The sequence below is a fragment of the Variovorax guangxiensis genome (assembly GCF_003952165.1).
Lineage (GTDB): Bacteria > Pseudomonadota > Gammaproteobacteria > Burkholderiales > Burkholderiaceae_C > Variovorax > Variovorax guangxiensis.
The window spans coordinates 55,994-113,186 of sequence record NZ_RXFT01000008.1; the positions used below are offsets into that span (position 1 = coordinate 55,994).

At 68.3% G+C, this 57,193-nt stretch carries 53 protein-coding genes and 1 pseudogene (2 of these 54 cut by a window edge); 33 read left to right on the forward strand and 21 right to left on the reverse strand.

Annotation, left to right across the window (positions count from 1 at the left end; all coding sequences use genetic code 11):
- The 9 genes from fliN to fliF all read right to left on the reverse strand — a co-directional run.
- Positions 1–425, reverse strand: partial view of a flagellar motor switch protein FliN gene (fliN, locus tag EJP67_RS19200; protein WP_126023306.1) — the 5' portion only. 31 nt of this gene lie to the left of the window's left edge; 425 of the gene's 456 nt are visible here — the first part of the coding sequence; it begins with the start codon at positions 423–425; its stop codon lies off the left edge, out of view.
- Positions 418–1,416 (reverse strand): flagellar motor switch protein FliM, encoded by a 999-nt coding sequence (gene fliM / locus EJP67_RS19205; protein ID WP_126023307.1) that lies wholly within the window; start codon positions 1,414–1,416, stop codon positions 418–420. The genes fliN and fliM overlap by 8 nt, the downstream gene beginning before the upstream one ends.
- Before the next feature lie 36 nt (positions 1,417–1,452).
- On the reverse strand, positions 1,453–1,965 hold the full coding sequence (gene fliL / locus EJP67_RS19210; protein ID WP_126023308.1) for a flagellar basal body-associated protein FliL: 513 nt from the start codon (positions 1,963–1,965) through the stop codon (positions 1,453–1,455).
- A 166-nt stretch (positions 1,966–2,131) separates the two neighbouring features.
- Positions 2,132–3,577, reverse strand: coding sequence for a flagellar hook-length control protein FliK (locus EJP67_RS33820; RefSeq protein ID WP_206169526.1), 1,446 nt, complete (start codon positions 3,575–3,577; stop codon positions 2,132–2,134).
- A gap of 31 nt (positions 3,578–3,608) precedes the next feature.
- Complete coding sequence (gene fliJ, locus EJP67_RS19220) at positions 3,609–4,064, reverse strand: flagellar export protein FliJ (protein WP_126023309.1); 456 nt, start codon at positions 4,062–4,064, stop codon at positions 3,609–3,611.
- A complete protein-coding gene (gene fliI, locus EJP67_RS19225) occupies positions 4,061–5,518 on the reverse strand; it encodes a flagellar protein export ATPase FliI (protein ID WP_126023524.1) in 1,458 nt (485 codons plus the stop codon). Before fliI ends, fliJ begins: the two co-directional genes overlap by 4 nt.
- 8 nt (positions 5,519–5,526) lie before the next feature.
- Positions 5,527–6,366, reverse strand: a complete 840-nt coding sequence (gene fliH / locus EJP67_RS19230) for a flagellar assembly protein FliH (RefSeq protein ID WP_126023310.1) — start codon at positions 6,364–6,366, stop codon at positions 5,527–5,529.
- Positions 6,353–7,351 (reverse strand): flagellar motor switch protein FliG, encoded by a 999-nt coding sequence (gene fliG, locus EJP67_RS19235; protein WP_126023311.1) that lies wholly within the window; start codon positions 7,349–7,351, stop codon positions 6,353–6,355. Before fliG ends, fliH begins: the two co-directional genes overlap by 14 nt.
- Positions 7,344–9,083 (reverse strand): flagellar basal-body MS-ring/collar protein FliF, encoded by a 1,740-nt coding sequence (fliF, locus tag EJP67_RS19240; protein ID WP_126023312.1) that lies wholly within the window; start codon positions 9,081–9,083, stop codon positions 7,344–7,346. Before fliF ends, fliG begins: the two co-directional genes overlap by 8 nt.
- Positions 9,084–9,365: 282 nt before the next feature.
- Between fliF and fliE the strand changes: the two genes are divergently transcribed.
- The 25 genes from fliE to EJP67_RS19365 all read left to right on the forward strand — a co-directional run bounded on the left by fliE (position 9,366) and on the right by EJP67_RS19365 (position 35,919).
- A complete protein-coding gene (gene fliE, locus EJP67_RS19245; RefSeq protein WP_126023313.1) occupies positions 9,366–9,683 on the forward strand; it encodes a flagellar hook-basal body complex protein FliE in 318 nt (105 codons plus the stop codon).
- A 179-nt stretch (positions 9,684–9,862) separates the two neighbouring features.
- Positions 9,863–11,152: a FliC/FljB family flagellin gene (locus EJP67_RS19250; RefSeq protein ID WP_126023314.1), complete on the forward strand. Its 1,290-nt coding sequence runs from the start codon at positions 9,863–9,865 to the stop codon at positions 11,150–11,152.
- Between the two features lie 182 nt (positions 11,153–11,334).
- Positions 11,335–11,682: a flagellar protein FlaG gene (locus EJP67_RS19255; RefSeq protein ID WP_206169527.1), complete on the forward strand. Its 348-nt coding sequence runs from the start codon at positions 11,335–11,337 to the stop codon at positions 11,680–11,682.
- A gap of 58 nt (positions 11,683–11,740) precedes the next feature.
- Complete coding sequence (fliD, locus tag EJP67_RS19260; protein ID WP_126023316.1) at positions 11,741–13,183, forward strand: flagellar filament capping protein FliD; 1,443 nt, start codon at positions 11,741–11,743, stop codon at positions 13,181–13,183.
- A 37-nt stretch (positions 13,184–13,220) separates the two neighbouring features.
- Positions 13,221–13,640: a flagellar export chaperone FliS gene (gene fliS / locus EJP67_RS19265; protein WP_126023317.1), complete on the forward strand. Its 420-nt coding sequence runs from the start codon at positions 13,221–13,223 to the stop codon at positions 13,638–13,640.
- 28 nt (positions 13,641–13,668) lie between these two features.
- Positions 13,669–14,001: a flagellar protein FliT gene (locus tag EJP67_RS19270; protein ID WP_221297679.1), complete on the forward strand. Its 333-nt coding sequence runs from the start codon at positions 13,669–13,671 to the stop codon at positions 13,999–14,001.
- Positions 14,002–14,035: 34 nt separating this feature from the next.
- Positions 14,036–15,337 (forward strand): flagellar hook-length control protein FliK, encoded by a 1,302-nt coding sequence (fliK, locus tag EJP67_RS19275; RefSeq protein WP_126023318.1) that lies wholly within the window; start codon positions 14,036–14,038, stop codon positions 15,335–15,337.
- Between the two features lie 126 nt (positions 15,338–15,463).
- Entirely contained in the window at positions 15,464–15,739 is a 276-nt protein-coding gene (locus tag EJP67_RS19280; RefSeq protein WP_126023319.1) for an EscU/YscU/HrcU family type III secretion system export apparatus switch protein, read from the forward strand.
- Between the two features lie 337 nt (positions 15,740–16,076).
- Entirely contained in the window at positions 16,077–16,439 is a 363-nt protein-coding gene (gene flhD / locus EJP67_RS19285) for a flagellar transcriptional regulator FlhD (RefSeq protein ID WP_184641079.1), read from the forward strand.
- Positions 16,436–17,023, forward strand: coding sequence for a flagellar transcriptional regulator FlhC (gene flhC / locus EJP67_RS19290; RefSeq protein WP_126023320.1), 588 nt, complete (start codon positions 16,436–16,438; stop codon positions 17,021–17,023). Before flhD ends, flhC begins: the two co-directional genes overlap by 4 nt.
- A 75-nt stretch (positions 17,024–17,098) precedes the next feature.
- A complete protein-coding gene (gene motA, locus EJP67_RS19295; RefSeq protein WP_126023321.1) occupies positions 17,099–17,959 on the forward strand; it encodes a flagellar motor stator protein MotA in 861 nt (286 codons plus the stop codon).
- A gap of 40 nt (positions 17,960–17,999) precedes the next feature.
- The gene (gene motB, locus EJP67_RS19300) at positions 18,000–18,878 is read left to right on the forward strand and encodes a flagellar motor protein MotB (RefSeq protein ID WP_126023322.1); all 879 of its coding nucleotides are present in this window, start codon (positions 18,000–18,002) and stop codon (positions 18,876–18,878) included.
- Positions 18,879–18,931: 53 nt separating this feature from the next.
- Positions 18,932–21,043 carry a chemotaxis protein CheA gene (gene cheA / locus EJP67_RS19305; RefSeq protein WP_126023323.1) on the forward strand — a complete coding sequence of 704 codons (2,112 nt, stop codon included), beginning with the start codon at positions 18,932–18,934 and terminating at the stop codon, positions 21,041–21,043.
- A 20-nt stretch (positions 21,044–21,063) separates the two neighbouring features.
- Complete coding sequence (locus EJP67_RS19310) at positions 21,064–22,362, forward strand: EAL and HDOD domain-containing protein (protein ID WP_126023324.1); 1,299 nt, start codon at positions 21,064–21,066, stop codon at positions 22,360–22,362.
- Between the two features lie 108 nt (positions 22,363–22,470).
- A complete protein-coding gene (locus EJP67_RS19315) occupies positions 22,471–23,307 on the forward strand; it encodes a CheR family methyltransferase (RefSeq protein WP_126023325.1) in 837 nt (278 codons plus the stop codon).
- A complete protein-coding gene (cheD, locus tag EJP67_RS19320; protein ID WP_126023326.1) occupies positions 23,304–23,948 on the forward strand; it encodes a chemoreceptor glutamine deamidase CheD in 645 nt (214 codons plus the stop codon). The genes EJP67_RS19315 and cheD overlap by 4 nt, the downstream gene beginning before the upstream one ends.
- Positions 23,949–23,950: 2 nt before the next feature.
- The gene (locus EJP67_RS19325; RefSeq protein WP_126023327.1) at positions 23,951–25,030 is read left to right on the forward strand and encodes a protein-glutamate methylesterase/protein-glutamine glutaminase; all 1,080 of its coding nucleotides are present in this window, start codon (positions 23,951–23,953) and stop codon (positions 25,028–25,030) included.
- Positions 25,031–25,064: 34 nt separating this feature from the next.
- Positions 25,065–25,463, forward strand: a complete 399-nt coding sequence (cheY, locus tag EJP67_RS19330; RefSeq protein ID WP_126023328.1) for a chemotaxis response regulator CheY — start codon at positions 25,065–25,067, stop codon at positions 25,461–25,463.
- Position 25,464: 1 nt separating this feature from the next.
- A complete protein-coding gene (gene cheZ / locus EJP67_RS19335) occupies positions 25,465–26,112 on the forward strand; it encodes a protein phosphatase CheZ (RefSeq protein ID WP_126023329.1) in 648 nt (215 codons plus the stop codon).
- Between the two features lie 142 nt (positions 26,113–26,254).
- Complete coding sequence (gene flhB / locus EJP67_RS19340) at positions 26,255–27,412, forward strand: flagellar biosynthesis protein FlhB (RefSeq protein ID WP_126023330.1); 1,158 nt, start codon at positions 26,255–26,257, stop codon at positions 27,410–27,412.
- The gene (gene flhA, locus EJP67_RS19345; protein WP_126023331.1) at positions 27,409–29,511 is read left to right on the forward strand and encodes a flagellar biosynthesis protein FlhA; all 2,103 of its coding nucleotides are present in this window, start codon (positions 27,409–27,411) and stop codon (positions 29,509–29,511) included. Before flhB ends, flhA begins: the two co-directional genes overlap by 4 nt.
- Positions 29,508–32,024 carry a flagellar biosynthesis GTPase FlhF gene (gene flhF / locus EJP67_RS19350; protein WP_126023332.1) on the forward strand — a complete coding sequence of 839 codons (2,517 nt, stop codon included), beginning with the start codon at positions 29,508–29,510 and terminating at the stop codon, positions 32,022–32,024. The genes flhA and flhF overlap by 4 nt, the downstream gene beginning before the upstream one ends.
- Before the next feature lie 10 nt (positions 32,025–32,034).
- Entirely contained in the window at positions 32,035–32,844 is an 810-nt protein-coding gene (locus EJP67_RS19355; protein WP_126023333.1) for a MinD/ParA family ATP-binding protein, read from the forward strand.
- A 42-nt stretch (positions 32,845–32,886) separates the two neighbouring features.
- Positions 32,887–33,621, forward strand: coding sequence for an RNA polymerase sigma factor FliA (locus EJP67_RS19360; RefSeq protein ID WP_126023334.1), 735 nt, complete (start codon positions 32,887–32,889; stop codon positions 33,619–33,621).
- A gap of 354 nt (positions 33,622–33,975) precedes the next feature.
- Complete coding sequence (locus EJP67_RS19365) at positions 33,976–35,919, forward strand: glycoside hydrolase family 15 protein (protein ID WP_240650704.1); 1,944 nt, start codon at positions 33,976–33,978, stop codon at positions 35,917–35,919.
- On the opposite strand, the gene EJP67_RS19370 is transcribed toward EJP67_RS19365, so the two are convergent.
- Genes EJP67_RS19370 through EJP67_RS19380 form a run of 3 tightly spaced genes read right to left on the reverse strand, consistent with a single transcriptional unit; the run spans position 35,882 to position 37,985 of the window.
- A complete protein-coding gene (locus EJP67_RS19370) occupies positions 35,882–36,223 on the reverse strand; it encodes a putative antibiotic biosynthesis monooxygenase (protein WP_126023335.1) in 342 nt (113 codons plus the stop codon). The genes EJP67_RS19365 and EJP67_RS19370 overlap by 38 nt on opposite strands.
- Before the next feature lie 50 nt (positions 36,224–36,273).
- Positions 36,274–37,179 carry an NAD(P)-dependent oxidoreductase gene (locus EJP67_RS19375; protein WP_126023336.1) on the reverse strand — a complete coding sequence of 302 codons (906 nt, stop codon included), beginning with the start codon at positions 37,177–37,179 and terminating at the stop codon, positions 36,274–36,276.
- A 44-nt stretch (positions 37,180–37,223) separates the two neighbouring features.
- Positions 37,224–37,985, reverse strand: a complete 762-nt coding sequence (locus EJP67_RS19380; protein ID WP_126023337.1) for an SDR family oxidoreductase — start codon at positions 37,983–37,985, stop codon at positions 37,224–37,226.
- Positions 37,986–38,125: 140 nt separating this feature from the next.
- Between EJP67_RS19380 and EJP67_RS19385 the strand changes: the two genes are divergently transcribed.
- On the forward strand, positions 38,126–39,079 hold the full coding sequence (locus EJP67_RS19385) for a 2-hydroxyacid dehydrogenase (RefSeq protein WP_126023338.1): 954 nt from the start codon (positions 38,126–38,128) through the stop codon (positions 39,077–39,079).
- Between the two features lie 30 nt (positions 39,080–39,109).
- Positions 39,110–40,189, forward strand: coding sequence for an L-idonate 5-dehydrogenase (locus EJP67_RS19390; protein ID WP_126023339.1), 1,080 nt, complete (start codon positions 39,110–39,112; stop codon positions 40,187–40,189).
- A 65-nt stretch (positions 40,190–40,254) separates the two neighbouring features.
- Here the strand turns inward: EJP67_RS19390 and EJP67_RS19395 are convergent, their stop codons facing one another.
- On the reverse strand, positions 40,255–41,220 hold the full coding sequence (locus EJP67_RS19395) for a LysR family transcriptional regulator (RefSeq protein ID WP_126023340.1): 966 nt from the start codon (positions 41,218–41,220) through the stop codon (positions 40,255–40,257).
- Positions 41,221–41,236: 16 nt separating this feature from the next.
- On the opposite strand from EJP67_RS19395, the gene EJP67_RS19400 reads away from it, so the two are divergent.
- The 3 genes from EJP67_RS19400 (at position 41,237) to ydiJ (ending at position 46,453) form a co-directional block, all read left to right on the forward strand.
- Positions 41,237–42,181 carry an amidohydrolase family protein gene (locus EJP67_RS19400; RefSeq protein WP_240650705.1) on the forward strand — a complete coding sequence of 315 codons (945 nt, stop codon included), beginning with the start codon at positions 41,237–41,239 and terminating at the stop codon, positions 42,179–42,181.
- A 21-nt stretch (positions 42,182–42,202) separates the two neighbouring features.
- On the forward strand, positions 42,203–43,192 hold the full coding sequence (locus EJP67_RS19405) for a Bug family tripartite tricarboxylate transporter substrate binding protein (RefSeq protein WP_126023341.1): 990 nt from the start codon (positions 42,203–42,205) through the stop codon (positions 43,190–43,192).
- A 180-nt stretch (positions 43,193–43,372) separates the two neighbouring features.
- Positions 43,373–46,453, forward strand: a complete 3,081-nt coding sequence (gene ydiJ, locus EJP67_RS19410; protein ID WP_206169533.1) for a D-2-hydroxyglutarate dehydrogenase YdiJ — start codon at positions 43,373–43,375, stop codon at positions 46,451–46,453.
- A gap of 87 nt (positions 46,454–46,540) precedes the next feature.
- Here the strand turns inward: ydiJ and EJP67_RS19415 are convergent, their stop codons facing one another.
- The 7 genes and pseudogenes from EJP67_RS19415 to EJP67_RS19445 form a co-directional block, all read right to left on the reverse strand.
- A complete protein-coding gene (locus EJP67_RS19415) occupies positions 46,541–47,461 on the reverse strand; it encodes an SMP-30/gluconolactonase/LRE family protein (protein WP_126023343.1) in 921 nt (306 codons plus the stop codon).
- Positions 47,462–47,484: 23 nt separating this feature from the next.
- Positions 47,485–48,372, reverse strand: coding sequence for an amidohydrolase family protein (locus EJP67_RS19420; protein WP_126023344.1), 888 nt, complete (start codon positions 48,370–48,372; stop codon positions 47,485–47,487).
- 13 nt (positions 48,373–48,385) lie between these two features.
- Positions 48,386–49,342 (reverse strand): Bug family tripartite tricarboxylate transporter substrate binding protein, encoded by a 957-nt coding sequence (locus EJP67_RS19425; RefSeq protein WP_126023345.1) that lies wholly within the window; start codon positions 49,340–49,342, stop codon positions 48,386–48,388.
- Positions 49,343–49,364: 22 nt separating this feature from the next.
- Positions 49,365–50,349, reverse strand: a pseudogene (locus EJP67_RS19430) (Bug family tripartite tricarboxylate transporter substrate binding protein).
- 43 nt (positions 50,350–50,392) lie between these two features.
- Positions 50,393–51,322, reverse strand: coding sequence for an NAD(P)-dependent oxidoreductase (locus EJP67_RS19435; protein ID WP_126023346.1), 930 nt, complete (start codon positions 51,320–51,322; stop codon positions 50,393–50,395).
- Positions 51,319–52,008 carry an RraA family protein gene (locus EJP67_RS19440; RefSeq protein WP_126023347.1) on the reverse strand — a complete coding sequence of 230 codons (690 nt, stop codon included), beginning with the start codon at positions 52,006–52,008 and terminating at the stop codon, positions 51,319–51,321. Before EJP67_RS19440 ends, EJP67_RS19435 begins: the two co-directional genes overlap by 4 nt.
- A 51-nt stretch (positions 52,009–52,059) precedes the next feature.
- The gene (locus EJP67_RS19445; RefSeq protein ID WP_126023348.1) at positions 52,060–53,046 is read right to left on the reverse strand and encodes a Bug family tripartite tricarboxylate transporter substrate binding protein; all 987 of its coding nucleotides are present in this window, start codon (positions 53,044–53,046) and stop codon (positions 52,060–52,062) included.
- Between the two features lie 163 nt (positions 53,047–53,209).
- On the opposite strand from EJP67_RS19445, the gene EJP67_RS19450 reads away from it, so the two are divergent.
- Complete coding sequence (locus EJP67_RS19450; protein WP_126023529.1) at positions 53,210–53,962, forward strand: IclR family transcriptional regulator; 753 nt, start codon at positions 53,210–53,212, stop codon at positions 53,960–53,962.
- A gap of 12 nt (positions 53,963–53,974) precedes the next feature.
- Here the strand turns inward: EJP67_RS19450 and EJP67_RS19455 are convergent, their stop codons facing one another.
- Complete coding sequence (locus EJP67_RS19455; protein WP_126023530.1) at positions 53,975–54,985, reverse strand: LacI family DNA-binding transcriptional regulator; 1,011 nt, start codon at positions 54,983–54,985, stop codon at positions 53,975–53,977.
- Between the two features lie 292 nt (positions 54,986–55,277).
- Here EJP67_RS19455 and EJP67_RS19460 point away from each other — a divergent pair, with 292 nt between their 5' ends.
- Positions 55,278–56,210 carry an SMP-30/gluconolactonase/LRE family protein gene (locus tag EJP67_RS19460; RefSeq protein ID WP_126023349.1) on the forward strand — a complete coding sequence of 311 codons (933 nt, stop codon included), beginning with the start codon at positions 55,278–55,280 and terminating at the stop codon, positions 56,208–56,210.
- A protein-coding gene (locus EJP67_RS19465; RefSeq protein WP_126023350.1) for a sugar ABC transporter ATP-binding protein crosses the window boundary here: on the forward strand, positions 56,207–57,193 show its 5' portion. The gene runs 528 nt beyond the window's last position; only the first 987 of its 1,515 coding nucleotides appear in the window; it begins with the start codon at positions 56,207–56,209; its stop codon lies off the right edge, out of view. Before EJP67_RS19460 ends, EJP67_RS19465 begins: the two co-directional genes overlap by 4 nt.

The window sequence follows — 57,193 nt, forward strand, 5'->3', positions numbered from 1 at the left end:
GAGGGGGTGACGATGTCGGTCAGGCGGATGCCGTACTTCTCGTTCACCACCACCACCTCGCCCTGCGCGATCAGGTAGCCGTTGATCAGCACGTCCAGCGGCTGGCCGGCCAGTCCGTCGAGCTCCACCACCGAACCCTGCGACAGCTGCAGCAGATTCTTGATGGTGATGCGCGTGCGGCCGATCTCGGCGGTGAGCTGCACCGGCACGTCGAGCACACGCGCGATGTCCACCGCCGTGGCGTTGCTGCCGGCCGGCAGTGGCGACGCGGCAGGCGCGTCCTGGATCTGCTGGAAGACCTGCGCGGTGGCGGGCGCCACGGCGGGAGCCGGCGCGGCTGCCGCCGAGGTGGCGGCCGTCTGCTCGGCCAGCGCGCTGGCCCAGTCGTCCGCTTCGCTGCCGGCGGAGGATGTGTTGTCAGTCATGTTCGTTCTTCAGGTCGCTGTCTTGATGGGTGATCATGTTCTGCACGCGCAGTGCATAGCGTTCGTTGGAGATGCCGTAGCCGCACTCCATCACCGGCACGCCGCCCACCTTGGCGACGACCGTTTCCGGCAGCTCGATGGGAATCACGTCGCCGGCGCGCAGCTTCATCACTTCGCCGATGGTCGAGGGCATGGTCACGAAGTCGGCCACCAGCTCCACGTCGGCGGACTGCATCTGGCGCGACATCTGCGTGACCCAGCGCTTGTCGACCTCGACCTCGTCCTGGATCGGGTTGGACAGCAGGTCGCGGATCGGCTCGATCATCGAGTAGGGCAGGCACACGTGCAGGAAGCCGCCGATGGGGCCGAACTCGATCTGCAGCGTGGTGTTGATTACCACTTCGTTGGGCGCGACGATGTTGGCGAGCTTGCCGTGCATCTCTGCGCGCACGTAGTCGAAATCGAGCGGGAACACCGGCTGCCACGCCTCGCCGTAGCACTGCAGCGACAGGTCGAGCAGGCGCTTGATGATGCGCTGCTCGGTGCGCGTGAAGTCGCGGCCTTCCACGCGCACGTGGTAGCGCCCGTCGCTGCCGAAGAGGTTGTCCACCACGAGGAACACCAGCTTCGGGTCGAACACGAAGAGGGCGGTGCCGCGCAGCGGCTTCATGTGGATCATGTTGATGTTCGCGGGCACCGGCAGGTGCCGCACGAACTCGCCGAATTGCTGGATCTGCACCGGCCCCACCGAGATGTCGGGGCTGCGCCGCATGAAGTTCAGCAGCGCGCTGCGCAGGCCGCGCGCGAAGCGGTCGTTGATGACCTCCAGCGTGTGCATGCGGTTGCGCACCACGCGGTCGGGCGCGCCGAGGTCGTAGGCGGGCAGCCCGTCCTTCGGCGGTGGGGGAGGGGGCGCCTGGTCGACGTCGCCGGTGACGCCTTGCAGCAGCGCATCGACCTCGTCCTGCGAGAGCACCTGTTCATACGCCATGGATCGCTTGTCGTCCGGAGGATGGTGACGTGGTGCTCACTGCACGACGAAGATGTTGAACGAGACGCTGGAGATGCCCAGCTCGGGCGTCTGCGGCGTCAGCGGTGCGTTCAGCGCGGTGCGGATTTCCTCGGCCAGCCTGGCCTTGTCCTCCGGCGTGACCAGCGACTCGGGCGCGCGGTTCGACAGCTGCACCAGCAGCCGGCTGCGCAGCTCGGGCATGAACTCGACGATCTGCGCCTTGGCATGCTCGTCGCGCACACGCAGCGCCATGCCGATCTGCAGGAAGCGGCTGCGGCCCTCCGCCTGCAGGTTCACCGTCAGCGGGTCGAGCATCACGAAGATGGGCTTTTCGGGAACCGGCGGCTTGGCCGCTTCCGTGGAGGCGGCGCCCGTGAAGCGCGGCAGGAAGACGTACGCGGCGGCGCCGGCCGCTGCGAGAAGGCCGACGGCCAGCACGACCCCGATCAGCAGCTTCGATGAGCGGCGCGGGGCGGGCAGCGAGGCGGAGGCCGGTGCGGCGTTTGCGACAGATGTTGGGGGAGCCATGTTGAAGCGGTTTTTCTTGTCCGGTCTATTCTTTTCGAAGTCCCTCGCGGACGAACGGCCGAACAAGCGCACAAAGGCGTTTCATATCCGTTCATTGCGCGGCGCCTTCCATGGGGCGCCGTCGCGGGGCGGGGGGTGAAGATGGGTTGCTGCGTGCCTCGCTGCCTCAGGCGAAGGTGTCGATGCCGGAGCGCGAGTTGGCGGCGGCGGGGCGCGTGGAGGCGACGGCGGCCGCCGGTGCACCGGCCGCCGTGCGTCCGGCGCCGGGGTAGGAGGCCGTGGCCTGCTGCCGCGCCGCGCCCTGCTGCTGGCCCTGTTGTTGCTGCGCGAAGGCGGCGTCGTTGCCGTTGGGCTGGCGCGTTTCCGCGCCGACCGAGGTCTGGCCCAGCGTGATGCCTTGTTCCGACAGCGAGTTGCGCAACTGCGGCAGCGCGGCCTCGACGGCCTTGCGCACGCTCTCGTGCGCCGAGACGAACATCGCCTGCGCCTGGTTGTCGCCCATCGACAGCGTGACCTTCAGCGGGCCGAGGCCGGCCGGGTTCAGGCTGAGCTCGGCCGTGTGGTGCCCGCTGGCGCTCATGCGCAGCAGTTGCTGGCCCAGGGCCGGCGCCCATTTGTCGCTGCCGACTTCGGGTGCGATGGTGTGGGCCGGAGTGCGCGCGGCGGCCGCGGTGTCGCCCGCGCGCTCCGGGGACGACGCCGTCACCGCGGCTGGCTGCTGGAGCGCGACGGGGTCGATGGCGGGCTGGCTGTCCGCGCCATCGGTCGTGGCGGCGACAGGGCTTGCAGCCACGGCGGCCTTGGCGGCCTGCGCATCGTTTGTTGCCGCCGGCTGCGCCGCGCTCGCGAGCTGCTCGGCGGTGGTGGTGCCGATGGGCGCGCGCGATGCGGGGCCGCGGCCGGTCGCTGCGGTGCCCACGGATGGGCTCGCGGGGGCGGACACCGGCTTGGCGAAGCCCACGGCCATGGTCTGCGCCGCGATGGCGGCGCGGGCCGCATCGTGCAGCGAGCCGGCGGGCGCGGCATCCGCTTGCAGGGGCGCGGCTTGCGCGGCTTGCGCGGCGGCTGCGGCGGGCTTCTGCGCGACGGCCTCCTTCGCGGCCTTGGCCGCGGCCTCGGCCGTGTCCGCTGCATCGGCGGCGACAGCGGCCGTGCCGGCGGCTGTCTTCGCCGAAAGCGCCTGCAGGGCCGGACCGAGAGCCACGTCGGTGGTGGCGTCTGCCGGCGTCGTCTTCGCAAGCCCGTCGGCAGTGCCTTCGCCCGCCGCCTGCGCCGCCGACCGGCCCGCGAGCGTCAGCGCGTGCAGCGGCGAGTTCGCCTGCGCGAGGAATGCGAGGTTCGGGTCGGCGAGCGGAGCGTCTTCCTTCTTCGTGTCCTCATCCGCGCCGGGCTTGCGCGCGGCCTTGCGGTCGATGGCGGCCACGTCCGACGTGCTGCCGTCCTTCTCCGCCGTACCGGCCTGGCCGCCGCCGTTGGCGCGCGAGCGCTCCAGCGCCGCGCCGAAGTCTGGGCCCTGCGCCTCGTCCGCGCCGCGCCCGCGCGAGGCGGCCTGCGCGGCCGCGGGCTGTGCTGCGGCATTCGTCGTGACGGGGGGCATGATCATGGAAGGCATGTCGGGTCCTGCGTGCGGATGTTTCTGTTTCTCAAAGGGTCGGATGCGAGGCGCGGTCGAAGAACTTGCGCGCCGCGCGCTCGTCGCTGTCGCGCTGCTCGCGCTTGGCCTCGGCCATCAGCTCCTGCATGCGCACGCGCTCGGCCAGCGTGTCGAAGGAGCTCAGGCGTCGGCGCTGCTGCTGCCAGTCGTCGCGGCCGTGGTCCAGCCGGGTGCCGGTCTGCGCGGCAATGGCGCGCTGCTGCTCGATGGCGTTGTCCAGCGTGCCGAGGAAGTTGCGGTAGTTGCGCCACTGCGAGGAGGGCAGGCCGTCGCGCATCAGGGCGTCGAGCTGCTCGTGGTAGTCCTGCCGGTACTGCAGCAGCAGGTCGAGCTTCTGGCTGGCGTCCAGGTGCGCGTTCTGCAGCGCGCCCAGGCGCCGCGCGGCGTCGTCGGTCTGTGTGTGCGCCAGGTCGATCAGCATGCCGAGAGGGAGCTTGCGTGTCATCTTTTGCTTCTTTGCGGAGTGGGTGTGCGCGGCTCGCCTTCGAACAGGTTTTCCAGGCGGGCGATGGATTCGGCATAGTCCGTGCGCTCGTCCATCGACTGCTGCAGGAAGCCCTCGATGCGCGGGTACATCGCGATCGCCTGGTCCAGCTGCAGGTCGTGGCCGGGCGCGTAGGCGCCCACGCTGATCAGGTCGCGGTTGCGCTGGTAGCGCGAGAGCATCTGCTTGAAGCGGCGCACGGTGTCGAACTGCGAGGACGGGATCAGCGCGGTCATGGCGCGGCTGATGGAGGCCTCGATGTCGATGGCCGGGTAATGCCCGGCCTCGGCCAGCGTGCGCGAGAGCACCACGTGGCCGTCGAGGATCGCGCGCGCCGAGTCGGCGATGGGGTCCTGCTGGTCGTCGCCCTCCGACAGCACCGTGTAGAAGGCGGTGATGGAGCCGCCGCGCCCATTCGCGTCGCGTTCGCCGTTGCCGGCGCGTTCCACCAGCGCCGGCAGCTTGGCGAACACCGAGGGCGGATAGCCCTTGGTGGCGGGCGGCTCGCCCACGGCCAGCGCGATCTCGCGCTGCGCCATCGCGTAGCGGGTGAGCGAGTCCATGATGAGCAGCACGTCCTTGCCGCGGTCGCGGAAGTACTCGGCCAGGCAGGTCGCGTAGGCCGCGCCCTGCAGGCGCAGCAGCGGCGAGTTGTCGGCCGGCGCCGCCACCACCACCGCGCGTGCCAGGCCCTCTTCGCCCAGCGTGTTCTCGATGAAGTCCTTCACCTCGCGGCCGCGTTCGCCGATCAGGCCGACCACGATGACCTCGGCGCTGGTGTAGCGCGCCATCATGCCCAGCAGCACGCTCTTGCCCACGCCCGAGCCGGCGAACAGGCCCATGCGCTGGCCGCGGCCCACGGTGAGCATGCCGTTGATGGCGCGCACGCCCACGTCGAGCACCGAATCGATCGGCGCGCGCGTCAGCGGGTTCATGGGCGGCGAGCTCAGCGGCACCTTGCGGGCCATGTCGAGCGGGCCCAGCCCGTCGAGCGGACGGCCGGCCGCATCGACCACGCGGCCGAGCATGCCTTCGCCGACAGGCAACCGCTTGGTGTGCGCATTGCCACTGCCGATGGTTCCCGCAGCATCGGGCTCGGGCGCTCCGGGCCGCGCATACACGCGCGCGCCGGGCAGCAGGCCTGCCACTTCGGTCTGCGACATCAGGAAGAGCCGGTCGCCCGCGAAGCCGACCACTTCGGCTTCGGCGTGCCGTTGCGCATGGCCCGGCGGCAGCTCGATCAGGCAGTCGCTGCCCACGGGCAGCTGAAGCCCCACGGCCTCGAGCACCAGTCCCACCGCGCGCGTGAGCCGGCCCGAGGCGATGGTGGTCTCGCAGCCCGCCACATTGGCGCGCGCTTTTTCGAGCGCGGCGAGCACCGACTGCAGATGGGGGTTGGGGGCGGTGGCCTGCATGGCGGTTGTCACCGGGCTTCGGGCCTGCCGTCGGCGTCGCCGTTGAGGGCGCCCGTCACGCGCTTCCAGCGCGTTTCCAGCGTGCCGTCGAGCTCGCCCGTGGCCGATTGCACGCGGCAGCCGCCTCGGGTGATGGTGTCGTCGGCGCGCATCTGCCAGCCGGCGGCTTCGATCTCTTCGCCCAGGCTGCTTCGCACCAGCGCAACGTCGTCGGGGTGCAGCAGCAGGCGCGGCTCACCGCGCAAGGCTGGTTCGGTGTTGAGCAGGTCGCGCACCACGGGCAGCACCCATTCGGGCTCGGCCTTCAGCGTGCGGTGCACCACTTGGCGGGCCACGTCGAGCGCGAGCGCGAGCACGGTCTGCGATAGCTCTTCCTCGGCGCGGCGCAATGCATCGGGCAGCGACTGGGCCAGCGCGCGCAGGCGTTCGGCGTGCGCGCTGGCGGCCGCGAGGCCGGTGGCCAGGCCCTCGGTGTGGCCCACCTTGCGGCCTTCGGCAAGACCGGCGGCACGGCCTTCGGCTTCGCCGTCGATGCGGGCTTCCTTGCGGATGCGCGCGAGATCGGCGAGGTCGATCTTGGGTGCGGGCGGCGGCGGTGGCGGCGCGGTGTTCCGGCGTTCGGCCGCCGTCTTGCGGGCGGCGGGTGAGGGCGTGCGAGGGCTGCCGTCGATGGTGCCCATTTCCCAGCGCTCCCATGCCGAGAGCGCGGGCGGGCTGGGCGGCGTGCGCTCGGTCCTCGGCCCGCCGGCAGCGTGGCGTGCGGCGGCGTGGATGGCTGCGAGCCGCTCGCGCGATTCGCCGAAGCCGCCGAAGCCGCCGAAGTTGCCGTTGGAATCAGACGAACTCATCGGTGCCAGGCGTCGCGATCACGATTTCGCCGGCCTCCGCCAGGCGGCGGGCGACCTGCAGGATGGCCTTCTGCTCGGTTTCGACCTGCGACACGCGCACAGGTCCGCGCAGCTCCATGTCCTCGCGCAGCGTCTCGGCGGCGCGCTGCGACATGTTGTTGAGGAACTTGTCGCGCAGCTCCATCGGCGCGCCCTTGAGGGCGATGATGAGCGAGTCGCTCTCGATGTCCTTGAGCAGGCGCTGGATGCTGCGGTCTTCCAGGCCCAGCAGGTTCTCGAACACGAACATCTCGTCGACGATGCGCTGTGCCAGCGCCTCGTCCTGCTCGCGCACGTGGGCGATGGCTTCTTCCTCCACGCTGGTGCTCATGAGGTTGACGATCTCGGCCGCGGTGCGCACGCCGCCCAGGCGGCTGCGGCGCAGGCCCTGGCCCGCGAGCATCTCGGTGAGCACGTCGGTCAGTTCGTTCAGGGCCGAGGGCTGCACGCCGCCGAAGGTGGCCACGCGCATGATCACGTCGTGGCGCAGGCGCGCGGGCAGCTTCTCGAGCACCTCGGAGGCCTTCATGCGGTCCAGGTGCACGAGCAGCGTCGCCAGGATCTGCGGGTGCTCGTCGCGGATGAGCTCGGCCACTTCGCCGGCCTCGAGCTCGTTGAGCCGCTCGATGCCGCCGTGCGGCTCGTCGGGCTGCAGGATGTCTTCCAGCAGGTTGCTGGCGCGGTCTTCGCCCAGCGCCTTGCGCAGCACGGCGCGGATGTAGCTGGTCGAGCCCAGGTGCAGTGCCGAGAGCTGCTCGGTCTCGTTGCGGAACTCGGCCAGCACCTCGGCCAGCTCTTCCTTCGAGACTGAGGTGAGCTTCGACATCGCGAGCCCCAGCGCCTGCACCTCGGAGGTGGGCAGCTGGTGCAGCGCGGCCGCCGCGCGGTCTTCGCCCAGTGCCATCAGCAGGATGGCGCTCTTGCGTGTTCCCTGTTCGCTACTCATCGTTGTTCATCCAGTGCTGGATCAGCGCCGCCACAACCTTCGGGTCCTTGTCGGCGGTCTGGTGGGCGTATTCCATGTCGGCCTTGCGGCGGTTGGCCTCGCGTTCGCGCAGGCTCTCCTCGGCGGAGGGCGTGTTCTCATCCGGTGCGGCAGCGGCCACCACGGCCGGGGCTTCCGCAGCGGCCGGCGCGGGCGGGGGCGCCAGGTGCTTGCGCATCAGCGGGCGCAGCACCGCGAACCAGGCGAAGAGCGCGAGCAGCGCGTACAGCAGGTACTGGCCGGCGGTCCTGGCGAGGTCGAGGTTCTCGCGGTCGCGCCAGAACGGCACCTCGGGCGCGGGAGCGTTGTCGGTGTCACGGGCGAAGGCGCTGTTCACCACGTTGAGCGAGTCTCCTCGTTCCTGGCTGAAACCCATGGCTTCCTTCGCGAGGTTGCGGATCTGCTCCAGCTCGGCCGGCGTCAGCGCGCGGCTGGCGGTCTTGCCCGCGGCATCCACCGCGTCGCGGTTGTTCACGACGACGGCGACCGACAGGCGCTTCACGCCGCCGGCGGCCTGCTGCACGTGGCGGATGGTGCGGTCGAGCTCGTAGTTGGTGGTGGTGTCCTTGCGCGAGCTGCTCGGGCCGGTGGGCGCGGTGCTGGCCGTCGATGCGGTGGCGGTGCCGGGGGCTCCCGGCGCGCCGGGCGTTCCCGGGGCGGGCGGGGTTCTGGGTGCGTTCGGTGCCCTCGGGCCGGTGATCGGCGCAACGGGATTCACCGGCGGCTGGTTCGACAGCGCGCCCGGCACGCCGCCGGGCTGTCCGCCGCCGTGCTGCGACGATTCGCTGCTCTGCTGGCTGCGGATGGCGGCCTGCGCCGGGTCCTGGTTGGGCTTGTATTTCTCGTCGGTGTGCTCGACCACCGAGAAGTCGATGTCCGCCGCCACCTGCGCGCGCACGTTGTTCGCGCCCACGATGGGCTGCAGGATCGCCTCGATGCGGCGGATGTAGCCCTGCTCGATCTCCTGCGCGTACTTCAGCTGGCTCACGTCCAGCCCGCGGTCGGCGCCGCGCGCGGAAGAAAGCAGGTTGCCGCGCTGGTCCACCACGGTCACGCTCTTGGCGTCGAGGTCGGGCACGCTGCTGGAGACCATGTGCACGATGGCGCTGACCTGGCCCTCGTCGATGCTGCGCCCGCGCGCCAGCGCGAGCACCACGGAGGCCGAGGGCTTCTTCTGTTCGCGCACGAAGAGCGAGGGCTTGGGCAGCGCCAGGTGCACCCGGGCCGACTCGATGGCGCCGATGGATTCGATGGAGCGCGCGAGCTCGCCTTCGAGCCCGCGCTGGTAGTTGACCTGCTCGGCGAACTGGCTGGTGCCGAACTTCTGGTTGTCCATCAATTCGAAGCCCACCCCGCCGGCCTTGGGCAGGCCCTGCGCCGCGAGCTTGAGGCGGGTCTCGGCCACCTTGTCGCCCGCGATCAGGATCGCGCCGCCGCCGTCGGCGAACTTGTAGGGCACGTTCATCTGCTGCAGCGACGCGATGATCGCGCCGCCGTCGCGGTCCGACACATTGGTGTAGAGCACCTTGTATTCGGGGCCGCGGCTCCAGAGCATGAACGCGGCCGCGGCGGCCACCAGGGCCGCGCCGCCGATGATCAGCGGCAGCCTCGGCTGCGCGCGGAGGCGGTCGAGCAGGGCCGGCTGGCCGTCGCCGGACTGGGGCAGCGCGTCCGCGGGCGCAGCCGTGCTCATGGGCGCGCCCTCGTCGCGGCCATGGCCATGGTGGGAGAGGAATTTCGGTTTAGAGATTTCATTCCGGGTGGCCGGTGATGTCGTCCGCGGCCTGTTCGTTTCGCGGACGATTGTCAGCAGTCACCCGGAATTCGAATGGCCGAACAGCCGGGGTTTTCGCCCTCAGTTGCGCGCTTGAATCGGGGTCTTCCCTTGATACGCTGCAAGCCAGCCGGAGGGCCCTGGTCCCTCCGTGTCAAGTCACGCAGAAGTGTTCAGACAAACAAGAGGAAGAGGATCACCATGTCCATCAGCGCCATCGAATCGGTCCTGCAGCAGATGCGGGCCACCGCGGTCCAGACGGGCATCGCGCCGCAGACGGCAGCCCCGGCCGAAGCCGGCGGCTTCGCGGCCGAACTCAAGCGCTCGCTCGCCAACATCAGCGGCGCCCAGCAGCAGGCCTATGCGCAGGCCGAGTCCTTCGAGCTGGGCAAGCCCGGCGTCGCGCTGAACGACGTGATGGTCGACATGCAGAAGGCGAACGTCGCGTTCCAGACCGGGCTGCAGGTTCGCAACCGGCTCGTGACCGCCTACCAGGAAGTGATGAACCTGCAGGCTTGAGGGGTGAACGGGTGATGTGGAGAGGGGCGCGCAACTTTTTCGTGCATGCCCCCTAAAGGTTCGCAGGGCCCCGCCGATAACCAAGTCAACGATGGCTTGAGTCTCTAAGTGGAAGCGGGTCCAGCGTTACGGCCAAAAGCCGGAGTCCACAACCTTTTTTCATCAATCAGGAGTCGAACATGGCGCAAGTCATCAACACGAACAGCCTCTCTCTCGTCACGCAGAACAACCTCAACAAGTCGCAGGCGTCGCTGAACAGCGCGATCCAGCGCCTGTCTTCGGGCCTGCGTATCAACAGTGCCAAGGACGATGCCGCCGGCCAGGCCATCGCCAACCGCTTCACGGCCAACATCAAGGGCCTGACGCAAGCTTCGCGCAACGCCAACGACGGCATCTCGCTGGCTCAGACGACCGAAGGCGCGCTGACCGAAGTCAACAACAACCTGCAGCGCATCCGTGAACTGGCTGTGCAGGCCTCCACCGGCACCAATTCCCCCGGCGACCTGAAGTCGATCCAGGACGAAATCGGCCTGCGCCTCGCCGAAATCGACCGTACTTCGGCCCAGACCGACTTCAACGGCGTGAAGGTCCTGTCCGCCGGCGCAAAGCCGCTGACGGTGCAGGTCGGCGCCAACGACGGCGAGACCATCAAGATCGACCTCAAGCAGATCGACTCGTCGACGCTGGGCCTGTCGGGCTTCTCGGTCAGCAGCAACGCGCTGCCCGTGAGCGAAGCCATCACGCAGACCAACCTGGGCGCCACGCCCACGGCAGTCGATATGAGCGCCGTCGTGGCCAAGCTCGGCGGCTCTGCCAGCGACTACAGCTTGCGCAACGTGCAGACGGCAGCAGGTGCTGCGACCGCCAACTTCGTGGTGAAGGCCGGCAACGACTACTACGCCGCGTCGGTGAACAACACCACCGGCGCAGTCACGCTGAACGTGGCGGACCTCGAGTTCACCGACCCCAGCAACGGCGTCGCCACGGCAACGGCCCTGGCGAACCAGTTGGTCAAGGTTGGCGTGGACTCTGCCGGTACGGCCACGGCCTTTGCCACGGTGCAGGGCCGCAACTTCGCCATCGGCGCCGGCGCGCTGGCCAACGGCGGAGCGACCCCGACGGACTTCGACAACACCGCCTCCGACATCGTTCTGAGCGGTGCTGGTGCCTCGGCCGAGTTCACCGGCGCAGCTTCCATCAACCCGCTGAAGAAGCTCGACGCTGCACTCAAGATCGTCGACGACCTGCGCAGCTCGCTGGGTGCGGTGCAGAACCGCTTCGACTCCACCATCGCCAACCTCGGCACCACGGTGACCAACCTGTCCTCGTCGCGTTCGCGCATCGAAGACGCCGACTATGCGGTCGAAGTGTCGAACATGACGCGCGCCCAGATCCTGCAGCAAGCCGGTACCTCGGTGCTGTCGCAGGCCAACCAGACCACGCAAGGCGTGCTGTCGCTCCTGCGTTGATCGAAGGAGCCTAGCCAGAAGTGAAAGAAATGCCGGGGCCCTTCCGCAAGGGCGGCTCCGGCCGGGGCAGGCCTGTGGCGCGAGCCGCGAGTGCCTGCCTTGTCCTCTGCGGCCATGCCCATCGGCGAGGCCGCAGAGGACAGGAAACCCAGCAAGACAAGGTGGAAATGATGTTGAACCCCGTGCCTGCAAATTCCGCGACGGAAAGCCCTTGGGCGCAGCTGCTTCGCGGCGGCGCCGCGGCTGCGGGCGCGCGCGGCGCGGTTGCCGACTCGAAGGGCGGCGCCGATGCGAAGGACGAGGCGACGCCGGTGCAGGTCGAGCAGGCGGTGCGCCAGGCGAATGAGGTGCTCGCGGTGCGCGAGGTCGGTGTGCGCTTCGAGGTCGACAGGGACGCCGAGATGCTGATCGTCAAGGTGGTGGACAGCTCCAGCGGCGAGGTCATCCGCCAGATTCCCAACGAAGAAGCGGTGCGCATCGCGAAGCTGATGAACGACGGCAACGGCCTGCTGGTGGACCAGGCGGCCTGAGACCGCATCGGGCACGCATACACGAAGCACATCCATCCAGATTCAAGAAAGCATAGACATGGCAACCATCAGCAGCCTCGGCGTCGGCGCCAATCTCGACCTCGCCTCCCTGCTCACGCAACTCGAGACCGCCGAGAAGCAGCCCATGGTGGCGCTGCAGGCCAAGGCCAAGAGCTACACGAGCAAGCTGTCGGCCTACGGCACGATCCAAAGCGCGCTCGCCACGCTGCAGACGGCCGCCAAGAAACTGGGCGACCCGACGCTGTTCCAGAGCGTGACCGGCACGCCGACGGTCAGCGGCATTCTTTCCGCGACCTCCACGGATTCGAGCGCGGCAGGCAACTACACCATCGACGTTTCGCAACTTGCGCAAGCGCAGACCGTGGTCACCGCGGGGCAGGCCAGTTCCAAGACCGCGATCGGCAACGGCAAGATCACCATCGACTTCGGCGCCATCACCGGCGGCACGCTCGATCCGGCGACCGGCAAGTACACCGGCGCCACCTTCACCGCCGATGCGAGCCAGCCGGCCAAGTCGATCACCATCGATCCGACCAACAACACGCTCGAAGGCATTCGCAACGCGATCAACGGCGCCAACGCCGGCGTGACGGCCTCCATCGTGAATGACGGCAGCGGCACGCCCAACCGCCTGGTGCTGACCTCCACGCAGACCGGCGAGAAGTCGAGCATGCGGATCTCGGTCGACGGCGACACGGCGCTGCAGGGCCTGCTGAACAACGACCCGGCCGGCGCGCAGAACCTGAAGCAGACCTCGGCGGCGCAGAACGCGAAGCTCAACGTCAACGGCATCGACATCACGAGCTCGACCAACACCGTGAAGGAAGCCATCCAGGGCGCCACGCTGACGCTGGTGAACACCGGCAGGACGGGGCTCTCGATGAAGGAGAACACGGCCAGCGTGACAACGGCCATCAACGATTTCGTGAAGGCCTACAACAGCCTGCAGAGCACCGCCAAGACGTTGACCGCATACGACGCCGACACCAAGACCGGTGCCGCGCTGGTGGGCGACACCACGCTGCGCAACCTGCAGACGCGCATCCGCCAGGCACTCACCACGCCGCAGTCCGGCGGCACGAACGACATGAAGGTGCTGACCGAGATCGGCGTGTCCTTCCAGAAGGACGGCACCCTGGCCGTGGATTCCGCCAAGCTGGACAAGGCACTGGCCAACAACCTCAAGGGCGTGGCGAACCTGTTCTCCAGCGCCACCGGCGGCACGGCCGGCTACGGCAAGCAGATCGACGCACTGGTGGACGACGTGACCAAGGGTGCGCTGAAGGTGGCCAGCGACGGCGTGACGGCGACGATCAAGGAGCTCGACACGCAGTACGACGCGATGCAGATGCGCGTGGATGCGACGGTGGACCGCTACCGCAAGCAATTCAACCAGCTGGACGTGCTGATCAACAAACTGAACAACACCAAGAACTACCTCACACAGCAGTTCGAGGCGCTGTCGAGCCAGACCAAGTAAGGCGCGGGACGCGCAAAGAGACCCGGAGCATCAGCCGATGTACACCCCCCACAACATGCGCACAGGTGCCGGTGCCTACGCGCGCCTCGGTGTCGAGACCAGCGTGATGAGCGCGTCGCCGCACCAGCTCATCACGATGCTGTTCGATGGCGCCAAGACCGCCATCGGCATGGCGCGCCACCACATGGCCGCCGGCGACACCGAAGCCAAGGGCAACGCGATCTCCAAGGCCATCGGCATCGTCGACAACGGCCTGAAGGCCGGGCTCGACGCCCAGGCGGCCGGCGAGGCCGGCGCCGAACTGGTGGCCAACCTGTCGGCGCTGTACGACTACATCGTGCAGCGGCTGTTCCGCGCCAACCTGCACAACGACGTGCTGGCCCTGGACGAGGCCGACCGGCTGCTCGAGAACGTCGCTTCCGCGTGGCGGGAGATCGACGACCGGGCTCGTGGCTGAAATGCAACCGCAAGAGAAACAGGAAAACATGGCATTCCGGAGTGAGGTCGTTCATTGCTACGAAGAGCTGGCCACCGGCATCGCATCGATGCTCGTGCTGGCGCGCGCCAAGGAGTGGGGCCAGCTCCCCGCGCTCGAAGCCCGCTGCTCGGCGATGGTGGAGCGCCTGAAGGCCATCGAGCCCCACGAGCTGCTGGACGCGACGCAGGTCGAGCATGTGCTCGATCTGCTGGAGCGCATACGTTCCGACCAGGCCGAGGTGTCGGGGCTCATCAAGCCGCAGCTCGAGAGCCTGATCAGCCGCATGGGATATCTCACGCAGCAGAAGAACCTGGGCAGGGCCTACGGGCCGCCGCACTGAGCGCGGCTGCCGGACGACCTGAGGAAGCCGCACCATGACTGGACTCGCCGGACTGCTCGACGCGCTGCTGGCCGCAAGGCTCGCGCCGCGGCTGGACGTGCTCGGCATCAAGCCCGAGACCACCATCGGCGCGCCCGGGCCGGCGGTGGCGATCGGCAAGGTCGAGAACGATGTCAGGCTGCCTTCCAATGCGGCGCTCGACAGGCAGATCCCGGGGGCGGCTGCCGGCGGTACTCCCCATGCCGGCTCCGGCGCCCAGCCTTCGATGGAGACGCGGCTGTCGGTGGCGGCGCGCGTCATCGGCGCGGTGCTGGCCGACCTGCAGGCGCAACCGGGGCCGGTGCGTGGCGCCGTGCCCCTGATGCCGTCGCGCGCGCAGCCGGTGAACGCCGCGGCGCTGGCGGGCACGCTGGCGCAGGCTGTGTCGGACAGCGGGCTCTTCTATGAATCGCACCTGGCGTCGTTCACGGTTGGCGGCCGCACGCTCGCGCAGATGAAGCAGGAGCCGCAGGCGCAGTGGGCCGTGCCGGTGATCGCGAAGACGCAGGCGGGTGCATCGGTCGCGTCGCAGGTGGTGGCTGCCGCATCGACGGCGGCGATCGTCGATTCGCCGGATGCACTGCCTTCGCTCGTGGCGCAAGCTCAGGTGCCGGCGGTGCAGGGCGACGGCGCCCGCGCGGTGGGCGTTGCCGCGTCACAGGCGCCGGTCACAGCCGGGCAGCCGCAGGACGCCGGTGTCTCCTCCTCGCAAGGCAAACCGCAGGCTCTGGAACAGCAAGCTGCGGCGAACGACGCGGCGCGGGTGCAGGCCGCCTATCGGCAACCCGAGAGCGCATCGCCCGGCGGCGGCTTCGATTCGATGCCCGCGCACCGCGCCAGCGAATCCGCGCGCCAGGCCGACAGCGCCACGGCCCTGCCGGCATCGCGCGGCGGCGAAGTGATCCACCCCCAGGCCGTCACGCTGGTGCACCAGCAGCTCGATCTGCTGGCCAGCTCGGTCTTCCGCTGGAACGGCCATGCCTGGCCCGACGTGCCGATGAGCTGGACCGTGGAGGAAGAACAACAGGCCCGGTCCGAGGCGCGCGAGGGCGCGGTTGCTGAAGAAGAGGGTGCGCGCCGCTGGTCGACCACGGTCTCGCTGGAGCTGCCGAAGCTTGGCGAGGTCGACTTGCGGCTGAGCCTCGACGGCCAGGCCGTGCAGGCGCATCTGTTCGCGCGCGAGGCTTCGACCATGGCGCGCCTGCGCGGCGACACCGGCCGGCTCGCGAAGCGTTTCGACGCCGCGGGCCTGCAGCTGCAGCAGGTGCTGGTCGCCGCGAAGGAGGTTGCCGTATGAGCGCCGCGCCGGGCCGCCCCAAGCAAGCTCGCACCGCAGTGCGAAGCACGAAGGTATTCCAATGAGCGCTGCGCCGGGCCGCCCCAGGCAAGCTCGCACCGCAGTGCGAAGCACGAAGGTATTCCAATGAACGAGGTGCTCGACAACCGCAACAGCGCCGTCGCGCTGTCCTATGCGGACAAGACGCGGGCGCCCGTCGTCGTGGCCAAGGGTTATGGCGTGGTCGCCGAATCGATCATGCGCGAGGCGCGCGAGCACGGGCTTTACGTGCACTCGTCGGCCGACCTCGTGAAGCTCCTGATGCAGGTCGACCTGGACAGGCAGGTCCCGCCGCAGCTGTACCTCGCCGTGGCGGAGGTGATGGCGTGGATCTACCGCCTCGAGGGTCGCGCAGGCGACTAATTGACCAGATGGACCAATGTGAAATCATGAATCGAGAAATTCGTTCAAATGGTCTTTCATCGGGGCTAAATAAACCCATAGCGTTTATCAATTCGATGTTGTTGACGAATAAATTCGCGCTTTTTTGGGTGGCGTCTGAAACATTTGTTACCCAAACGGCTGACACCTGTAAACGCGGGGCCTCCATTGGGGGATGAGAGGAGCCTTGTCAGATGCCTCCTACCTTTTTTACCCTCATGTCATACAAAACACTTCAACATGTAAAACTTTGTGTATATAATGTATACACGATTGTTAGGAGCACGAAGTGAGCTTTGAATCGGAAATGGGATCAGACATGGAAAACGTCAACATCACCGCCAACGGCGTGATTTCGAGGGAAATCGGCGAGATAAATCTGGCCTATATGCTGCTGGCGCAGAAGCTGGTGAAGCAGGACAGGGCCGAGGCCATGTTCCGCCTCGGCGTGGGCCGTGAGCTGGCCGATCTGCTGGCGAACATGTCGCTCAGCCAGATCGTGAAGCTGGCCGCGTCCAACTTCCTGCTGTGCAGCTTCCGGCTGGACGACCGCCCCATGTTCGCGGTGGTCGGCGAGGGCAAGGAGCCCGCGCTGCAGCAGGCGCATATGTCGATCCTGATGGCCGCGCGCCAGGCGCAAGCACAGTCGCAGGCGCAGATGCGCGGAGCGAGCGCGGCGTGACCAGCAAGAGCGTCCTGGGCGAGGTGCGGCAGGTCCAGCTCGCGATCGAGCTGATCGGCCTCGGCGCGCGCCTGCAGTTCCTGGAAGCCGCGGTCACGCTGAGCCGCGAGCGCCTGATCCGCCTCTACAAGGAACTCAAGGGCGTCTCTCCGCCCAAGGGCCTGCTGCCGTTCTCCACCGATTGGTACATGACGTGGCTGGCCAACATCCACTCGTCGATGTTCTACAACATCTACCGGTTCATGCTCGACGAGGCGGACGAGAACGAGCTGCCCGCGCTCATCAAGGCCTACCGCCTCTACACGCAGCAGGTCGAGGCCAACGGTGGCGAGGTGGTGCTCGACTTCACCCGCGCCGAGACCATGGTCCGCTTCTTCGACAGCGACATGCTGCAGCTGAGCACCTGCTGTCGCTGCGGCGGCCATTTCGTGGCGCATGCGCACGACAACAAGAACGGATACGTGTGCGTGCTGTGCCGTCCGCCTTCGCGCGCGGGCAAGGCACGCAAGCCCAAGGCGACAGAGCGCCGCCGCGGCGGGCTCGTCGCGGTGGCGCCGGTGATGGACATCGGCGGCGCCGTCTAGGAAAAGTGCCCCGCCGGCGGCCATGGCCGCCAGGGGTTTGTTGATTCGACGCCCGCTGGGCGATAGGGGAAGCGCGTGCTGGTTCTGGTTGGATACATCGTGGTGATCGGTGCCGTCTTCGGTGGCTACGGCCTCATGGGCGGGCACTTCGGCGTCCTGTTCCAGCCGGTCGAACTGCTCATGATCGGCGGCTCGGCGCTGGGCGCCTTCATCGCCGGCAACAACGGCAAGACCATCAGGGCCACCATCAAGGAGCTGCCCCTGCTGCTGCGCACCTCCAAGCACAACCGCCAGCTCTACATGGACCTGCTCGCGCTGCTGTACGAGCTGCTCGCCAAGGCCCGCAAGGAAGGGATGATGAAGCTGGAGACCGACGTGGAAGACCCGTCCCAGAGCGAGATCTTCACGCGCTATCCGAACATCATGGCGCACGAGGGCATCACCGTCTTCCTGTGCGACTACCTGCGCCTGGTCATCAGCGGCAACACCGATGCGCACGAGATCGAGGCGCTGATGGACCACGAGATCGAGACCATCCGCCATGAGGCCGCGGTGCCCGGCCACAGCCTCTCGCGCGTGGGCGACGCGCTGCCCGCGCTGGGCATCGTCGCGGCAGTGATGGGCGTGGTGCACGCACTCGGCTCCGCCAACCTGCCGCCCTCCGAAATGGGCGCGCTGATCGCTCACGCGATGGTGGGCACCTTCCTCGGCGTGCTGCTGGCCTACGGCTTCGTCTCGCCGCTGGCCTCGCTGATCGAGCAGAAGGTGGAAGAGGGCATGAAGATCTACCAGTGCGCCAAGGTCACGCTGCTGGCCAACCTCAACGGCTACGCGCCTCAGCTCGCGGTGGAATTCGGCCGCAAGGTGCTGTTCTCGACCGAGCGCCCCTCCTTCACCGAGCTGGACGACCACGTCCGCGAAGTCAAGGCGCGCTGACGCGCCCATCGCACGAGCCAGCACAGAGCAGCCAGCGATCATGAGCGACGACAAGCCAAGAGTCATCTTCAAGCACGTCCACAAGGGCAAGCACGGCGGCGCGCACGGCGGCGGCTGGAAGATCGCCTATGCCGACTTCATGACGGCCATGATGGCCTTCTTCCTCGTGATGTGGCTGCTCTCCATTTCCAGCACCAAGCAGCGCGAAGGCATCGCGGAGCACTTCCGCATGCCGTTGCGCGTGGCGCTCACCGGCGGCGACAAGTCCAGCCTCAGCACCAGCATGATTCCCGGCGGAGGCGCCGACCCGGTGCACGTGGAGGGCGAGGTCAAGCTCACCGAGACCGCGAGCGAGGACGAGGCCGACGCCAGCCGCCTCGCCGAGATGAAGAGAAATCTCGACGCGCTGATCGAGAAGAGCCCTGTGTTCCAGCAGTTCCGCTCCCAGATCCTCATCGACATCACCACCGAGGGCCTGCGCCTGCAGATCGTCGACACCGAGAACCGCCCGATGTTCGAGCTGGCCAGCGCGCGCGTGGTGCCGCACATGCGCGCCATCCTGCGCGAGCTTGCGCCGGCGCTCAACGGCCTGCCCAACAAGATCACCCTGTCGGGCCACACCGACGCCATCGTCTACACCAACGACCGGTCCTACGGCAACTGGGAGCTGTCGTCAGACCGCGCCAACGCCTCGAGGCGCGAACTCGTGGCCGGCGGCATGGCCGAGGGCAAGGTGCTGCGCGTGATCGGCCTGGCCGACAGCATGCACCTGGACAAGGCCGATCCGCGCAACCCGATCAACCGGCGCATCAGCATCATCCTGCTCAACCACCGGACCCAGGAGCGCATCGAGCGCGAGAACAGCGCGGAGCCCGTCGGCGGGCTGCGCATCGGCAAGGCGGCCGCGAAAGCGGACTGAACGGTCGCACGACAGCAGACGGCACAACAACAAGAAACACACAAAGACACGAGATGGACCTCAGTCAATTCACCCAAGCCTTCTTCGTCGAAGCCATCGAACTGCTCGCCGAGATGGAGCAGCTCCTGCTGGAACTCGATGTCGACGCCCCCGACAGCGAACAGCTCAACGCCATATTCCGCGCGGCGCACTCCATCAAGGGCGGCGCAGCGACTTTCGGTTTCACTGCCCTTACCAACACCACGCACGTTCTCGAGTCGCTTTTGGACCGCGCCCGCCATGGGCAGCTGCGTCTGACTGGCCGGATGATCGATGCATTCCTGGAAACGAAGGACGCCTTGCAAGAACAACTCACCGCCTACCAGGCAGGCAACGAGCCGGACCCGGACATGGTCGCGCACATCTGTGGCGTGCTTCAGCAACTCGCGCTCGAAAGCGGTGACGCAAGTGCGGCGGCACCCGCGCCCGCTCCGGCTCCTGCGCCGGCTCCTGCGCCGGCTCCAGCGCCGGCTCCAGCGCCTGTGGCGGCCTCCGAGCCCGTGGCTGCGCCGGCCGATGCCGGCGGCGGCAAGGGCGGCGGCGGCGCGCTGCGCGTCCGCTTCGCCCGCCTGTCGGAAAGCGAATGCGAGCTGCTGACCGGCGAGCTGGCCAATCTCGGCAAGGTGCTCTCGAGCACGCGCAGCAACGACCAGCTCACAGTGCTGCTCGAAACCACCTGCTCGCCAGACGACATCGTCGCCGTCTGCTGCTTCGTCATCGACGAATCGCAGATCGACATCACGCACGAAGCGGTTGCCGAAGCTCCGGCAGCGGTGGCCGCACCCGCGCGCGCGCCCGAGCCCGAGCCCGCCGCGATCGTGGAAGCCGCGAAGCCGCAACCCGCGCCTTCTCCCGCACCCTCGGCGCCCACCACGGCAGCCGCTTCGTCCGCCGCCGCCAAGGAATCCAGCTCGATCCGCGTCGACGTCGAGAAGGTCGACCAGCTCATCAACCTCGTGGGCGAGCTCGTCATCACCCAGTCGATGCTCACGCAGGCCGCGACCATGCTCGACCCGGTGGCCTACGAGCGCTTCCTCAGCGGCCTGGGCCACCTGGAGCGCAACGCACGCGACCTGCAGGAATCGGTCATGTCCATCCGCATGATGCCGATGGACTACGTGTTCAGCCGCTTCCCGCGCGTCATCCGCGACGTGAGCGCCAAGCTGGGCAAGCAGGTCCGCCTGGACACCTACGGCAAGGAAACCGAGCTCGACAAGGGCCTGATCGAGCGCATCGTCGACCCGCTCACGCACCTGGTGCGCAACAGCCTCGACCACGGCATCGAGACGCCCGAGGTGCGCCTGGCCAAGGGCAAGGACGCCACCGGCCAGCTGCTGCTGTCGGCGCAGCACCACGGCGGCAACATCGTGATCGAGGTGAGCGACGACGGCGCGGGCCTCAACCGCGAGCGCATCCTTGCCAAGGCCATGCAGCAGGGCCTGCCGGTGAGCGAAACCATGCCCGACGACGAGGTGTGGCAGCTCATCTTCGCGCCCGGTTTCTCCACCGCCGAGCAGGTCACCGACATCTCGGGCCGCGGCGTGGGCATGGACGTGGTCAAGCGCAACATCCAGGAAATGGGCGGCCACGTCGAGATCCACTCGCGCGGCGGGCAGGGCACCACCACGCGCATCGTGCTGCCGCTGACGCTGGCCATCCTCAACGGCATGTCGGTCAAGGTGGGCAGCGAGGCCTACATCCTGCCGCTGAGCTACGTCATCGAGTCGCTGCAGCCGCTGCCGGAGCACCTGCATTCCATCACCGCCGACGGCCACGTGATCCGCGTGCGCGGCGAGTACCTGCCGCTCATCGAGCTGCACCGCGTGTTCGACGTGGCCGGCGCGCAGACGCACCCCACGCAGGGCATCCTGGTGATCGTGCAGGCCGACGACAGCCGCTTCGCGCTGCTGGTGGACGAGCTGCTCGGACAGCACCAGGTGGTGGTGAAGAACCTCGAGACCAACTACCGCAAGGTGCCCGGCATCTCCGCCGCGACCATCCTCGGCGACGGCAGCGTGGCCTTCATCATCGACGTGGGCGCCATGCCGCGCATCCAGCGCGCGCAGGCCGCGAGTGCGGCCGCGCTCGCGGGCGCGGCCCGGAGGACCGACGCCATTGCACTCTGACATCCGACGGAGACAGCTGAATGCGGTTTGATTTCTTCCGTCGCGCTTCCGAAGGCGCCGGCGCCGAAACCGGCGCCTCCACCCAGCCCGAGGCCGGCTGCGAAGGCCACCTGGCCTACGCGATGCTGCTCGACGCGCAGAGGCGCGTGATCGGCTATCGCATGGCCTGGCGCGCCGCCGGCGCGGCTTCCGATGCGTGCGGCGCAGCGGGCGTCAAGGCGCTCATGGACACGCTCGCCATGCACCTCAACCCTGGCGACGAAGGCTGGCTGCTGGGCTCGCAGCTGCTGTTCGTCGACGTGACGGTCGATGCGCTCTTCCAGAGCGAGCTCCAGTCGCTGCCGCCGCAGCAGGTGGTGCTGTGCATGCGCGCGGACGAACTGATGGACGCCGACCTGCGCTCCATCCTGCTGTTCCTGCGCGAGCAGGGCTTCGGCTTCATGCAGTGCGCAGGCGCCGTACTGCCTGAAGACCCGGAGCTGCGCTCCATCGTCACCCACCTCGAAGTCGGCGCGAACGACGCGGACACCGTCGCGCGCCTGCGCCAGGACGCCCAGCTGGGCCACCCGCCAGTGGAGCCGGTGGCCTCGCGCGTGGAAGACTGGATCGAGTTCGATGCCTGTGCGTCGCGGCGCGTGAACGTGTTCATCGACGGCGCCTTCCGCAACCCGCCGGTGCTCGAGACCGAAGACGCGCTGCAGCCCGAGTCGCTGCTGATCGTGCAGCTGATGCAGATGCTCCAGCGCAACGAAGACCTGCGCGTGATCGAGGCCGCGCTCAAGCACGACGCCGCGCTCACCTACCGCCTGCTGCGCTACATCAACTCGCCCGCAGTGGGCATGGCGGTGGAGATCCACTCGCTGCGCCACGCGGTCGCCATGCTCGGCTATTCGCCGCTTTACCGCTGGCTCTCGCTGCTGCTGGCCACCAGCAACAAGGCGGGCTCGCCCTACATGATGAAGAAGGCCATCCTGCGCGGGCGCTTCGTCGAGCTGGTGGGGCAGGGCATGCTGCCCGCCAGCGAGGCCGACAACCTTTTCGTGGCGGGCATGTTCTCGCTGCTCGACCAGCTGCTGGGCGTGTCGATGGAAGGCGTGCTGCGCAAGGTGCAGCTCACCGAGGCGGTACAGCAGGCCATTCTTTCGCGCGGAGGACTGTACGGCCCCTTCGTGGCGCTGGCCGAGAGCTGCGAGCTCGACGACGGGCAGGCGGCGCGCCTGTCGGAGGCGCTGTTCCTGAGCCCGGCGCAGGTCAATGCCGCGCAGCTCTCCGCGCTGGTGTGGGCGCAGGGCGCCAGCCCTGCCGCGAGCGAGCAATGAAGCAAGCCGCGGCCGGAGTGCCAAAAGTGCGGGGCATTTGCGCGTCTGATCGGTCCATTGGAAACGGTGGCCGCTATGTACATTGAAAGCCAACCTTCCAGGCTGGCCGTGACCACCGAGTTCCTTTTCACCGACAGCGACTTCTCGCGCGTGCGCACCCTCATCCATCGCCGCGCCGGCATCGCCCTGGGCGAGCAGAAGCGGCAGATGGTCTACAGCCGCCTCTCGCGCCGGCTGAGGGAGCTGCAGCTGCCCGACTTCGCCTCGTACCTCGACTGGCTCGAACAGCGCCAGGACGGCGAGGAGTGGCAGCTCTTCATCAACTCGCTGACCACCAACCTCACCTCGTTCTTCCGCGAGGCGCATCACTTCCCGACGCTGGCCGAGCACGTGCGCAAGGCGAAGCAGCCCGTCACCGTGTGGTGCGCGGCGGCATCGACGGGCGAGGAGCCCTATTCCATCGCCATCACGCTGATGGAGGCGCTGGGCGACAAGGCCGCGGCCTCGCGCGTGATCGCCACCGACATCGACACGGCGGTGCTGGCCAAGGCCTCTGCCGGCGTCTTCACCGCGGAGCAGGTGCGCAGGCTCGCGCCCGAGCGGCTGCGGCGCTTCTTCAACAAGGGCACCGGCTCCAACGCGGGCAAGGTGCGCGTGCGGCCCGAGGTCGCGGCGATGGTGAAGTTCTCGCGGCTCAACCTGCTCGACAGCGCCTGGGCGGTGAAGGAGCCGGTGGACGCGATCTTTTGCCGCAATGTGATGATCTATTTCGACAAGCCGACGCAGAAGAAGGTGCTCGACCGCTTCGCGCCGCTGCTCAAGGCCGACGGCCTGCTGTTCGCCGGGCATTCGGAGAACGCCTCGCTGGTCAACCAGGCCTTCCGCCCGCTGGGCCAGACCGTGTACGAGCTGGCGCGCTCGCGTGCCGCGGGTGCTTCCTCATGAGCGCGGCCTCGAATGCGGCCGCCCCGGGCTCGGTGGCGAGCCATCATTATTTCGACCGCGACGTCGGGATGATGGCCGTGAAGCTGCTGCCCTCCGAGTACTACGTGACATCGAGCAACACCGCGCTCAGCACGGTGCTGGGCTCCTGCGTGGCCGCCTGCCTGCACGACCGCGAGGCGGGCGTGGCCGGCATGAACCATTTCATGCTGCCCGACGACGGCGAAGCCGGCGCCTCGGCCGGCACGCGCGACGCCACCGAATCGATGCGCTACGGCACCTACGCCATGGACGTGCTGATCCGCGAGCTGGTGCGCGCGGGCGCGCGCCGCGACCGGCTCAAGGCCAAGGTCTTCGGCGGCGGCGCGGTGCTGGCGAACATGACCACGCTCAACATCGGCGACCGCAACGCCGACTTCGTGCTGCGCTACCTGGGCAACGAGCGCATCGAGGTCGCCGCGCAGGACCTGCGCGGGCCGCATGCGCGCCGCGTGTGCTTCGTGCCGGCGACGGGAAAGGCCATCGTGCGCAAGCTGCGCGCGCAGACAGAAGTGCGCCAGGTGCAGCACGAGGAGGGCGAGCTGCTGCGCAGACTGTCCGGCTCGCGCGCTGCATCGGCTGCCGATAACAAAGGAAACCTGTGAGCGTGAAGAAGATCAAGGTGCTGTGCGTCGACGACTCGGCGCTCATCCGCAGCGTGATGACGGAGATCATCAACAGCCAGCCCGACATGACGGTGGTGGGCACGGCGGCCGACCCGCTGGTGGCGCGCGACCTCATCAAGGTCACCAACCCCGACGTGCTCACGCTCGATGTGGAAATGCCGCGCATGGACGGGCTCGAATTCCTCGAGAAGCTCATGCGGCTTCGGCCCATGCCGGTGGTCATGGTTTCCTCGCTCACCGAGCGCGGCTCGGAGATCGCGCTGCGCGCGCTCGAGCTGGGCGCCATCGACTTCGTGACCAAGCCGCGCCTCGGTGTGCGCGACGGCCTGCTCAACTACACCGAACTGATCGCCGGCAAGATCCGCACCGCGGCAAGCGCGCGCCTGCTGCCCGCCCGACACGCCGCCGCGGCGCGCCCCGGCGGCGAGGCGCCGCAGGAATCGCTGCTGCGCAGCCCGCTGCTGAGTACCGAGAAGCTCATCATCATCGGCGCCTCCACCGGCGGCACCGAGGCCATCCGAGAAGTGCTGCAGCCGCTGCCGCCCGACTCGCCGGCCGTGATGATCGCGCAGCACATGCCCGCGGGCTTCACGCGCTCGTTCGCGCAGCGCCTGGACGGCCTGTGCCGCATCAACGTGAAGGAAGCCGAGCACGGCGAGCGCGTGCTGCCGGGCTATGCCTACATCGCGCCCGGCGGTTTCCACCTGTCGCTCGCGCGCAGCGGTGCCAACTACGTGGCGCACCTCGACCAGGAGCCGCCGGTGAACCGCCACCGGCCGTCCATCGACGTGCTGTTCGATTCGGCCGCCAAGCATGCCGGCAAGAACGCCATCGGAATCATCCTGACCGGCATGGGCAAGGACGGTGCCGAGGGCCTGCTGCGCATGCGGCGCGCCGGCGCCCACACGCTGGCGCAGGACGAAGCCAGTTGCGTGGTCTTCGGCATGCCGCGGGAGGCCATCGCGCTGGGCGCGGTGGACGACGTGTCGCCCCTGGCCGAAGTCAGCCGCCGCGTGCTGGCGCACCTTCGCACGTTCGGTGAACGTACGAACCGAGTTTGAGAGAAAAGAAAACGACCTTGGAGTTGGAAATATCGTGATCGACAAGAGCATCAAAATCCTGGTTGTGGACGACTTCCCGACCATGCGCCGCATCGTGCGCAACCTGCTGAAGGAGCTGGAGTTCCACAACGTGGACGAAGCCGAGGACGGCGCAGCCGGCATCGAGAAGCTGCGCGGCGGCAACTTCGGCTTCGTGGTGTCGGACTGGAACATGCCCAACATGGACGGCCTGACCATGCTGCAGACCATCCGCGCCGACCCCGAGCTCAAGAAGCTGCCGGTGCTGATGGTCACGGCCGAGGCGAAGAAGGAGAACATCGTGGCGGCGGCCCAGGCCGGCGCCAACGGCTACGTGGTGAAGCCCTTCACCGCGGCAACGCTCGAAGAAAAGCTCACCAAGATCTTCGAGAAACTCGCGAAGGAAGCGGCCTGACATGAGCCAGAACACCGCCGCCGCCGCCGTCGCGGAACCCGCGAACACCACCGAAGAACTGCTGGGCCGCATCGGCCAGCTCACGCGCCAGCTGCGCGAAGGCCTGCGCGAGCTGGGCCTCGACAAGCAGGTGGCCAGGGCCGCGCAGGCCATTCCGGATGCGCGCGACCGCCTGAGCTACGTGGCCGCCACCACCGAGCGCGCGGCGCACCGCGCGCTCAACGCCATCGACGTGGCCCAGCCGCTGCAGGAAGCGCTGTCCACCGATGCCAAGGGCCTGAGCAAGCGCTGGGACGAGTGGTTCAAGAATCCCATCGAGCTCGACCACGCGCGCGAACTCGTGCTGGACACGCGCGGCTACCTCGACGGCGTGCCCGAGCGAGCGAGCGCGATCAACTCGCAGCTCATGGAGATCCTCATGGCGCAGGATTTCCAGGACCTCACGGGCCAGGTCATCAAGAAGATGATGGAAGTGGTCAACGACGTCGAAACGCAGCTGCTGCAGGTGCTCATCGACAACTCGGCACCCGAAAAGCGCCACGAGGCCGCGCAGAGCCTGCAGAACGGCCCGCAGGTCAAGCCCGGCAACCCCGATGCCGTCACCGACCAGGCGCAGGTCGACGACCTGCTGGAGAGCCTCGGCTTCTGATCTCAAGGGGCCTGCCGACCCCTTTCTATTGTCCGAATTGCAGGGCTATCAGGGCCCTGATCGACAGATTGTTCCGGAGGGTCGAATTCAATAATTTGGCCATGAGCAAGGCGTACTTCGCCACTGCTGGTTCGGAGCATGAATGGCTGAGGAAAGCGATCTCGAGAAAACGGAACCCGCCTCCGAGCGGCGCCTTGAAAAGGCCCGCGAGGAAGGCAACGTAGCCCGTTCCCGCGAGCTCACCACCTTCGTCATGCTGGGCACGGCCTGTGCCGGCCTGTGGCTCGCGTCGGAGTCGCTTGGCTCCAGCATGAACGGCGCGCTGCGCATGGGACTGCAGTTCGACCGCGCGGCAGCCTTCGACCCTTCCTACATGCTGGCCCGCACCGGGCTGATGTCGATGCAGGCGCTGGGCGCCATCGGCCCGATGTTCGCGATGATGATCGTCGCCGCCGTGGTCGCGCCGATGATGCTCGGCGGCTGGCTCTTCTCCACCAAGTCGGTGGCGCCGAACTTCGGCAAGCTCAACCCGTTGGCCGGCATCGGCCGCATGTTCTCCTCGCAGTCGCTTGCCGAGCTGCTCAAGGCGCTGGCCAAGTCGGCGCTCATCGGCGGCGTGGCCTGGTGGGTGGTGTCGAGGGACATCGGTACCCTGATGGCCCTGATGGCGCAGCCCGCGCAGTACGCGCTGCCGCATGCGGTCGTGCTGGTGGCCAGGCACTGCGTGCTGATCGCCGCGACGCTGTTCCTGGTGGCGCTGATCGACGTGCCCTTCCAGCTCTGGAGCTACTACCGCAAGCTGCGCATGTCGCGCGAGGACGTGCGCCAGGAGCACAAGGAAAGCGAAGGCGATCCGCACATCAAGGCCGCGATCCGCCGCCAGCAGCAGCAGATGGCGCGCCGCCGGATGATGTCCGAGGTGCCCAAGGCAGACATCGTGCTGACCAACCCCACGCACTTCGCCGTGGCGCTCAAGTACCAGGAGGGCGGCATGCGCGCCCCCCGCGTGGTGGCCAAGGGCACCGAGCTCGTGGCCGCGCGCATCCGCGAACTGGCGAAGGAGCACAAGGTGGCGATCCTCGAAGCGCCGCCGCTCGCGCGTTCCCTCTACAGGCACACGAAGCTGGGCGACGAGATTCCGGCAGGCCTCTACACCGCCGTGGCCGAGGTGCTCGCCTGGGTCTACCAGCTTCGGCGCTGGAGGGCCGAAGGCGGCGAAGCGCCGCGCACGCCCACCGACCTGCCGGTTCCCGCAGATCTTCAATACACCGCCGCCGATGCGGCAGAGCTTGCCGCATGAACGCGATGACAAACCTGATGCGCTTGCCCGCGCGCTTCTTCCCGGGCTCGCAGCTCAAGGGGCTGGCCGGGCCGATCCTCATCATCATGATCCTGAGCATGATGGTGCTGCCGCTGCCGCCCTTCCTGCTCGATCTTCTGTTCACCTTCAACATCGCCATGTCGGTGATGGTGCTGCTGGTGAGCATGTACACGATGAAGGCGCTGGACTTCGCGGCCTTCCCGGCGGTGCTGCTGTTCTCCACGCTGCTGCGCCTGTCGCTGAACGTGGCTTCCACGCGCGTGGTGCTGATGAACGGCCACACCGGCGCCGACGCGGCGGGCAAGGTGATCGAGGCCTTCGGGCACTTCCTCGTGGGCGGCAACTTCGCCGTGGGCGTGATGGTCTTCATCATCCTCGTGCTCATCAACTTCATGGTGATCACCAAGGGCGCGGGCCGCATCGCCGAGGTGGGCGCGCGCTTCATGCTCGACGCGATGCCCGGCAAGCAGATGGCCATCGACGCCGACCTCAACGCCGGCCTGATCGGCGAGGACGTGGCCCGCAAGCGCCGCACCGAGGTGGCGCAGGAAGCCGACTTCTACGGCTCGATGGACGGTGCCAGCAAGTTCGTGCGCGGCGACGCTATCGCGGGCCTGCTCATCATGGTCATCAACATCATCGGCGGCCTGGTGGTGGGCATGGTGCAGCACGGGCTGGACTTCTCCACCGCCGGCAAGACCTACACGCTGCTGGCCATCGGCGACGGCCTGGTGGCGCAGATCCCGGCGCTGGTGATCTCCACCGCCGCGGGCGTGATCGTCTCGCGCGTGACCACCGACGAGGACGTGGGCAGCCAGCTCACGGGCCAGCTCTTCTCCAACCCGCAGGTGCTGTTTCTCACGGCCGGCATCGTCGGCCTGCTGGGCATGATCCCTGGCATGCCGAACCTGGCCTTCCTGCTGATCGCGGGCGGCCTGGTGTGGCTGGGCCGCGGGCTGCTGCAGCGCAAGCCGAAGCAGCAGGCCGCGCAGGAAGCCGCCGCCGCGCAGGCCGCAAACATCGCCGCGTCTTCCGCCGAGACGGCCGAGGCGACCTGGGACGACGTGGCCATGGTCGACCCGCTGGGCATGCAGGTCGGCTACCGGCTCATTCCGCTGGTGGACCAGTCGCAGCAGGGCGAGCTGCTGGGCCGCATCAAGAGCATCCGCAAGAAGATCGCGCAGGAAGTCGGCTTCCTGGTGCCGGTGGTGCACATCCGCGACAACCTGGAGATCAAGCCCAACACCTACGTCATCACGCTGAAGGACGTGGAGATCGGCCGCGGCGAAGCCTTCCCCAACCAGTGGATGGCCATCAACCCGGGGCAGGTCAGCGGCACGCTGCCCGGCACGCCTACGCGCGACCCGGCCTTCGGCCTCGCGGCGACATGGATCGACGCGAGCCTGCGCCAGCAGGCGCAGGTGTACGGCTACACGGTGGTCGACGCCTGCACGGTGATGGCCACGCACCTGAACCACCTCATACAGACGCATGCCGCCGAGCTGCTGGGCCGCCAGGAAGTGCAGCAGCTGCTCGACCAGATCGCCAAGACCGCGCCCAAGCTCACGGAAGACCTGGTGCCCAAGGTGCTGTCGCTCAGCACGCTGCACAAGGTGCTGCAGAACCTGCTCGACGAGGAAGTGCCGATCCGGGACATGCGCACCATCCTCGACGTGATGGCCGAGCACGCGCCGACCGTGAAGGACCCGACCGAGCTCACCACGCTCACGCGCCTGGCGCTGGGCCGCGCGATCACGCAGCAGCTCTTCCCGGGCGACAGCGAGATGCAGGTCATCGGCCTGGACGGCTCGCTCGACGGCGTGCTGCAGCAGGCGCTGACCAACAGCAGCGGCATCGAACCCGGCATCGCCGACAACCTGCTGCGCCAGGCGCAGGCCGCCATCACCCGCCAGGAGCAGATGGGCCTCGCGCCCGTGCTGGTGGTGCAGCACGCGCTGCGCGTGCTGCTGTCGCGCTTCCTGCGGCGCAGCCTGCCGCAGCTCAAGGTGCTGTCGCACGCAGAGATTCCTGATTCCCGAACCATCAAGGTCACCACCGCCATCGGAGGACGAGGTTGAATTCCCCCCAACAGACAGACGTGCGCGCCACTGCGCGCAAATTCGTCGCGGCCACCAGCCGCGAAGCCCTGCGACTGGTCAGGGAGGCGCTGGGCGCCGACGCCATCGTGCTCTCGCATCGCGTCACCGCCGAAGGCGTGGAGATCGTCGCCATGGTCGAGGGCGAAGTGCAGGGCGTGGTGCAGCAGGGCAGTGCGCCTGCGAAGCCCGTGGCTGCACCGGTCGTGGCGGCACCGGTTGCCGTGCCGGCGCCGGTCGCGCATGCGATGCCGATGCCGCCGGTGCCTGCTCCCGTCGCGCCCGTCGCAGCCGCTGCGCCGATTGCAACACCCGTCCCGGCCCCCGCCGACACGGTGCTCGAAGAGCTGCATTCCATGCGCGGCATGATCGAGGAACAACTCGCCAGCGTGGTATGGAACGACAGGCAGCGCCGCGACCCGGTGCGCGGCCGCCTGCTGCGCACGCTGCTGGGCGCGGGCTTCAGCGCGCGGCTTTCCAAGGCCATGCTCGAGAAGCTGCCCACCGGGCGCACTTACGCAGAAGGCATGGCCTACGTGCGTTCGGAGCTCATCCGCGCCGTGCCCGTTCACGAAGATGAGGATGCCCTGTTCGCCCAGGGCGGCGTCTATGCGCTGATGGGCCCGACCGGAGTGGGCAAGACCACCACCACCGCCAAGCTGGCCGCGCGCTGCGTGATGCGCTTCGGCGCCGACAAGCTCGCGCTGGTGACCACCGACAGCTACCGCATCGGCGCCTACGAGCAGCTGCGCATCTACGGCCAGATCCTCAACGTGCCGGTGTACGCGGTGAAGGACGCCGCCGACCTGCACCTGGTACTGCGCGACCTGCGCGAGAAGCACATGGTGCTGATCGACACCGTCGGCATGAGCCAGCGCGATCGCGCCGTGCCCGAGCAGATCGCCATGCTGGGCCAGAGCCCGAGGCCGGTGAAGAAGCTGCTGCTGCTCAACGCCACCAGCCACGGCGACACGCTCAACGAGGTGGTGCACGCCTACCGCCACGGCAACGAGCTTGCCGGCTGCATCTTCACCAAGGTCGACGAGGCCACGCATCCGGGCGCGCTGATCGACACCGTGATCCGCCACCGCCTGCCGGTGCACTACATCTCCAGCGGCCAGAAGGTGCCCGAGAACCTGATGCAGGCCGACCGCGCGCAGCTGGTGGACAGCGTGTTCCAGCCGCGCCAGCACAGCCCGCTGTTCGTGCCTGCCGAGAGCGACCTGCAGGAAGACGCCGCTTCGGGCGCCGCCTCGCAGCAGGCGGTGCAGAAGGCGCAGGGCGAGACCGACCTGCTGCGCCTGAAGTACCAGAACCTGATCCGCGCGATGGCGCACGATGCGCAGGAGCTCGCCACCACCGCGAGCGCGCTGGCCGGCTCGCAGATCGGCTTCGAGCGCGCACGTACGCTGTGGCGCCAGGCCACGGACGAGGAGGCGGGCCAGAAGGCCGTGCTGCAGGACTTGCTGGTGCATGCGCGCAGCGAAGTGGCCACAGGCTGCGAGAGCTACGTGCTCGCGCTGTGCGGCCAGGTCGGCCTGCGCTCGAACGAAGGCGGCGATGCCTACGAATGCCATGGCAGCCTGCTGCTGTCGGACCGCACGGGCCTGCCGATGGCGGCGCCCAACCAGTGGCTTTCGACGGCGGCCACGCGCGGCGCCAAGGACGCCGCGCGCAAGCCCGGTGCACGCCAGGTGCCATGGCTGCGCCAGCAGGATTTCGGCCATCGCCCGATGGTCCATCTGCTGACGCGGCTGCCCGGCATCGAGGCCATGGTGCAGTGGCAGGCCGCGGGCCAGCGCTGGCTGGCGCGCGCGCCGGGTTCCACGGCCGTGATCGATTCGCGCACCGGCTCTCCCGACACGCTCGCGCGCATGGATTTCGAGTTCGCCGAGGAGCGCCCCGTGCGCTTCCGCGGCAAGGCGGCGCTGCTCGCCGTGGCGCATGCCGACGTGGTGCTGCGCTTCAATGCCGCCGCGATGGCGGCGGGCATCGCACGCGACGAGATGCCGGCGCTGCGCTGCATCGCCACGCGCGTGGTCGATGCGCGCAGCGGCAACGTACTGGCGCTGAGCCATGCGCTGTCGAACGTCGGCACCGAGGTTTCCGCGCCGCAGCTCGCGCAGTGGCTGGGCTGGGCCGTGGATGCGGAGCCCTGCTTCCGCCTGCTGCGCGACGGCGTGCAGCTGGTGGGCGGCATCGGCGAGCTGGGCGATCCGGACATCATGAAGCGGCTGCTGATTGCCGGGCAGATGACCACCACCGTGTGGCGCCTGCTGCAGGCCGAAGGCGAATGGGCCGACCGTGCCCGCGCGCTGATGGGCCAGCTCACCGGCCGCCCCGCACGCAACGGCCGCGCCATGAGCGGCAGCGCGCTCTACGCGGGCTTTGGCAAGCTCTTCCTGCTGCTGGACGCGCTCGGCACCGAATCGACCGCGCCGGTGCAGTCGCCCCGCGCGCTGGAGAAGCCGCAGAAGCTGGAACGGCAGGATTGAGGGCGCTGCGATGAACAAGCTGGTTGCGGATCAGGCGGACGGCCTCCGGCGCCTGCTCGCGCCGACGCAGGCGCGCGTGCTCGCGGTGGCCGGCATGGGGCGCGGCGCGGGCGGCACCACCGCCGCGATGAACTTCGCCGTGGCGCTGGTGGGGCAGGGCCGCAACGTGCTGCTGCTGGACGAGCATTGCCGCGCCGAGGGCTCGGCCTGCGAGGTCTGGGACATCGACCCGCTGGGCGGCCTGGTCGACGTCGCGGCCGGGCGCCTCACGCTGGATGGCGCCGAGGTGCGCATGGCCTGCGGGGTGCATGTGCTGCCGGCGCCGCCCGCGGCTGCAAGAGGAACATCGCAAGGCGCGGCCGACCCGCGCAGGTTCTGGCACGACGGCGTGGTCGTCATCGACGCGGCCTTCGACGGCGAGGGCCGGCTGTCGCCGCTCGCGCAGTGCGCGGACGACCTGCTGCTGGTGCTGCAGCCGCATCCGGCCTCGGTCACCTCGGCCTATGCGGGCATCAAGCGCCTGCATCACGCCCACGGCCTGAAGCAGATGCGCTTCCTGCTCAACGGCGTGGTCGACGTGCAGGCCGCGCGCCAGATCATGAACAACCTCGCCCACGCCGGCAGCCGCTACCTCGCGCTGTCGCTGCAGGCGGCGGGATGGGTGCGCTTCGATCCGCTCGTCTCCGACGCATGGCGGCTGAAGAAGACCATCGCCGAGGCCTTTCCCGCGAGCCATGCGGCGGTCGACTTCCGCCGCGCCGCGGGCGAGATGGACGGGTGGCCATGGCCCGAGGCAGCCCCGCTGCAGGCCGTGGCCTGAGCCGCCGGCTCCGCACCGAGGAAGGAAGGACGCACGACGGCCATGTACACCGCACAAGGAACCATCGAGAAATCGCACCTGCTCGCGCAGCACCAGCCGCTGGTGCGCCGCATCGCGCTGCAGATGATGGCGAAGCTGCCGGCCAGCGTGGAGCTGGACGACCTGATCCAGGCCGGCATGCTGGGCCTGCTTGACGCATCCGCGCGCTACCAGGACAACCGCGGCGCGCAGTTCGAGACTTTCGTGAGCCAGCGCATCCGCGGCGCCATGCTCGACGAGCTGCGTGCCGCCGACTGGGGCTCGCGCGGCCTGCGCCAGTCGGCGCGCGGCATCGAGAAGGCGATGCAGGCGCTGGGCCACAGGCTCGGCCGCGCTCCCACCGAAGGGGAGATCGCCCGGGAACTGAAGATGGACATCGAGGCCTACCAGTCGCTGCTGCAGGAGATCCAGGGCTGCCAGCTGCTGTATGTGGAAGACTTCTCCAAGGACGACGCCGACAACGGTTTTCTCGACAGCCACTCGCAGGACGCCCGCAAGGACCGGCGCAGCAGCGACGATCCGCTGGAGCAGCTGCTGGAAAGCGGCTTCCGCCACCAGCTGGTGGACGCCATCTCGGCGCTGCCCGAGCGCGACCAGCTGCTGCTGAACCTCTACTACGAGGAGGAGCTGAACCTGCGCGAGATCGGCGCCATCCTCGAAGTGAGCCAGTCGCGGGTGTGCCAGCTGCACAGCCAGGCGATCAGCAGGCTGCGGGCGAAGCTGAAGGATGTGCTCTAGGGTCTGTTCACACTATTTCCGGGGTCGCGTTGGTGCTCCAAGGGGCTGGCTGCAAGGCGCGCGTGCGCAGTAAGGCTGGCGCCTTGCAAGCGCGGGCAACGCCGCAGACGGCCCCTTGGAGCACCAACCCTGCGGGAAGGGCAGCCAGGGCGGGCCACTCGGCGTTGCGCTCCTAGCGTGTGCGCATGCACACGCGTCGTCACGCGCCTTGATTGGCCCGCCCTGGCTGCCCTTCGCGACCCCGGAAATAGTGTGAACAGACCCTTGAAGGATGCGCTGAATAGGCGTTGTCCGTCAGCCAGGCGCGCTCGCCTCCGGCGCAGGGCGCTTGCGAGGGCACGAAAACTCGGAGTCTTGCCAAAGACCCGCAACAAGCAACTCTCTTCGAGGCTGCAGGCCAGCCGCCCCATCGGCGAATACGCGCTCATCGGCTCGACCCACAGCGCGGCGCTGGTGCATCTGGGCGGCGACATCGAGTGGCTGTGCCTGCCGCGCTTCGACTCGGCCGCGATGTTCGCCAGCCTGCTGGGCGACGAGCGCAACGGCCACTGGACCATGTGCGCGCGCGACCGCAAGGCGCGCGTCTCGCGGCGCTACCTTCCCGGCACCGTTGTGCTGGAGACCACGATTCGTACAGGCACCGGCGTGGCCGTCGTCACCGACTTCATGCCTCGCCCCGCGCTCGACGGCACACACGAGGTGGTGCGCATCGTGCGGGGCGTACGGGGCACGGTGAGCATGCACACCGAGTTCCGCATCCGCTTCAACTACGGCGAGTGGTGCCCGTGGATGGAGCGGCGCGATGGCGCGGTGTTCGCCACGGCCGGGCCGGATTCGGTGCGCATCAGCTCCGGCGTGCCGCTGGTCAACGAGAACTTCGCGAGCTTCGCCGACTTCACCGTGTCGGCGGGGCAGTCCATCGCGTTCAGCCTCGACTGGTTTCCCTCGCACCTGAAGCCGCCGGTGACGCGCGATGCCAACGCGCTGCTGGCGCGCACAGTCGCCGAATGGAGTGCGTGGACCGATCGCTGCGGCTACCACGGCGAATTCCGCGAGCCGGTGATGCGCTCGCTGCTCACGCTCAAGGCGCTGACCTACGAGCCGACCGGCGGCATCGTCGCCGCGCCGAGCACCTCGCTGCCCGAGCTGCCCGGCGGCGAGCGCAACTGGGACTACCGCTTCTGCTGGCTGCGCGACGCGGCGCTCACGCTCTACGCGCTGATCGGCTCGGGCTATGTCGAGGAGGCCAGCGCATGGCGCTGGTGGCTGATGCGTGCGGTCGGCGGGTCGCCCGAGGAACTGCAGGTGATGTACGGCCTGCACGGCGAACGCTCGCTCACCGAACTCGAGCTGGGCTGGCTTCGCGGCTACGAGGACAGCCGCCCGGTGCGCATCGGCAACGGCGCGCACGGGCAGCGCCAGCTCGACGTGTACGGCTCGGTCATCGCGGCCTTCCATGCGGCGCGCAAGGCCGGCCTGTCGGACATGGACAAGCTGTGGCCGCTGGAGCGCGCCATCGCGAAGCAGCTGATGGAACTCTGGCGGGAGCCCGACTGCAGCCTGTGGGAGGTGCGCGGCGAGCCCCGCCACTTCGTGCATTCCAAGATCATGTGCTGGCTGGCCTTCGACCGCGTGATCGCGAGCGCCACGGAATACGGGCTCGAAGGCCCCATCGAACGCTGGCGCGAGGCGCGCGACCAGATCCACGCCGAGGTCTGCGCGCGTGGCTACGACGCGTCGAGCAACTCGTTCGTGCAGTACTACGGCGCCGACACGATGGACGCGGCGCTGCTGTGGATGCCGCTGATCGGCTTCCTGCCGATCCATGACGAGCGCGTTCAGGGCACGGTCGCGCGCATCGAGAAGGAGCTGGTCTTCAACGGGCTGGTGTACCGCTACCGCGCCGAGAAAGGCGTGGACGGGCTCGGCGGCGGCGAGGGCGCGTTCATGGCGTGCAGCTTCTGGCTGGCGAACGTGTACGTGGCCATGGGCAAGGTGCGCAAGGCGCGCGCGCTCTTCAGGCGGCTGCTGGCGCTGGGCAACGACCTGGGCCTCTTCGCCGAGGAATACGACCCGGTGGCGCAGCGGCAGCTGGGCAACTTTCCGCAGGCCTTCTCGCACATCGGGCTGATCAACAGCGCGCACGCGCTGGTGTCGGCGGCCGGCGGCGTGTGGGAGCTGGCGGACCTCGATGGCAAGGCGCCGCAGAAGAAAAAGGAAGAGGGCAAGGAAGCGAAGAAGGAAGCGAAGAAGCCGCCCGTCAGGAAGCGTTCGCGAGCGCGAACTCCTCGGCGCTGAACACGGTGTGGAAGACCGTGCCGTCGAACATCTCGAACAGCTTCTTCGACACTTCGCGGCTTTCGTAGCGCACGGGCGATTCGAGCGCGCGGGCGATGTCCTCGCGGCTCGCGTAGCGGATCGACAGCACCATCGCCAGTTCGGGGTCGCTCACGTCGCTTTCCAGCTGGCGCAGCACGCGCACCTCGAGTGCGCCGGGAAAGCGGGTCCACAGCGGCACGAGCTTCTCGTGCACGTGGCGGTCGAAGGCTTCTTCCATGCCGGGCTTGACCCGGCCCCTGAAGAACGCGCAGCGGATGAACATGGCTTCTCTCTTTCCTGTGTCGAATCTGTGCGATGACGGCGGCGGACCGTTCAGCCGCGTTCGTAGCCGCTGAACTGCCGCATCATCTCGGCCGTGTCGTGCGCGCCCAGCCCGGCCGCGACGAAGGCGCGATGCAGCTCCGAGACGGCGCCCGCCAGCGGCAGCGGAAGCCGCTGGCCCTGCGAGAAGGCCTGTACCGCCTCGAGGTCCTTGAGCATGTTGTCGATGCGGCCGGTGGGCGAGTAGTCGCGCGCGGCCATCTTCGGGCCGAACTCGCGCAGGATCTGGCTGTCGGCACGTCCGCCGGAGAGCGCCGCGGGCAGCTTCGAGGCATCGACGCCGCCGGCCTCGGCCAGCCGCACCGCTTCGGCAACAGCCTGGAAGCCGATGGCGCACAGCAGCTGGTTGACCAGCTTGGTGGTCTGGCCCGCGCCGCTTTCGCCCATGTGGGTGTAGTTGGCGCACAGGCTGTCCATCACGGCGCGTGCGCGCTGCACGTCTTCGGCGCTGCCGCCGGCCATCACCGTGAGCTGGCCGAGCAGCGCCTTGGGCGCGCCGCCCGAGAGCGGCGCATCGACGAAGCCCATGCCCGTGCGCTCGCGCAGCGACTGCGCGAGCCGGCGCGTGGAAGGAGGGTCGATGGACGACATGTCGATCAGCAGCCGCTGCGCATCCGCCGGCACGGCGGCCGCGATGCCGTCCTCGCCGAAGATGGCGCGCTCCACCACCGCGGCCGAGTTGAGGCTGGTGATGACGAAGTCGCTGGCACCGGCTGCCTCGCGCGCCGTGGCGGCAGCGATCGCGCCGTGTTCTGCCAGCGCCGCGACCTTGGCGGCATCGAGGTCGAACACGCTCACCCGGTGGCCGCATTCGAGCAGACGGCGCGCGATGGCCGAGCCCATGATGCCGACGCCGATCACGGCCACGCGCGTCGTCGGGGCGGTCGTCTTCGTCATGCGAAGGCCTTCATGGATGGCCGATGTGGGTTCGCGGCACGGTGCTACAGGCTCGCGGTGATGCCGCCGTCCACATACAGGATGTGGCCGTTGACGAAGCTCGATGCGTCCGAGGCCAGGAAGATGGCCGCGCCGCCGAGTTCCTCCACGTCGCCCCACCGGCCCGCGGGCGTGCGGCCCGAGAGCCATGCGGTGAAGGCCTCGTCGGCCACCAGCGCCTGCGTGAGCTCGGTCTTGAAGTAGCCCGGCCCGAGGCCGTTGACCTGGATGCCGTGCTTGCCGAGGTCGATCGCCATGCCCTTGGTGAGCATCTTCACCGCGCCCTTGGTGGCGGCGTAGGGCGCGATGCCCGGGCGGCCCAGCTCGCTCTGCACCGAGCACACGTTGATGATCTTGCCGCGCTTGCGCTCGATCATGCGCTGCGCGACCGAGCGGCCCACCAGGAACACGCTGTCGATGTTGGTGGTGGTGATCTTGTGCCACGCATCCACCGGGAACTCGGCGAAGGCCCCGCGATGCTGCATGCCGGCGTTGTTGACGAGGATGTCGATGGGCCCGACCTCGGCCTCGATGGCGGCCACGCCGGCTTCCACGGCATCGGCGTCGGTCACGTCGAAGGCCTTTGCTTCGGCCGCGATGCCCCTGGCGCGCAGGGCGTCGCGGGCGGCGGCGAGCAGGGCGGGGTCGCGCGCATTGAGCACGACGCGGGCGCCCGCATTGCCGAGCGCGCCGGCCAGCGCGAAGCCGATGCCCTTGCTGGAGCCGGTGACGAGGGCGGTGCGCCCGGAGAGGTCGAACAGTTTCAAGGGAGTTTCCTGGTGCGTGACAGGCAAATAAGTTACCGGTATCTTTTGATGCGGTCAATGGGTAAACCCCGAGTTCGCGCGGTTCTCTGAAACTATTAAAGTTACCGGTATCATTGTGCGCCAGCCAAAAGGACACCAGCTTGACCACCACCGCCGCTCTTCCGCATGTGCTGATGCCTGGCACCTACCCCGAATGGGACATGGCGCCGATGCGGGAGGCCTACACGCTGCACCGCCTTTGGGAGGCGCCTGACCGGCAGGCCTTCATCGCCGAGCACGCACCGCAGATCCGCGCGATCGCCACGCGCGGCGAACTCGGCGCGAGCACCGAACTCATCGCGGCGTTGCCGAAGCTGGAGCTGGTCGCCTGCTACGGCGTGGGCACCGACGGCATCGACCTCGCCGCCTGCCGCGCGCGCGGCATCCGTGTGACCAACACGCCCGACGTGCTCAACGGCGACGTGGCCGATCTTGCCGTGGGCCTCCTGCTGGCTGTGCAGCGGCGCATTCCGGCAGGCGACCAGTTCGTGCGCAGCGGCGCCTGGGCCCACGGCGGCATGCCGCTGGCCACGCGCGTCTTCGGCCAGCGCATCGGCATCGCGGGCTTCGGCCGCATCGGCGGCACCATCGCGCGGCGGCTCTCGGGCTTCGACGTGGAGGTGGGTTACTTCAGCCGCACGCCGAAGGCGGAGAGCCCGCACCGCCATTTCGCCAGCCTGAGCGCGATGGCCGAGTGGTGCGACGTGCTCATCGTCATCCTCCCCGGCGGCGAGGCCACGCGCGGCATCGTCAACGGCGAAGTGCTGCAGGCGCTGGGCCCCAGGGGCTGGCTGGTGAACGTGTCGCGCGGCACCACCGTCGACGAAGGCGCGCTGCTGCAGGCGCTGGAGACGCGCGCCATCGCCGGCGCGGCGCTCGACGTGTTCCTCAACGAGCCGCGCATCGACCCGCGCTTCGCCGCGCTCGACAACGTGGTGCTCACCCCGCACCATGGCAGCGGCACCGAAGCGACGCGCCGCGCCATGGGCGAGCTGGTGCGCCGCAACCTCGAGGCCCACTTCGCGGGCCGACCCCTGATCACCCCCGTTGCCTGACACCTGACAAAGACAGAAGGAAGAAGAACCATGCGCCTGCGTTGCATGTGCCTCGTGATCCACGCCCCCGACGACCTGCGCCTGGACGAGCAGGACGCCGGCGAGATCGGCCCCGGCCAGGTGCTGGTGAAGGTCGGAATGGGCGGCATCTGCGGCTCCGACCTGCACTACTTCCACAACGGCGGCTTCGGCACCGTGCGCATCAAGGAGCCAATGGTGCTGGGCCACGAAGTTGCCGGCACCGTGGTGGCGGTGGCGCCCGGCGTCGAGAGCGTGCGCATCGGCGACAAGGTCGCCGTCAACCCGAGCCGCCCCTGCGGCGCCTGCAAGTTCTGCCTCGAAGGCCTGCCCAACCAGTGCCTGGACATGCGCTTCTACGGCAGCGCGATGCGCACGCCGCACGTGCAGGGCGCGTTCCGCAACATGCTGCTGTGCGAGGCCACGCAGTGCGTGAAGGTGGCCGACCACGTGCCGCTGCGGCTGGCGGCGCTGGCCGAGCCGTTCTCGGTGGGGCTGCACGGCGTGTCGCGCGCCGGCCCCTTGCTGGGCAAGCGCGTGCTGGTGTCCGGCTGTGGGCCAATCGGCGTGCTCGCCATCGCGGCGGCGCGCGCGCACGGCGCGGCCGAGATCACCGCCACCGACGTGGTCGACGAGCCGCTGGCCATCGCGCGCGCCATGGGGGCCGACAACGCCATCAACGTCGCGCAGGACAAGACCTGGGTCTCGCGCTACTCCGCCGACAAGGGCACCTTCGACGTGATGCTCGAATGCTCCGGCAACGAGCGCGCGCTGCGCGACGGCCTGGAGGTGATGCGCCCGCGCGGCGTGGTCGTGCAGCTGGGCCTGGGCGGCGACGTGAGCATTCCGCAGAACATGGTGGTGGCGAAGGAGCTCAGCATCTGCGGCTCGTTCCGCTTCCATGCCGAGTTCGCGCTGGCGGTGAAGCTCATCAACGAAGGGCGGGTCGATCTTTCCCCGGTGGTGTCGCACACCTTCCCGATGCTGCAGGCGCGCCAGGCCTTCGAGCTGGCGAGCGACAGGCGCAAGGCGATGAAGGTGCTGATCGACTTCGCCGGAGAGGCGGCGCAGGCGGAGGCCGTCGCCGCCTGATCCGTCGAGGGAGAGGCCTCGATCACGCCGGGTGAAGCGGCTTCGCCCGGTTCCTCGAATCGCCGTCAGTCGTTCACGTGCGATTTCTTGTGCGCGTCCTGGAAGATCTGATGGATCAGCTCCCTGAACCATTTGTGGCCGGGATCGTGGTCGTTGCGGGGATGCCAGACGGCATCGATGGAAAGCGCCAGTTCGGGCAGCGGGAACGGAAAGGCGACGCAGTTCGAGCCTGAGAGCACGCTGCCCATCCAGTGGGCCGGCATGGCGGCAATCAGGTCGGTGGATTCGATCACCGGCACCATGCCTTGCCAGGTGGGCACCTGGATCATGACCCGGCGTGCCAGCCCGCGCTCGGCCAGCAGTTCATCGAGGATGCTGCTGCCCACCCCCGAGACCTTCAGGTGCCCGAGTTCGAGGTATTTGTCCAGGGTCAGTGGCGCGGATGCCGCGGGGTGGCCTTTTCTCATCAGCACCATCCATCGGTCGTCCAGTATTCGTCGGGAGGCGGAAAGAACGGAGTGCCCCCGGGAAACGGAGAGCCTGATCTCCACGCCTTCGTATTCGACGCGGTCCGACGGCTGGCGCATCTCGAAAGACTGCACCGAGAGGCTGACACCTGGCGCCACGGTGCACAGTTCGACGCACAGGCGCGGCAGTAGGAGGATGCCGACATAGTCGGACACGCGCAGAAGAAAAGTCCTTCTCGCGGTGGCAGGGTCGAACTCCCCGGCAACCCCGATGGCGTTCTCGATTTCGCTGAAGGCCTTTCGGAAACTCTTCGCGAGGCGAACGGCCTCGGGGGTCGGAACCATGCCTTCCGCGGTTCGCAGCATCAGCGGGTCCTTGAACTGCTCCCTGAGACGGCGCAACGCGTGGCTCACGGCTGAAGAGGTCAGGTTGAGCCTGGCCGCCGCCTTGCTCACGCTTCGCTCTTCGACGAGCGCTTCGAACATCACCAGGAGGTTGAGGTCGATCCGGCGAAGGTTGATCGCTGCGCGATCCTGGGTTGGGGAAAGCTGAATTTCATTCATCTGAATGATGATGGTAATGAATTTGACTGCCTATGGGCCGAGCCAAAACAATCTGGCCTGCACTCAACCAGACAGTACGGAATCCATGGCAATCACAGGCCGCCAAGGCGCAGCCCACCAGGCGCCTCCTGGTGAAAAACAAAGAATCTTTCCCGAGGGCGCATGCGACACGCATCTGCACGTCTTCGGATCTCCGGAGGAATTTCCTTTCATCGCCGAGCGCTCGTACACCCCGCCGCCGGCCACCATCGAACAGTACTGGTCTGCCTATGGGCCCTTGGGCATGGATCGCTGCGTTCTTGTCCAGCCGAGCGTGTACGGCCGCGATCACTCGCTCCTGAAGCGGACACTCGGCGACGCGGTTCCCGGCAGCATGCGCGGCGTGGCCGTGATCTTCGAAGACACGCCGGATGCCGAGATCGAGGAACTGCATCGACTCGGAGTCAGGGGCGCCAGATGCAATGCGCTGTTCAGCGGAGGCGTTTCCGCCGCCGGCCTGCAATCCATTGCGGATCGGGTGAAGGGCCTTGGGTGGCACATCCAGCTGCTCGTGAACATCGATGCGGATTTCAGCCTCGTCCAGCGCCTGGCCGAAAAGGGCATGAGCGTCGTGGTGGACCACTTCGGCCATCCGTCGAACTGCGGCGACATCGACAGCAGGGGCGTCAAGGGCCTTCGAAGCCTGCTTCAGGAGGGATGTGCCTGGGTCAAGTTCTCGGGCGCATACCGGATATCCGCGACAGGCTCAGGCGTCGACCCCGCCGTGCTGCCGCTCGCGCACAGCCTGGCGCACGCGAATCCCGATCGCATCGTCTGGGGCTCTGACTGGCCCCATCCCGGCATCAGCGCGAAGTCGATCGCCAGCATCGAGCTGGCAAACCTGATCACCCACTGGTTTCCCGAGGAAATCAGGCGCAAGGCCTTGGTCGAGAACCCGACCCGGCTTTATTGGAACGACTGATTTTTCAAGAAGGAGACATTCATGTTCAATCAAAAAAGCAGCCGCAGAGCTTTCCTGCAATGTGCCGCATCGCTCGCTGCCTGCGCCGCACTCCACCCCGCCATTGCGCAGAATCGCTTTCCTTCGAAGCCGATCACCCTGGTGGTTCCCTTCGCACCGGGAGGGAACGTGGACATCGTCGCGCGCTCGCTGAGCGTGCCGCTGACCAGGCTGGTCGGCCAGTCCGTGATCATCGACAACCGTGCCGGCGGCGGCGGCGCCGTGGGAACGGGCGCAGTTGCGAGAGCCGAGCCCGACGGGCACACGCTGCTGGTGGCGACACCCGGTCAGCTGGGAACCCTTCCGGAGATCATCAAGGTGCCCTACAAGGCCGACAGCCTGACGCCGGTCGCTCTGCTCAGCCGTACGCCCGTCGTCGTGGTCGTGCGCGCCAACGACCCGCGGTTCAAGACCGCTGCGGACTTCCTGAAGGTCGCCAAGGCTGCCAGCCAGAGCGTGACGGTCGGCCACGCAGGCCCCGGCTCTCCCAACCACCTGGCGCTGCTCCAGTTCGAGGACTCCGCCAAGGCGCAGGTCAATGCCGTGCCCTACAAGGGGTCGGGGCCCGCCCTGGTCGATCTGATGGGTGGCCAGATCGACGCCGTAGTCGACCAGATCACGAGCTCCACTCCGCACATCAAGAGTGGCGCGCTGCGTGCTCTGATCGTGCTGGGCCCCCAGGCCGGCGGACTTCTCGCGAACGTCCCGACACTTGCGCAACTGGGCTTGCCCTCGTTCGACGCAACCACCTTCGTCGGATTGTTCGCGCCCCGGGGCACGCCTGCCGCCAGCGTCGCCAGCCTGCAGGACTGGGCGACCAAGGCCGTGGCCCAGCCGGAGTTTTCCAACGTGATCAGAGACCTGGGCAGCGAGCCCGTTGGAGGCCCTGGCGCCGCGCTCCAGAAGCTGGTCAATGCCGAGGCAGCCCTGGCTGCGCAGATGGTGAAGCAGGGGCGTCTGAAGTCCGATTGATCGGCATCGAAGCGCGTGGCGAAAGGATCGCGACGCGCCTGGCTTTCTGAAAGCGCGGCTGTGCAGGCGCTGCCTGTCGGCAGAAGCGCTGCAGGCTTTCCCGGCCACGCCCTTGCAGCAGGGGCGGGCAGGTCCGACCGCTCCGTGCGTGCTCCTTGCAATAGTGGAACCCTGAAATTGATCGAGATCATTCCAGCGCCCGCCGCGCTGCAAAGCGGCTACCAGCGCTTTCTCCATGCGTTGGCTGCGGCGGGCTTCCGGGGCGAGATCTCGCCGCGATACGCCGACCGCACCGTCCTCGCCACGGACAACTCGATCTACCAGCGCCTGCCCCAGGCCGTGGTCTTCCCGCTGGACGGGGCGGACGTCGAAACGCTCGCGAAGCTGCTCGCCGCGCCGGAGCATCGGCAGGTGGTCGTTTCCGTGCGTGGCGGCGGGACGGGCACCAACGGGCAGTCGCTGACGGACGGCATCGTGGTCGACCTCTCCCGGCATCTCAACCGGATTCTCTGGATCGATCCCGTCCGGCGCGTGGCAAGGGTGCAGGCGGGCGTGGTCAAGGACCAGCTCAACGCGGCGCTGCAGGAGCATGGACTCTTCTTCGCCCCGGAGCTGTCGACCTCCAACCGCGCCACGATAGGCGGGATGATCAACACGGACGCGAGCGGCCAGGGAAGCTGCACCTACGGCAAGACGCGGGACCATGTGCAGGAACTCGACATGGTCATGCTGGGCGGCATTCGCTTTTCGAGCAGATCCGTCGATGCCCGCGAACTGCAGGTGCAGTTGCAGAAAGACGGGCCAGTGGGTGCCGTGTGGCGCTGCGCACACCAGATCGCCACCCGGCATGCCGACCTGATCGCCGCGCGCTTTCCTCCGCTGAATCGCTGCCTCACCGGCTATGACCTGGCACACCTCGGGGAACCCGGCGATCGCTTCAACCTCAACAGCGTCCTGTGCGGCGCAGAAGGTTCGCTGGGATTCGTGGTCGAGGCCGAGATCGGGCTGCTCCCCATTCCCCGGTATTCGGTGCTGGTCAATGTGCGGTACGCCAGCTTCATGGATGCTCTGCGGGACGCAAGATTCCTGATGCAGCATCGCCCGCTGTCGATCGAGACGGTCGATTCACAGGTGTTGAGCCTGGCGATGGGCGACATCGTCTGGCAGGACGTGGCGGAGTACTTCTCTGTCGACGGCGACAGGCTTCCGACCCGTGGCATCAACCTGGTCGAATTCTGCGCAGACTCGCAGGAGGAACTGCGCGAGCGCGTGGCGGCCTTCGTCGGCCATCTTGCGGACGATGCCACTGCGGCGCGCATCGGCCACACGGTCGCTTGGGGGAAGGCTTGCGTGGAGAAGGTCTACGCGATGCGCAAGCGCGCCGTCGGATTGTTGGGCAACGTGCCGGGCGAGGCCCGGCCTCAGCCTTTCGTCGAAGACACTGCGGTGCCGCCGGAGAAGCTTGCCGACTACATCGAAGAGTTCAGGGCGCTGCTCGACGGCCATGGGCTGAGCTATGGCATGTTCGGCCATGTGGATGCGGGCGTGCTTCATGTCCGGCCGGCGCTGGATCTGAGAAACCCGGCCCACGCGGCGTTGATCCGCACGATCTCCGATGAGGTCGCGGAGTTGACGCTGAAATACGGCGGCGTGTTGTGGGGCGAGCACGGGAAGGGCGTTCGTTCCGAGTACGCGCCGAAGTTCTTCGGTCCGTTGTACCCGGCACTGCAGCAACTCAAGGCTGCGTTCGACCCATACAACCAGCTGAACCCGGGAAAGATCGCCACTCCCGCGGGCCAGCCTGCAGAGTTGCTGCGTATCGACGAAGTCCCTTTGCGCGCCGATGCCGATCGCCAGATCGACGAACGCGTCTGGCAAAGCCACGCAAGTGCGCTTCGCTGCAACGGCAACGGCGCCTGCTACAACTTCGACCCTGACGATGCGATGTGCCCCTCATGGAAGGCCACGCGTGAACGCAGGCATTCGCCCAAGGGCCGTGCGGCCCTGATGCGGGAGTGGCTGCGTTTGCAGGGCAATGCGGGGGGCGATGTACTCGGGGTGGCTGCGCAGCAGCCTTCGTTCGTCGCCGGATTCGTCAGGCGCTGGAAGAGCGGCCGTGGGCGCGCGGTGGCCGGCATCGGTGCTTCCGATGACTTCTCCCACGAGGTCTACGAAGCGATGAGTGGTTGCCTGGCCTGCAAGTCGTGCGCGGGGCAGTGCCCTGTCAAGGTCAACGTCCCGGATTTCCGCTCGCGCTTCCTGGAGCTCTATCACTCCCGTTACTCGCGGCCGATGAAGGACTACCTGATCGGTTCGCTCGAATTCAGCGTGCCGTTCTTCGCGCGGGTTCCGTGGCTCTACAACGCGGCGATGTCCTCCGGCCTGCTGCGCCGCATGCTCGAACGCCATGCGGGCATGGTCGACAGTCCGCTGCTGAGCCGTTTCGACTTCAAGGCCACGCTGCGTCGCTGGGGCGTACGCACTGCCACTGAGCGGTCGCTGATGGCTCTGACGGATGCGCAGCGGGCCCGGTCCGTCGTCCTCGTTCAGGATGCCTTTACGCGCTATTTCGATACGCACGTTCTCTCGGCATTCATCGAACTCGCTTCACGGCTCGGGTACACGGTGTGGCTGGCGCCTTTCATGCCGAACGGCAAGCCGCTTCACGTTCTTGGCTTTTTGAAGGGGTTCGGCCGTGCAGCGCGCAGGAACGCGGCGATGCTCGACGAACTGGCTTCGTGCGGCGTGCCGCTCGTCGGCCTCGACCCTGCGATGACGCTCGTGTATCGACAGGAATACGCGAAGCTCCCAACACTGGAGAAGCCTCCCGCCGTGCAGCTTCCGCAGGAGTGGCTGCTCGATGTTCTGCCCCGGATGAATCCGCAACCCGCAGCGGGAGACTTCCGGCTTCTGGGCCATTGCACCGAAAGGACGAACGCGCCTGCGGCCGCGGCCTTGTGGCCCGATGTGTTCGCCCGCGCCGGTTTGAAGCTCCAGCAGCAAGCCAGCGGCTGCTGCGGCATGTCGGGGACCTATGGCCATGAGAGCGTGAACGTCGCGACGTCCCGCCAGATCTACTCCCTGTCCTGGGAGCCGATACTGAAGGATGGGGAGACGCAGAAGACGGAGTTCCTGGCGACGGGCTACTCCTGTCGCAGCCAGGCCAAGCGAATGGAGGGCCGGCATCTCCGGCATCCCGTGGAGGTATTGCTCCAGTTCCATGCCCGGACCGCGTCACCCGCGACGGGCCGAAGGCAATGACCTGCGGGTGCGCGACGAAAAACTGACTCGGCAACTGCCTTCGCGAGTGCTCGCGCCACGCGCGAGCCCCTAGCGAAGCTCAGTCCCTCAGTCGTCCAATCGATGCAGCTCCACGCCCGGCGCGTCGAGCTCTGCCTTCAACACATTGCCGTGCGTCGAATCGGTGACGAACAGCGTGCACCTGTCCGGCCCGCCGAAGGCGATGTTCGTGGTGGACGCGCCGACGGGGCCGCGCAGCACCATGACCGGCTCGGCACGCGCATCGAGCACCCACACGATGCCCAGGCCCGGGTTTGCGACCAGCAGCCGCCCCTGTGCGTCGACGGCGAGCCCGTCGGGGCCGCTCGGACCATGGGACGTGAAGAACTGGCCCACCTTGGCGACGCTGCCGTCCGCGAGCAGCGGCACGCGCCACACGCAGTTGCCGCGCGTCACGGCGAGGTAGAGCACCTTGCCGTCGGGCGAGAGCGCCACGCCGTTGGGGCTGGGCACGTTCGACAGCAGCAGGTCGAGCTGACCGTCGGGCCGCAGGCGATACAGACGCCCCGACGGGTCGTGCAGGCCGCTCTGGCCCTGGTCGGTGAAGTAGATGTTGCCCCGCGCGTCCAGCACCAGGTCGTTCACGCCCTTGAAGCTCTCGGTGTTGCGCCGCTGCAGGTGCGGCGTGACGCTGCCGGTGCGTATGTCCACGCGCATCAGGCCGTTCCTGTAGTCGGTGACGAGCAGCGTGTTCGCGTCGATGAACTTCATGCCGTTCGGTTCGCCGTCGTACTCGGCGACCAGCGTCCACTCGCCCGAGGCGTCGATGCGGAAGATGCGGCCGAAGGGAATGTCCGAGACGTAGAGGTTGCCGGCGGCGTCGAACACCGGCCCTTCGAGGAAGGAGTCGGTCGGCTGGCCGCCGCGGTTGGCGTCGGCCCAGACGCTCGGCTCGCGGCGCCGGAAATGTCCGGGCATGCTGGTGAAGGTCTGGAGCTCCAGCACCTGGGGCGCTTGCAGGAAGTACAAGTCAGTCTCCTTTGCGGCGCGGATCAGGCGGCCGCGAATCCATAGAGCTTCGCCGGGTTGTCGACGAGGATGCGCTTGCGCACGGCTTCGTCGCCGCACCATGAGGCGAGCACGTTCGCTAGGGCCGCGTCGTCCACCGTTCCCGGCGTCTCGGTCGTGTGCGGCCAGTCGCTGCCCCACACCAGCCGCTCGGGCGCGGCCTCGACCAGCGCGCGGCCCAGCGCGAAGGCATCGCGGTAGGCGGGGGCTCCGTCGCGCGATCGCATGTAGACGCCCGAGAGCTTCATCCATGTGTTGCCGCCGTCGAGCAGTCGCCGCGCCACGGTGAACGCCGCTGCATTGGCACCTTCGGCCGGATCGATGCGCGCCATGTGGTCGATGACCAGCGGCACGGGAAGCGTTGCCAGCACTGGCTCGAGCTCCACCAGCTGTTCCGGATGCACGAAGACCTGGATGTGCCAGCCCAGCCGCGCCACCTTGCGCGCCAGCGTCGTCAGCATCTGCGGCGCGGTGATGCCCCAGGACTGCGGCGTCACGAAATTCACGCGCAGGCCGCAGACGCGCTGCGCCGCAAGGCGGTCGAGTTCGCTGTCGGCCACGTCCTCGGCGACGACCGCGACGCCGCGCGCCTGTTCGCCCAGCTGCGCGAGCGCATCGAGCGTGCAGGCGTTGTCGGTGCCGTAGGTCGAAGGGTTGACGACCACCGTGCGCGAGGTGCCCAGCCGCTGCTGCAGCAGGCGGTAGGCTGCCACCTCGGCGCGAGGCGGCTGGCGCTTCCAGTGCGGCGACGCGGCGAAGCGCGCATCGAAGATGTGCATGTGGCTGTCGCACGCGCCCGCGGGCAGCGCGGGCGCGGGGCGATCCAGGCCCACCGAGTGGGGAACCGGCTGTGCGATGGAGGTGGCGTTCATTCGTGCGCTGTGGTCAATCGAGCTTGATGTTGCCCTTGCGGATCACTTCCGCCCACTTCGCATCTTCCTTCTTCAGGAAGTCGGCGAACTCGGCAGGCGTTGAGCCGACCGGCTGCACGCCGACGTCGACGAAGCGCTTCTTCACTTCCTCTTCCTTCAGCGCCTCGACCACCGCCTTGTGCAGCTTCTCGGCAATGGGTACCGGCGTGCCGGTGGGCAGGAAGACGCCGTTCCATTCGTAGGCCTTGTAGCCGGGTGCCACGATCTCGGCGATGGTGGGCACGTCGGGCAGCCGAGGCGAACGCTGCGGCGAAGACACCGCCAGCGCGCGCAGCTTGCCGGAGGACACGAGCGGATACGAGGCGGCGATGGTGCTGAACATGAAGTCCACCTGCCCGCCCATCACGTCGGTGATGGCGGGGCCGCCGCTCTTGTAGCCCACGTGCACCATGTCCAGCCCGAGCCGCTGGCGCAGCAGCTCCGCCGCGAGCCGCTGCACGGTGCCGCTGCCGCCCGATGCGAAGTTGATCTTTCCGGGCTCGGCCTTGGCCTTGTCGGCAAGGTCCTTGATGCTCTTCAAGGGCGAATCGGCGCGCACGATCACGATGTTGGGCGCCAGCGCCACGAGCGCGAGCGGCTGCAGCGCAGTGGCGGCATAGGGCATGCGCGCGAAGAGATGCGGATTGATCGAGTAGGGCGTAGCGTCGTAGAGCACGGTGTAGCCGTCGGGCGCGGCCTTGGCCGCGAAGCCCGCGCCGATGGTGCCGCTGGCGCCGGGCCGGTTGTCGACGACCACGGCGGTGCCCAGCTTCGCGCCCACGCGCACGGCCAGCACGCGCGCCAGCGCGTCGGCCGAGCCGCCGGGCGCATAGGGCACGACGAGCGTGATCGGGCGCTCCGGAAAGGCCGCCTGCGCGGAGGCAGCGGCGACAAGGATGCATGCGGCGAGCACGCGTCGGATGGCTTTCATTCTGTGTTCCTCGGGTATGCGGTCATTCGGTCTTGAGGTCGAGCGTTGGGGCCAGATCGCCGTAGAGCCTGACCTCGCCCGCCAGCTGCGCGCCGAATGCATCGGCGCAGGTGTTGCGGGCCTCCATGCCCAGCGAGCGCAGCTTTTCCTGCGTGGCCGGCGCCTGCGCGAATTCGGTCGCCACGCGGCGAAGGGTGGCCAGCACCTCGGGCGGCGTCTTCGCCGGCGCGAGCAGGCCGTACCAGGCGTCGGCCGTGTAGCCCCTGACGCCGGCCTCCTCGAAGGTCGGCACACCGGGCAGCAGCGCGGAGCGCTTCGGGGCGGCCACCGCCAGGGCGGTCAGCTTGCCGGTCTGCACCTGCGCGAGCACCGAGCCCAGCGTGGCGAAGGAGCTGTCGACCTGCCGCCGATGAGATCGGTCACGGCCTGCGCCGCGCCTTTGTAGGGGATGTGGTTCATCGACGTGCCCGTGAGCTGCGTGAACTGCGCGCTCGCGAAGTGGCCGGAGCTGCCGGAGCCCGGCGTGGCGTATGTGCGCTTGCCCGGCTCGGCCTTCACGGCCTGCAGGAAGGCGCCGAGCGACTTCACCGGCATCGACGGCCCCACCACGAGCACCGTGGGCTCACGGCCAGCGAGCACACCGGCGCGAAGGAGTGCACGGCGTCGAACTTGACGCGCTGGCTGTAGAGCGCCGGGATCATCGTGTGGTTCGTCGCGCCCAGCAGCAGGGTGTAGCCGTCCGCTGGCGCGGCGGCGACCGCCTCGGCCGCGAGGATGGTGTTGGCGCCGGGCTTGTTGTCCACGACGAATGGCTGGCCCAGCGCGCGCGATGCGTGGTCGGCGAAGGCGCGCGCCACCACGTCGGTGGGGCCGCCCGCCGAGAAGCCGACGAGCACGCGCACCGGCTTGGCAGGCCAGCTCTGGGCCTGCGCCTGCATTTGAACTGCCAGCGCGAACGGCAGGCCGATTGCGAGCGCGGTCCAGCGGGCCTTCTTGCCGCTCTTCATTCTCTTGTCTCCTTGTCTGGATCGGGGTAGCGGCGATGCTGCCTCAGCAGCTCGCCGCCGTCTGGCGCGCGAGAACCTGCAGCAGGTTCTTTGCTGCGCCGACGCCCATGTTCACGTAGGCATCGCTGGTCACGCCGCCGATGTGCGGGCTCAGCACGATGTTCTTCTCGCCCTGGAATGGATGGCCGGCGGTCATCGGCTCGATGGCGAAGCTGTCCAGCCCGGCCATGGAAACCTGGCCCGAGCGCAAGGCTGCCAGCAGCGCCTCTTCGTCGATCAGGCCGCCGCGCGCGGTGTTGACGACGATCACGCCGCGCTTGCAGCGCGCCAGCGTGTCCGCATCAAGCAGGCCCCGGTTCTCGTCGGTCAACGGGCAGTGCAGCGAGATGACGTCGGACTCGGCCCAGAGGGTCGCGAGGTCGGCGGCCTGCACGCAGGCCGGCAGATTCTTCGCGTAAGGATCGAACCCGAGCACGCGCATGCCCAGCGCATCGACCATGCGCGCGAAGCGCAGCCCGATGGCGCCGAGCCCGATGAGGCCGATGGTGCGGCCGCCGAGTTCGAGGCTCTTGTGCGTCGCCTTGTCCCAGTGGCCAGCGTGCATGCGCGCATCCAGCGCCACCACCGACTTCGCGCAGGCCAGCAGAAGCGCGAGCGCCTGCTCTGCCACCGCCGCCGCGTTCGCGCCCACGGCCGCGACCACCTCGATGCCGCGCGCCTGCGCTGCCACCTTGTCGATGGTGTCGGTGCCGCTGCCGTGCTTGGAGATCACCTTCAGCGAAGGCGCGGCGTCCATGACGGCCGCGCCCACCTTGCCGTAGCGCACGATGATGGCTACCGGGTCGTGCGCGCGGCACAGCGCGACGAGGTCGTCTTCGGTCGGCGTCTTGCCCGCATAGACGATTTCGTAGCCCTCGAGCAGGCCGACCGCCTGCGGCGCCAGGTCGGCGCCCGTCACCAGAATGGCTGTCACAGCGTCTCGCCTTCCTTCAGCACGCCCGCTGCGCGCAGTGCGGAGTCGAGCCACTTGGCGGCGGTGTTGCCTTCCTTGATGGCGGCGATGCGCGCGGCCTCGTCCTTCACCTTCTTAGCCGCGTGGGGCAGCAGCGACTCTATCTTGTCGCGCTCCACCGCGACCACGCCGTCTGCGTCGCCCACGATGAAGTCGCCTGCATGCACCGTCACGCCGCCGATCGACACCGGATGCCCGATGCGACCGCCGATGCTCTTGGTTGGCCCGTTCGGATTGGTGCCCGCGCAGAAGACCGGGAAGTCCATCTCGTCGATCTCCAGGCTGTCGCGGCAGGCGCCGTCCATCACCACGCCGGCGATGCCGATCTGCCGGCAGGCGGTCATCATGATCGTGCCCATGAGCGCGGAGCCGAGGTCGCCCTTGCCATCGATGACGAGCACGTCGCCGGGCTTCGCCATGGCGATGGCGGCGTGGATCATCAAATTGTCGCCGGGGCGCACTTCCACGGTGAGCGCGGTGCCCGCCAGCTTCATGCGGGGCCGCAGGGCCTTGATGCGACCGTCCAGCGCGCCGCGACGGCCGGCCACGTCGGCAAGGATGGCGGGCTGGAACTCGGCCGCCTGCGCCACGATGTGCGCGGGCACGCGTTCGAAGTCGCGGATGACGTCGGGGAGGGGAGATGACATGAAAGTGCTTTCGGGAAAGGAGGGAAAGGAGAAAAGGGAAACGCCGCGCCGTCAGTCGAGCCGGATGCCCGAGGCCTTCACGATCGCGCCCCAGCGCACGCCGTCGGTGCGGATCAGCGAGGCGAACTTCTCGGGCGGGCCGGACAGCACCTCTGCGCCCTGCGCCGCGAGCTTCTTCTGCACGTCGGGCGTCGCGAGGGCCTTGTTGAACGCGGTGTTGAGCTTCGCGATCGCGTCCTTCGGCATCGCCGCGGGGCCCGCCACGCCGAACCAGGTGACGGCCTCGAAGTCCTTGTAGCCGGCCTCGACCATGGTCGGCACGTCGGGCAGGTCGCGGTTGCGCTGCAGCGAGGTCACTGCCAGCGCGCGCAGCTGCCCGCTCTTGATCTGCGCGATGAGCGTCGGCACCGACGACACGTAGATCTGGATCTGCCCGCCGACGAGATCGGTCAGGCCCTGCGATGCGCCCTTGTAGGGCACGTGCGTGAGCTGGATGCCGGCGACCTTCTGGAACTGCTCGGTCGCGAGGTGCGCCACGGTGCCGTTGCCCGAGCTCGCGTAGTTGAGCGCGGTGGGTTTGGCCTTGGCGGCGGCGACCACGTCGGCGAGCTTCCTGTAGGGCGAAGCGGAGGACACGACCACCACCAGCGGTGCCGATGCGACGAGGCCCACCGCCGCGAGATCCTTCACCGGGTCGTAGGGCAGCCTGGCGTAGAGCGACGGGTTGATCGCGAGGTTGTTGGTCTGGCCCAGCACCAGCGTGTAGCCATCGGGGCTGGCCTTGGCTGCCGCGTCGACGCCGATGTTGCCGCCGGAGCCGGGCTTGTTGTCGATGACGATGGTCCAGCCTTCGGAAGTAGCGACCTTGTTCGCCACTTCGCGGGCAATGATGTCCGTGCCGCCGCCCGGCGGGAAGGGTACGACGAGCTTGATCGGGCGCGCCGGATAGGCCTGCGCCAGCGCCATGCCCGAGGCGAGAAGAAGGGCGAGGCCGAGGGCCGCGCGGCGAGGGGTGGAGCCGAGGCTCGAGGTACGCATTGATCTGTCTCCGAATCGTTCGTTGGGCACCTGCAGGCCGTGCTGCGAGGCGTGGAGCGACTGTAGGTTTGCGTTCCATTCCATACAATGGTGGTCCACTGAACGGACCTTGGACCACTGTGTGAAACGAAATTCGAAGACCGGATCCGCGCTCAAGGAAGTGATCGAGACGCCCCGCGAGGCCGACGCCGAGGCCTCGGGTGGTGTCACCGCCGTCACCCGCGCGCTGCAGCTGCTCGACGCCTTCGGCATGCAGGACGAGCATCTCTCGCTCGCGGAGCTCACGCGCCGCAGCCAGATGCACAAGACGACCGCCCTGCGCCTGCTGCGCACGCTGGCGCTCGCCGGCTACGTTGTGCAGCGCGAGGACGGCGGCTGGAGGCTCGGCCCCGCGGCCGGCTGGCTCGGCGCGCGCTACCAGGCCAGCTTCGACGCCAACGGCGTGGTGGAGCCGATGCTGCTAGCCCTGTCGCAGGCAACGGGCGAGAGCGCCGCGTTCTACGTCCGCGAAGGAAACTCCAGAACCTGCCTGGCCCGCGTGGAAGGACCGCAGCCCATCCGGCACCACGCACGCATGGGCGCGATGCTGCCCCTGGACCTTGGCTCACCGGGCCGCGTGATCCTCGCGTTCTCGGGCGAGCCCGGAAAGCTCTACGAGGACATCCGCAAGAAGGGCTACCACTACTCCATCGGTGAGCGCGAGAAGAACGTGGCGACGGTGTCGGCGCCGGTCTTCGGGCTGCGCTGGGCGCTGCTGGGCTCGGTGTGCATCTCCGGCCCCGCGGACCGGTTGCCCAAGGCCAAGCTGATCGGGCATGCGAAGACGATCATGAAGGCCGCGAACGAGCTCTCCTATGCGCTCGCGGGAAGGCCTACGGCGCAGACGCCTGCCGTGGTCTCGACCTGGCACCCCTGAACGAGGGAGGGCCTAGGAACTCTCGCGCTGCTCGATATGGAACGGAATCAGCACCGTCTCCGCGGGCGGCCGATGCCCCTCGCGCGTGCCGTCGATCACGCGCAGCAGCAGTTCGCCCGCCGCCTTGCCGATGCCCACGCAATCAACCGCCACGGTGGTGATGCGCGGATGGCAGGCGCGTGCGACCTCGAAGTCGCCGAAGCCCGCGATCGCGATGCGGCCGGGCACTTCCCAGCCGCGGCGCTGGCATTCCATCAGTGCGCCGAAGGCAGAGAGGTCGGACACGCAGATCACGGCGTCCACGTCGGGCCACTGGCGGATGAGTTGCGCCACGGCCTCGCCGCCCTGCGCCATCGAGATTGGCGGCTGGCCGAAGCTGATGACGCGGCCGTCGGGCAGGCCGAGTTCGCGGATCGCGTTCGCATAGCCGCGCTGGCGGTCGGCGCCGCGCGTGTCGCGGTTGGAGGTGCCGCCGATGAAGGCGATGCGCCGGTAGCCCTTGCCGTGCAGGTGGCGCACCATCGCGGCGGCGGCCTCGGCGTTCGAGAAGCCCACGGTGTGCTCGATGGGCGTGGCCGGCAGGTCCCAGGTCTCGACCACCGGCACGCCCGCTGCCTGCAGCATGGCGCGCGCGGCCGGCGTGTGCGAGCCGCCGGTGAGGATCACGCCCTCGGGCCGGCGCGCGAGCATGGCGCGCAGCAGGCGCTCCTCGGTCTCCACGCGGTAGTCGGTGTAGCCCAGCAGCACCTGCAGCCCGCGCGCTTCCACGGCGGCCGTGATGCCCTGCGCGGTTTCGGAGAAATTGGAGTTGTTGAGCGACGGGATCAGCACCGCGACGAAGCCCGATCGCTTGCTGGAGAAGGTGCGCGCCGTCTGGTCGATGACGTAGCCCATCTCCTCGCAGGCCTGCAGGATGCGCTGGCGCAGCGCCTCGGAGGTCACGCGGTCGCTGCTCGCACCGCGGTTGAGCGCGCGCGAAACCGTCATCTTCGACACGCCGACGCGCGCGGCCACGTCGGCCATCGTCGCGGGGCGGGTGAGGGCGGGAGCAGGGGCGGCGGAGGCTTTGGTCGGAGGCAAGGAGCTTCTTTCTTTCTCTCTCGGAAGGCAGGTTCGAGGATATGCGACGAGGCCCGTGCGGCGCGAGATACCGATAACTGTATGAGTGCGTGAATCGATGCGCAAAGAATACAGCGCATACCCGTGAAAGCAGAATGAAATTGTGGTCCCTGCGCCTACGGGAAAAGCCTAAGTTACCGGTATCTTTTTGGTGCCACACTGCGATCCCAAGTTCAGGGAAACCAGCGCCGTGGCCATGACCATCGAAGTCTTCGACTCCCGTTTCGCTCCCGTCGCCCAGGGGGCCGGCCCGCTCGAACGCCTGTGCACCGGCGCCGTCTGGAGCGAAGGGCCGGTGTGGATGCGCGAGGACGGCTCGGTGCTGTGGAGCGACATTCCCAACAACCGCATGCTGCGCTGGCACGCAGAAGAAGGCATGAGCGTGTGGCGTGAAGGCGTGGAGTTCACCAACGGCCACACGCGCGAGGCCGACGGATCGCTGCTGCATTGCTCGCACGGGTTGCGCGCCATCGTGCGCACGCGTTTCGCGGGTTCCGGCGAAGGCCTGCAGGCGCTGCCCGACGAGGTGGTGGTCGACCGCTACCAGGGCCGCCGGCTCAACTCGCCCAACGACATCGTCGTGAAGCGCGACGGCAGCATCTGGTTCACCGATCCGCCCTACGGCATCGTCTCCGACCGCGAGGGGCACAAGGCTCAGAGCGAGTTGGGCCGCAACCACGTGTTCCGATTCGACCCGGCGAGCGGCGCACTTCGCTCGGTGAGCGACTTCGTGGAGGAGCCCAACGGCCTGGCGTTCTCGCCCGACGAGCGCATCCTGTATGTGAGCGACACCTCGGCCGCGCTGCGCACCGACGGCTCGGGGCATCACCACATCGTGGCGTTCGACGTGATCGGCGGGCAGGACCTCGCGAACCCGCGCGTGTTCGCGGTGGTGAACCCGGGGCTGGCCGACGGATTCCGCGTCGATGTGCACGGCTTCGTCTACACCAGCAGCGCCGACAGCGTGCAGGTCTACCACCCCGACGGCACGCGCCTCGCGCGCGTCGCGGTGCCGGAGAAGGTGGGCAACCTCAGCTTCGGCGGGACCGACGGCAACGAGCTCTTCGTGTGCGCGTCGACCTCGCTCTACCGCATCCGGCTGAACACGAGCGGGGCGGTGCGCGCATGAGCACGCCGCTGCTGCAGTTCCAGGCCGTGAGCAAGCGCTTCGGCGGCACGCAGGCGGTCGACAAGGTCACGCTGGACGTGCGTGCCGGAGAAATCCTCGCGCTGCTGGGCGAGAACGGCGCGGGCAAGTCCACGCTCATCAAGCTGCTCGCGGGCATCCACGCGGAGGACGACGGGGAGATTCTTTTCGACGGCCGGCCGCAGTCCGAGTGGCGGCGCGGCGACCGGCGCGAGCAGCCGGTGGCATTCATCCACCAGGACCTTGGCCTCGTCGAGTGGATGACCGTCGCCGAGAACGTGGGCCTGGGCACCGGCTATCCGCGCCGCTTCGGCCTCATCGACTGGAAGGCGGCGAACGACACGGCGCGCCGCGTGATGGCGCGCGTGGGCTGCGACATCGACCCCGGCCGCCGTGTCTTCTCGCTCACGCGCGCCGAGAAATCGCTGCTCGCCATCGGCCGCGCACTCGAGGTGAAGGCGCGGCTGCTGGTGCTCGACGAGCCCTCGGCCAGCCTGCCGATGAGCGACGTGGAGCGCATGTTCGGCGTGCTGCGCGAACTGCGCCGCCAGGGCATGGCGATGATGTACGTGTCGCACCGGCTCGACGAGGTGATGGCCATTTCGGACCGTGCAGCCGTGATGCGCGACGGCCGGCTGGTGGCGGTGAAGACCACGGCGCAGACCAGCGAGAGCGAACTGGTGGGGCTGATCGTGGGCAAGGCGCTCTCGGCCTCGGTGCAGAAGGCGAAGGCGCCCGCGCGAAGCGAGCCCTTGCTGAAGCTCGACGGCGCGGCCAGCGGCAACGCCGGCCCGCTGAGCCTGGCCGTGCATCGCGGCGAGGTGCTGGGCCTCGTGGGCCTGCGCGGTGCGGGGCACGAGGCCATCAGCCGCGCGATCTTCGGGCGCGAGCCGCTGTCTGCAGGGCGCATGCAGTTGCTGGGCAAGGCCTGCGGCTTCACCTGCCCGGCCGATGCGATTCGCGCC

Excerpts from the sequence above, each read along its gene's own strand:
- fliM (WP_126023307.1), bottom strand. The coding sequence starts at position 1,416 with ATGGCGTATGAACAGGTGCTCTCGCAGGACGAGGTCGATGCGCTGCTG.
- fliL (WP_126023308.1), bottom strand. The coding sequence starts at position 1,965 with ATGGCTCCCCCAACATCTGTCGCAAACGCCGCACCGGCCTCCGCCTCG.
- EJP67_RS33820 (WP_206169526.1), bottom strand. The coding sequence starts at position 3,577 with ATGCCTTCCATGATCATGCCCCCCGTCACGACGAATGCCGCAGCACAG.
- fliJ (WP_126023309.1), bottom strand. The coding sequence starts at position 4,064 with ATGACACGCAAGCTCCCTCTCGGCATGCTGATCGACCTGGCGCACACA.
- fliI (WP_126023524.1), bottom strand. The coding sequence starts at position 5,518 with ATGCAGGCCACCGCCCCCAACCCCCATCTGCAGTCGGTGCTCGCCGCG.
- fliH (WP_126023310.1), bottom strand. The coding sequence starts at position 6,366 with ATGAGTTCGTCTGATTCCAACGGCAACTTCGGCGGCTTCGGCGGCTTC.
- fliG (WP_126023311.1), bottom strand. The coding sequence starts at position 7,351 with ATGAGTAGCGAACAGGGAACACGCAAGAGCGCCATCCTGCTGATGGCA.
- fliF (WP_126023312.1), bottom strand. The coding sequence starts at position 9,083 with ATGAGCACGGCTGCGCCCGCGGACGCGCTGCCCCAGTCCGGCGACGGC.
- fliE (WP_126023313.1), top strand. The coding sequence starts at position 9,366 with ATGTCCATCAGCGCCATCGAATCGGTCCTGCAGCAGATGCGGGCCACC.
- EJP67_RS19250 (WP_126023314.1), top strand. The coding sequence starts at position 9,863 with ATGGCGCAAGTCATCAACACGAACAGCCTCTCTCTCGTCACGCAGAAC.
- fliD (WP_126023316.1), top strand. The coding sequence starts at position 11,741 with ATGGCAACCATCAGCAGCCTCGGCGTCGGCGCCAATCTCGACCTCGCC.
- fliS (WP_126023317.1), top strand. The coding sequence starts at position 13,221 with ATGTACACCCCCCACAACATGCGCACAGGTGCCGGTGCCTACGCGCGC.
- EJP67_RS19270 (WP_221297679.1), top strand. The coding sequence starts at position 13,669 with ATGGCATTCCGGAGTGAGGTCGTTCATTGCTACGAAGAGCTGGCCACC.
- fliK (WP_126023318.1), top strand. The coding sequence starts at position 14,036 with ATGACTGGACTCGCCGGACTGCTCGACGCGCTGCTGGCCGCAAGGCTC.
- EJP67_RS19280 (WP_126023319.1), top strand. The coding sequence starts at position 15,464 with ATGAACGAGGTGCTCGACAACCGCAACAGCGCCGTCGCGCTGTCCTAT.
- flhD (WP_184641079.1), top strand. The coding sequence starts at position 16,077 with ATGGAAAACGTCAACATCACCGCCAACGGCGTGATTTCGAGGGAAATC.
- motB (WP_126023322.1), top strand. The coding sequence starts at position 18,000 with ATGAGCGACGACAAGCCAAGAGTCATCTTCAAGCACGTCCACAAGGGC.
- cheA (WP_126023323.1), top strand. The coding sequence starts at position 18,932 with ATGGACCTCAGTCAATTCACCCAAGCCTTCTTCGTCGAAGCCATCGAA.
- EJP67_RS19310 (WP_126023324.1), top strand. The coding sequence starts at position 21,064 with ATGCGGTTTGATTTCTTCCGTCGCGCTTCCGAAGGCGCCGGCGCCGAA.
- cheD (WP_126023326.1), top strand. The coding sequence starts at position 23,304 with ATGAGCGCGGCCTCGAATGCGGCCGCCCCGGGCTCGGTGGCGAGCCAT.
- cheZ (WP_126023329.1), top strand. The coding sequence starts at position 25,465 with ATGAGCCAGAACACCGCCGCCGCCGCCGTCGCGGAACCCGCGAACACC.
- flhB (WP_126023330.1), top strand. The coding sequence starts at position 26,255 with ATGGCTGAGGAAAGCGATCTCGAGAAAACGGAACCCGCCTCCGAGCGG.
- flhA (WP_126023331.1), top strand. The coding sequence starts at position 27,409 with ATGAACGCGATGACAAACCTGATGCGCTTGCCCGCGCGCTTCTTCCCG.
- EJP67_RS19355 (WP_126023333.1), top strand. The coding sequence starts at position 32,035 with ATGAACAAGCTGGTTGCGGATCAGGCGGACGGCCTCCGGCGCCTGCTC.
- EJP67_RS19360 (WP_126023334.1), top strand. The coding sequence starts at position 32,887 with ATGTACACCGCACAAGGAACCATCGAGAAATCGCACCTGCTCGCGCAG.
- EJP67_RS19370 (WP_126023335.1), bottom strand. The coding sequence starts at position 36,223 with ATGTTCATCCGCTGCGCGTTCTTCAGGGGCCGGGTCAAGCCCGGCATG.
- EJP67_RS19375 (WP_126023336.1), bottom strand. The coding sequence starts at position 37,179 with ATGACGAAGACGACCGCCCCGACGACGCGCGTGGCCGTGATCGGCGTC.
- EJP67_RS19390 (WP_126023339.1), top strand. The coding sequence starts at position 39,110 with ATGCGCCTGCGTTGCATGTGCCTCGTGATCCACGCCCCCGACGACCTG.
- EJP67_RS19395 (WP_126023340.1), bottom strand. The coding sequence starts at position 41,220 with ATGAATGAAATTCAGCTTTCCCCAACCCAGGATCGCGCAGCGATCAAC.
- EJP67_RS19400 (WP_240650705.1), top strand. The coding sequence starts at position 41,237 with ATGAATTTGACTGCCTATGGGCCGAGCCAAAACAATCTGGCCTGCACT.
- EJP67_RS19405 (WP_126023341.1), top strand. The coding sequence starts at position 42,203 with ATGTTCAATCAAAAAAGCAGCCGCAGAGCTTTCCTGCAATGTGCCGCA.
- EJP67_RS19420 (WP_126023344.1), bottom strand. The coding sequence starts at position 48,372 with ATGAACGCCACCTCCATCGCACAGCCGGTTCCCCACTCGGTGGGCCTG.
- EJP67_RS19425 (WP_126023345.1), bottom strand. The coding sequence starts at position 49,342 with ATGAAAGCCATCCGACGCGTGCTCGCCGCATGCATCCTTGTCGCCGCT.
- EJP67_RS19440 (WP_126023347.1), bottom strand. The coding sequence starts at position 52,008 with ATGTCATCTCCCCTCCCCGACGTCATCCGCGACTTCGAACGCGTGCCC.
- EJP67_RS19445 (WP_126023348.1), bottom strand. The coding sequence starts at position 53,046 with ATGCGTACCTCGAGCCTCGGCTCCACCCCTCGCCGCGCGGCCCTCGGC.
- EJP67_RS19455 (WP_126023530.1), bottom strand. The coding sequence starts at position 54,985 with ATGGCCGACGTGGCCGCGCGCGTCGGCGTGTCGAAGATGACGGTTTCG.
- EJP67_RS19460 (WP_126023349.1), top strand. The coding sequence starts at position 55,278 with ATGACCATCGAAGTCTTCGACTCCCGTTTCGCTCCCGTCGCCCAGGGG.